The 57,484-nt window shown below is 39.8% G+C and carries 59 protein-coding genes and 1 tRNA gene (1 of these 60 running past the window's edge); 19 read left to right on the top strand and 41 right to left on the bottom strand.

Annotation, left to right across the window (positions count from 1 at the left end):
• The 3 genes in view from proS to floA are tightly spaced (at most 11 nt apart) and all read left to right on the top strand, a layout consistent with a single transcriptional unit that may run on beyond the window.
• Positions 1-1,368, top strand: the 3' portion of a protein-coding gene (gene proS, locus ACO05G_RS00565; protein ID WP_421764213.1) for a proline--tRNA ligase. The gene continues 102 nt to the left of window position 1, outside the view; only the last 1,368 of its 1,470 coding nucleotides appear in the window; its start codon lies beyond the left edge, outside the window; its stop codon occupies positions 1,366-1,368.
• Between the two features lie 11 nt (positions 1,369-1,379).
• The gene (locus ACO05G_RS00560) at positions 1,380-1,850 is read left to right on the top strand and encodes an NfeD family protein (protein WP_348280116.1); all 471 of its coding nucleotides are present in this window, start codon (positions 1,380-1,382) and stop codon (positions 1,848-1,850) included.
• A 4-nt stretch (positions 1,851-1,854) separates the two neighbouring features.
• The gene (floA, locus tag ACO05G_RS00555) at positions 1,855-2,880 is read left to right on the top strand and encodes a flotillin-like protein FloA (RefSeq protein ID WP_348488720.1); all 1,026 of its coding nucleotides are present in this window, start codon (positions 1,855-1,857) and stop codon (positions 2,878-2,880) included.
• A gap of 45 nt (positions 2,881-2,925) precedes the next feature.
• On the opposite strand, the gene ACO05G_RS00550 is transcribed toward floA, so the two are convergent.
• From ACO05G_RS00550 to ACO05G_RS00490, 13 genes are all read right to left on the bottom strand, one after another.
• Positions 2,926-3,483, bottom strand: coding sequence for a YfiT family bacillithiol transferase (locus ACO05G_RS00550; RefSeq protein ID WP_421764212.1), 558 nt, complete (start codon positions 3,481-3,483; stop codon positions 2,926-2,928).
• Positions 3,484-3,492: 9 nt separating this feature from the next.
• The gene (locus ACO05G_RS00545) at positions 3,493-4,002 is read right to left on the bottom strand and encodes a DUF2480 family protein (protein WP_421764211.1); all 510 of its coding nucleotides are present in this window, start codon (positions 4,000-4,002) and stop codon (positions 3,493-3,495) included.
• Positions 4,003-4,006: 4 nt separating this feature from the next.
• The gene (gene tsaB / locus ACO05G_RS00540) at positions 4,007-4,687 is read right to left on the bottom strand and encodes a tRNA (adenosine(37)-N6)-threonylcarbamoyltransferase complex dimerization subunit type 1 TsaB (RefSeq protein ID WP_421764210.1); all 681 of its coding nucleotides are present in this window, start codon (positions 4,685-4,687) and stop codon (positions 4,007-4,009) included.
• Positions 4,688-6,346: a S41 family peptidase gene (locus tag ACO05G_RS00535; RefSeq protein WP_421764209.1), complete on the bottom strand. Its 1,659-nt coding sequence runs from the start codon at positions 6,344-6,346 to the stop codon at positions 4,688-4,690.
• Position 6,347: 1 nt separating this feature from the next.
• On the bottom strand, positions 6,348-6,728 hold the full coding sequence (gene rnpA, locus ACO05G_RS00530) for a ribonuclease P protein component (RefSeq protein ID WP_421764208.1): 381 nt from the start codon (positions 6,726-6,728) through the stop codon (positions 6,348-6,350).
• An 11-nt stretch (positions 6,729-6,739) separates the two neighbouring features.
• A complete protein-coding gene (gene rpmH / locus ACO05G_RS00525; RefSeq protein ID WP_348279338.1) occupies positions 6,740-6,895 on the bottom strand; it encodes a 50S ribosomal protein L34 in 156 nt (51 codons plus the stop codon).
• Between the two features lie 181 nt (positions 6,896-7,076).
• A complete protein-coding gene (locus ACO05G_RS00520) occupies positions 7,077-9,149 on the bottom strand; it encodes a M16 family metallopeptidase (protein WP_421764207.1) in 2,073 nt (690 codons plus the stop codon).
• A gap of 20 nt (positions 9,150-9,169) precedes the next feature.
• Positions 9,170-10,516, bottom strand: coding sequence for a M16 family metallopeptidase (locus tag ACO05G_RS00515; protein WP_421764206.1), 1,347 nt, complete (start codon positions 10,514-10,516; stop codon positions 9,170-9,172).
• 43 nt (positions 10,517-10,559) lie between these two features.
• The gene (locus ACO05G_RS00510) at positions 10,560-11,555 is read right to left on the bottom strand and encodes an adenosine kinase (RefSeq protein ID WP_421764205.1); all 996 of its coding nucleotides are present in this window, start codon (positions 11,553-11,555) and stop codon (positions 10,560-10,562) included.
• Positions 11,555-12,400, bottom strand: a complete 846-nt coding sequence (locus ACO05G_RS00505) for a glycerophosphodiester phosphodiesterase family protein (RefSeq protein ID WP_421764204.1) — start codon at positions 12,398-12,400, stop codon at positions 11,555-11,557. The genes ACO05G_RS00510 and ACO05G_RS00505 overlap by 1 nt, the downstream gene beginning before the upstream one ends.
• Positions 12,401-12,429: 29 nt before the next feature.
• Positions 12,430-12,921, bottom strand: a complete 492-nt coding sequence (locus tag ACO05G_RS00500; RefSeq protein WP_421764203.1) for a hypothetical protein — start codon at positions 12,919-12,921, stop codon at positions 12,430-12,432.
• 31 nt (positions 12,922-12,952) lie between these two features.
• On the bottom strand, positions 12,953-13,510 hold the full coding sequence (locus tag ACO05G_RS00495; RefSeq protein WP_421764202.1) for a metallophosphoesterase: 558 nt from the start codon (positions 13,508-13,510) through the stop codon (positions 12,953-12,955).
• 88 nt (positions 13,511-13,598) lie between these two features.
• Positions 13,599-14,081 (bottom strand): YHS domain-containing (seleno)protein, encoded by a 483-nt coding sequence (locus ACO05G_RS00490; RefSeq protein ID WP_421764201.1) that lies wholly within the window; start codon positions 14,079-14,081, stop codon positions 13,599-13,601.
• 145 nt (positions 14,082-14,226) lie between these two features.
• Between ACO05G_RS00490 and ACO05G_RS00485 the strand changes: the two genes are divergently transcribed.
• Complete coding sequence (locus tag ACO05G_RS00485) at positions 14,227-14,580, top strand: hypothetical protein (protein ID WP_421764200.1); 354 nt, start codon at positions 14,227-14,229, stop codon at positions 14,578-14,580.
• 59 nt (positions 14,581-14,639) lie between these two features.
• Here the strand turns inward: ACO05G_RS00485 and ACO05G_RS00480 are convergent, their stop codons facing one another.
• The 5 genes from ACO05G_RS00480 to ACO05G_RS00460 form a co-directional block, all read right to left on the bottom strand.
• Positions 14,640-15,332, bottom strand: a complete 693-nt coding sequence (locus tag ACO05G_RS00480; RefSeq protein ID WP_421764199.1) for a hypothetical protein — start codon at positions 15,330-15,332, stop codon at positions 14,640-14,642.
• Positions 15,333-15,604: 272 nt separating this feature from the next.
• The gene (locus ACO05G_RS00475) at positions 15,605-17,416 is read right to left on the bottom strand and encodes an OmpL47-type beta-barrel domain-containing protein (protein ID WP_421764198.1); all 1,812 of its coding nucleotides are present in this window, start codon (positions 17,414-17,416) and stop codon (positions 15,605-15,607) included.
• Positions 17,417-18,021: 605 nt separating this feature from the next.
• Positions 18,022-18,096, bottom strand: a tRNA-Val gene (locus ACO05G_RS00470).
• 65 nt (positions 18,097-18,161) lie between these two features.
• Entirely contained in the window at positions 18,162-18,821 is a 660-nt protein-coding gene (locus ACO05G_RS00465; RefSeq protein ID WP_421764197.1) for a DUF2461 domain-containing protein, read from the bottom strand.
• Positions 18,821-20,083 (bottom strand): UDP-N-acetylmuramoyl-tripeptide--D-alanyl-D-alanine ligase, encoded by a 1,263-nt coding sequence (locus ACO05G_RS00460; RefSeq protein WP_421764196.1) that lies wholly within the window; start codon positions 20,081-20,083, stop codon positions 18,821-18,823. The genes ACO05G_RS00465 and ACO05G_RS00460 overlap by 1 nt, the downstream gene beginning before the upstream one ends.
• A 30-nt stretch (positions 20,084-20,113) precedes the next feature.
• Between ACO05G_RS00460 and ACO05G_RS00455 the strand changes: the two genes are divergently transcribed.
• The gene (locus ACO05G_RS00455) at positions 20,114-20,320 is read left to right on the top strand and encodes a hypothetical protein (RefSeq protein WP_421764195.1); all 207 of its coding nucleotides are present in this window, start codon (positions 20,114-20,116) and stop codon (positions 20,318-20,320) included.
• Here ACO05G_RS00455 and recR read toward each other — a convergent pair.
• Positions 20,317-20,925, bottom strand: a complete 609-nt coding sequence (recR, locus tag ACO05G_RS00450; RefSeq protein ID WP_348283553.1) for a recombination mediator RecR — start codon at positions 20,923-20,925, stop codon at positions 20,317-20,319. The genes ACO05G_RS00455 and recR overlap by 4 nt on opposite strands.
• A complete protein-coding gene (locus ACO05G_RS00445) occupies positions 20,925-21,206 on the bottom strand; it encodes an ATP-dependent Clp protease adaptor ClpS (RefSeq protein WP_421764194.1) in 282 nt (93 codons plus the stop codon). The genes recR and ACO05G_RS00445 overlap by 1 nt, the downstream gene beginning before the upstream one ends.
• Before the next feature lie 84 nt (positions 21,207-21,290).
• On the opposite strand from ACO05G_RS00445, the gene ACO05G_RS00440 reads away from it, so the two are divergent.
• Entirely contained in the window at positions 21,291-22,727 is a 1,437-nt protein-coding gene (locus tag ACO05G_RS00440) for a sodium:solute symporter (RefSeq protein WP_421764193.1), read from the top strand.
• Here the strand turns inward: ACO05G_RS00440 and ACO05G_RS00435 are convergent.
• The 3 genes from ACO05G_RS00435 to ACO05G_RS00425 are packed head-to-tail and all read right to left on the bottom strand — an operon-like array spanning position 22,724 to position 24,758.
• Positions 22,724-24,013: a hypothetical protein gene (locus ACO05G_RS00435; RefSeq protein WP_421764192.1), complete on the bottom strand. Its 1,290-nt coding sequence runs from the start codon at positions 24,011-24,013 to the stop codon at positions 22,724-22,726. The genes ACO05G_RS00440 and ACO05G_RS00435 overlap by 4 nt on opposite strands.
• Entirely contained in the window at positions 24,010-24,342 is a 333-nt protein-coding gene (locus ACO05G_RS00430) for an MGMT family protein (RefSeq protein WP_421764191.1), read from the bottom strand. Before ACO05G_RS00430 ends, ACO05G_RS00435 begins: the two co-directional genes overlap by 4 nt.
• Positions 24,342-24,758: a hypothetical protein gene (locus ACO05G_RS00425; protein WP_348283549.1), complete on the bottom strand. Its 417-nt coding sequence runs from the start codon at positions 24,756-24,758 to the stop codon at positions 24,342-24,344. Before ACO05G_RS00425 ends, ACO05G_RS00430 begins: the two co-directional genes overlap by 1 nt.
• A gap of 102 nt (positions 24,759-24,860) precedes the next feature.
• Between ACO05G_RS00425 and ACO05G_RS00420 the strand changes: the two genes are divergently transcribed.
• The 6 genes from ACO05G_RS00420 to ACO05G_RS00395 all read left to right on the top strand — a co-directional run bounded on the left by ACO05G_RS00420 (position 24,861) and on the right by ACO05G_RS00395 (position 30,231).
• Positions 24,861-25,574, top strand: coding sequence for an ABC transporter ATP-binding protein (locus ACO05G_RS00420; protein ID WP_421764190.1), 714 nt, complete (start codon positions 24,861-24,863; stop codon positions 25,572-25,574).
• 1 nt (position 25,575) lies between these two features.
• The gene (locus ACO05G_RS00415; protein WP_348283547.1) at positions 25,576-26,136 is read left to right on the top strand and encodes a cob(I)yrinic acid a,c-diamide adenosyltransferase; all 561 of its coding nucleotides are present in this window, start codon (positions 25,576-25,578) and stop codon (positions 26,134-26,136) included.
• Between the two features lie 33 nt (positions 26,137-26,169).
• Positions 26,170-27,240, top strand: coding sequence for a branched-chain amino acid aminotransferase (locus ACO05G_RS00410; protein ID WP_421764189.1), 1,071 nt, complete (start codon positions 26,170-26,172; stop codon positions 27,238-27,240).
• 97 nt (positions 27,241-27,337) lie between these two features.
• Positions 27,338-28,418, top strand: a protein-coding gene (gene prfB, locus ACO05G_RS00405) for a peptide chain release factor 2 (RefSeq protein ID WP_421764188.1) whose coding sequence is annotated in 2 segments (ribosomal slippage) — positions 27,338-27,397 and positions 27,399-28,418 — 1,080 coding nt in all. Because the reading frame shifts where the segments join, the coding sequence is not laid out codon by codon here.
• A 15-nt stretch (positions 28,419-28,433) separates the two neighbouring features.
• A complete protein-coding gene (locus ACO05G_RS00400; protein ID WP_421764187.1) occupies positions 28,434-29,576 on the top strand; it encodes an MFS transporter in 1,143 nt (380 codons plus the stop codon).
• Position 29,577: 1 nt separating this feature from the next.
• Positions 29,578-30,231, top strand: coding sequence for a lysoplasmalogenase (locus ACO05G_RS00395; protein WP_421764186.1), 654 nt, complete (start codon positions 29,578-29,580; stop codon positions 30,229-30,231).
• Between the two features lie 26 nt (positions 30,232-30,257).
• Here ACO05G_RS00395 and ACO05G_RS00390 read toward each other — a convergent pair whose 3' ends face one another.
• Genes ACO05G_RS00390 through ACO05G_RS00370 form a run of 5 tightly spaced genes read right to left on the bottom strand, consistent with a single transcriptional unit; the run spans position 30,258 to position 34,532 of the window.
• Entirely contained in the window at positions 30,258-31,148 is an 891-nt protein-coding gene (locus ACO05G_RS00390) for a hypothetical protein (RefSeq protein WP_421764185.1), read from the bottom strand.
• A 49-nt stretch (positions 31,149-31,197) separates the two neighbouring features.
• On the bottom strand, positions 31,198-32,316 hold the full coding sequence (gene dnaJ, locus ACO05G_RS00385) for a molecular chaperone DnaJ (protein ID WP_421764184.1): 1,119 nt from the start codon (positions 32,314-32,316) through the stop codon (positions 31,198-31,200).
• Position 32,317: 1 nt separating this feature from the next.
• Positions 32,318-32,920, bottom strand: coding sequence for a nucleotide exchange factor GrpE (locus ACO05G_RS00380; protein ID WP_421764183.1), 603 nt, complete (start codon positions 32,918-32,920; stop codon positions 32,318-32,320).
• Between the two features lie 44 nt (positions 32,921-32,964).
• Entirely contained in the window at positions 32,965-33,951 is a 987-nt protein-coding gene (obgE, locus tag ACO05G_RS00375; RefSeq protein WP_421764182.1) for a GTPase ObgE, read from the bottom strand.
• Positions 33,952-33,956: 5 nt separating this feature from the next.
• Complete coding sequence (locus ACO05G_RS00370) at positions 33,957-34,532, bottom strand: adenylate kinase (RefSeq protein ID WP_348283538.1); 576 nt, start codon at positions 34,530-34,532, stop codon at positions 33,957-33,959.
• Between the two features lie 92 nt (positions 34,533-34,624).
• Here ACO05G_RS00370 and ACO05G_RS00365 point away from each other — a divergent pair, with 92 nt between their 5' ends.
• Complete coding sequence (locus tag ACO05G_RS00365) at positions 34,625-35,074, top strand: hypothetical protein (protein ID WP_421764181.1); 450 nt, start codon at positions 34,625-34,627, stop codon at positions 35,072-35,074.
• A gap of 2 nt (positions 35,075-35,076) precedes the next feature.
• On the opposite strand, the gene sdaAA is transcribed toward ACO05G_RS00365, so the two are convergent.
• Entirely contained in the window at positions 35,077-35,985 is a 909-nt protein-coding gene (sdaAA, locus tag ACO05G_RS00360) for an L-serine ammonia-lyase, iron-sulfur-dependent, subunit alpha (protein WP_348283536.1), read from the bottom strand.
• A gap of 79 nt (positions 35,986-36,064) precedes the next feature.
• Here sdaAA and hemE point away from each other — a divergent pair, with 79 nt between their 5' ends.
• On the top strand, positions 36,065-37,087 hold the full coding sequence (hemE, locus tag ACO05G_RS00355; RefSeq protein ID WP_421764180.1) for a uroporphyrinogen decarboxylase: 1,023 nt from the start codon (positions 36,065-36,067) through the stop codon (positions 37,085-37,087).
• Here hemE and ACO05G_RS00350 read toward each other — a convergent pair.
• From ACO05G_RS00350 to ACO05G_RS00320, 7 genes are all read right to left on the bottom strand, one after another.
• A complete protein-coding gene (locus ACO05G_RS00350) occupies positions 37,081-39,420 on the bottom strand; it encodes a response regulator (RefSeq protein WP_421764179.1) in 2,340 nt (779 codons plus the stop codon). The two genes, hemE and ACO05G_RS00350, sit on opposite strands and share 7 nt — an antisense overlap.
• A 17-nt stretch (positions 39,421-39,437) precedes the next feature.
• On the bottom strand, positions 39,438-40,436 hold the full coding sequence (locus ACO05G_RS00345; protein ID WP_421764178.1) for a bifunctional heptose 7-phosphate kinase/heptose 1-phosphate adenyltransferase: 999 nt from the start codon (positions 40,434-40,436) through the stop codon (positions 39,438-39,440).
• Positions 40,437-40,439: 3 nt separating this feature from the next.
• The gene (locus ACO05G_RS00340) at positions 40,440-41,636 is read right to left on the bottom strand and encodes a pyridoxal phosphate-dependent aminotransferase (protein ID WP_421764177.1); all 1,197 of its coding nucleotides are present in this window, start codon (positions 41,634-41,636) and stop codon (positions 40,440-40,442) included.
• An 86-nt stretch (positions 41,637-41,722) separates the two neighbouring features.
• Positions 41,723-42,934 (bottom strand): type IX secretion system outer membrane channel protein PorV, encoded by a 1,212-nt coding sequence (gene porV, locus ACO05G_RS00335; protein WP_348283531.1) that lies wholly within the window; start codon positions 42,932-42,934, stop codon positions 41,723-41,725.
• Positions 42,935-43,034: 100 nt separating this feature from the next.
• On the bottom strand, positions 43,035-46,367 hold the full coding sequence (porU, locus tag ACO05G_RS00330; protein WP_421764176.1) for a type IX secretion system sortase PorU: 3,333 nt from the start codon (positions 46,365-46,367) through the stop codon (positions 43,035-43,037).
• A gap of 35 nt (positions 46,368-46,402) precedes the next feature.
• A complete protein-coding gene (gene pssA / locus ACO05G_RS00325) occupies positions 46,403-47,059 on the bottom strand; it encodes a CDP-diacylglycerol--serine O-phosphatidyltransferase (RefSeq protein WP_421764175.1) in 657 nt (218 codons plus the stop codon).
• Positions 47,056-47,694, bottom strand: a complete 639-nt coding sequence (locus tag ACO05G_RS00320) for an MBL fold metallo-hydrolase (protein ID WP_421764174.1) — start codon at positions 47,692-47,694, stop codon at positions 47,056-47,058. Before ACO05G_RS00320 ends, pssA begins: the two co-directional genes overlap by 4 nt.
• A gap of 39 nt (positions 47,695-47,733) precedes the next feature.
• Here ACO05G_RS00320 and ACO05G_RS00315 point away from each other — a divergent pair, with 39 nt between their 5' ends.
• The 3 genes from ACO05G_RS00315 to ACO05G_RS00305 are packed head-to-tail and all read left to right on the top strand — an operon-like array spanning position 47,734 to position 52,866.
• The gene (locus ACO05G_RS00315; protein WP_421764173.1) at positions 47,734-48,774 is read left to right on the top strand and encodes an NAD(P)/FAD-dependent oxidoreductase; all 1,041 of its coding nucleotides are present in this window, start codon (positions 47,734-47,736) and stop codon (positions 48,772-48,774) included.
• Positions 48,755-51,967 carry a translocation protein TolB gene (locus ACO05G_RS00310; RefSeq protein WP_421764172.1) on the top strand — a complete coding sequence of 1,071 codons (3,213 nt, stop codon included), beginning with the start codon at positions 48,755-48,757 and terminating at the stop codon, positions 51,965-51,967. The genes ACO05G_RS00315 and ACO05G_RS00310 overlap by 20 nt, the downstream gene beginning before the upstream one ends.
• 23 nt (positions 51,968-51,990) lie before the next feature.
• Positions 51,991-52,866: a YicC/YloC family endoribonuclease gene (locus tag ACO05G_RS00305; protein ID WP_421764171.1), complete on the top strand. Its 876-nt coding sequence runs from the start codon at positions 51,991-51,993 to the stop codon at positions 52,864-52,866.
• A gap of 42 nt (positions 52,867-52,908) precedes the next feature.
• Here ACO05G_RS00305 and ACO05G_RS00300 read toward each other — a convergent pair whose 3' ends face one another.
• Positions 52,909-53,427 (bottom strand): DUF2911 domain-containing protein, encoded by a 519-nt coding sequence (locus ACO05G_RS00300; RefSeq protein ID WP_348283524.1) that lies wholly within the window; start codon positions 53,425-53,427, stop codon positions 52,909-52,911.
• A gap of 248 nt (positions 53,428-53,675) precedes the next feature.
• Between ACO05G_RS00300 and ACO05G_RS00295 the strand changes: the two genes are divergently transcribed.
• Both ACO05G_RS00295 and ACO05G_RS00290 read left to right on the top strand, forming a co-directional pair.
• Positions 53,676-54,239 carry a hypothetical protein gene (locus tag ACO05G_RS00295; protein ID WP_421764170.1) on the top strand — a complete coding sequence of 188 codons (564 nt, stop codon included), beginning with the start codon at positions 53,676-53,678 and terminating at the stop codon, positions 54,237-54,239.
• Positions 54,236-54,562 (top strand): nucleotide pyrophosphohydrolase, encoded by a 327-nt coding sequence (locus tag ACO05G_RS00290; RefSeq protein WP_421764169.1) that lies wholly within the window; start codon positions 54,236-54,238, stop codon positions 54,560-54,562. The genes ACO05G_RS00295 and ACO05G_RS00290 overlap by 4 nt, the downstream gene beginning before the upstream one ends.
• An 8-nt stretch (positions 54,563-54,570) precedes the next feature.
• Here the strand turns inward: ACO05G_RS00290 and ACO05G_RS00285 are convergent, their stop codons facing one another.
• Genes ACO05G_RS00285 through ACO05G_RS00270 form a run of 4 tightly spaced genes read right to left on the bottom strand, consistent with a single transcriptional unit; the run spans position 54,571 to position 57,413 of the window.
• Positions 54,571-54,783: a hypothetical protein gene (locus ACO05G_RS00285; RefSeq protein WP_421764168.1), complete on the bottom strand. Its 213-nt coding sequence runs from the start codon at positions 54,781-54,783 to the stop codon at positions 54,571-54,573.
• 3 nt (positions 54,784-54,786) lie between these two features.
• Positions 54,787-55,488, bottom strand: coding sequence for a 2-phosphosulfolactate phosphatase (locus ACO05G_RS00280; protein ID WP_421764167.1), 702 nt, complete (start codon positions 55,486-55,488; stop codon positions 54,787-54,789).
• A 60-nt stretch (positions 55,489-55,548) separates the two neighbouring features.
• The gene (gene gcvT, locus ACO05G_RS00275; RefSeq protein WP_421764166.1) at positions 55,549-56,631 is read right to left on the bottom strand and encodes a glycine cleavage system aminomethyltransferase GcvT; all 1,083 of its coding nucleotides are present in this window, start codon (positions 56,629-56,631) and stop codon (positions 55,549-55,551) included.
• Between the two features lie 5 nt (positions 56,632-56,636).
• Entirely contained in the window at positions 56,637-57,413 is a 777-nt protein-coding gene (locus tag ACO05G_RS00270; protein ID WP_348283517.1) for an exodeoxyribonuclease III, read from the bottom strand.
• Positions 57,414-57,484: the final 71 nt, after the last annotated feature.

Below are 57,484 nucleotides of genomic sequence, written 5' to 3'. Positions count from 1 at the left end.
ATGGTCATAAAACCTTATGGATTTGCCATTTGGGAAAAAATGCAGCAAACACTGGATAAAATGTTTAAAGACACTGGTCATGAGAATGCCTATTTCCCGCTCTTGATTCCAAAATCCTTTTTGAGTAAGGAAGCTGATCATGTGGAAGGATTTGCGAAAGAGTGCGCTGTTGTCACCCATTACCGCCTGAAGAACGATGAAGATGGAAAGGGTGTGGTGGTAGATCCTGAAGCAAAGTTGGAAGAGGAATTAATTATACGTCCAACTTCAGAAACGGTCATTTGGGATTCGTATAAAAACTGGATTCAGTCGTACCGTGATCTTCCAATTCTGGTGAATCAGTGGGCAAACGTAATGCGATGGGAAATGAGAACCAGGCTATTTTTAAGAACTGCAGAATTCTTATGGCAGGAAGGACATACGGCACATGCGACCAAGCAAGAAGCAGTGGATGAGACCCGACAGATGCTAGATGTATACGCCACATTTGCTGAAGAATTTATGGCAATGCCGGTTATCAAAGGTGTAAAGACTGAGAGTGAACGCTTTGCTGGAGCCGTTGACACCTACTGTATTGAGGCAATGATGCAGGATGGAAAAGCACTTCAGGCTGGGACATCACATTTTCTGGGACAGAATTTCGCCAAAGCCTTTGATGTGAAATTTGCTACCAAAGAAGGAAAAGAGGAATTGGTTTGGGGTACGTCCTGGGGGGTAAGTACCCGATTAATGGGAGCATTGATTATGGCTCACTCTGATGACGATGGACTTGTTCTCCCACCAAAATTAGCCCCAATACAGGTCGTGATTGTGCCAATTTTTTTCAAAGATGAGCAGCTGGAAGAGATAAGCAAGGTTGTCTCACCCATCGTTGATGAACTGAAAAGTAAAGGCGTGTCTGTGAAGTTTGATACACGAGATACCCATAAACCGGGATGGAAATTCGCTGAATACGAGCTGAAAGGAGTTCCAGTCAGATTAGCGGTAGGCCCTAAAGATCTGGAAAAAGGAACAGTAGAAATCGCCCGAAGAGATACAAAGGAAAAATCCTTTCATCCAATGGGCTCTGCTGTTGATCATGTGATGTTCTTGCTAGAGGACATTCAGAACAACATTTACAACAAGGCAAAAGAATTTCGTGAAGAAAACTCCCGAGAGGCTAATACCTATGAGGAGTTTAAAAATTTGGTAGAGAAAGGGTTCGTTTATGCTCACTGGGATGGTACTGCTGAAACTGAGGATAAGATTAAAGATGAGACGAAGGCAACCATTAGATGTATTCCAATAAATCAGAAAAAGGAAGAAGGAAAATGTATCTTTACTGGCAAGCCCTCAAAGGGACGTGTGCTTTTTGCAAAAGCTTATTAAAATCAATTTAGATGGACTGGCTAATCATAACCGGACTTATTCTTTTAGGTACTTTTCTAATTATTGCGGAGGTAATCTTTGTGCCTGGAACCACCATTGTCGGCATATTGGGATTTATATGTTCGGTGTATGGAATATTTCTTGGTTACGATTATTATGGAGCTTCCACAGGAACTATAGTTCTTGTTGTTACAGCTGTGATTAATATGGGAGCCTTAATTCTTGCTTTTAAAAGCAAGTCTTGGGAAAGGTTCTCTCTGAAGGGAACGGTGGCCGGAAAATATGATGATGATTTTAAGCCAAACCTTCAAGAAGGTGATAAAGGAGTAACCATATCGTCGCTTAAGCCTGTTGGTAAAGCGTTATTTGAGGAGAAAGAAATAGAAGTACGCTCAAATGGTGGTTTTGTTCCTGAAAATGTAGAAATTGAAGTCCTAAGAATAGAGTCTTCAAAAATTTTTGTTCAACCCGTAAAAAACTAAAATCATGGGTAGCAGTGTGATGCTAATATTACTCGTAGTTGGAGGAATTATCCTCTTTTTCATTTTTCTCTATTTTGTTCCAGTTAACCTCTGGATCACTGCCATTTTCTCTGGTGTAAGAGTAGGCCTTTTAGAACTCGTTTTTATGAGAATCAGGAAGGTACCACCTTCAATAGTGGTTAATTCATTGATTACAGCTACAAAAGCTGGACTCATGACTCAAGATGAGGAGGGCGGCAATAAAAGGCAATTAAAAACTCAGGAATTAGAAGCTCATTACCTGGCAGGAGGAAATGTACCACAGGTTATACGTGCGCTAATTTCAGCTGACAAAGCCAACATAGAGCTCACGTTTAAACAAGCTACTGCTATCGACCTTGCGGGTAGAGACGTTTTTGAAGCTGTTCAGGTTTCTGTTAATCCAAAAGTTATCAATACTCCATCCGTGGCTGCTGTTGCTGCTGATGGTATCCAATTGGTTGCTAAAGCACGAGTTACCATTCGCGCTAACATTAAGCAATTGGTTGGTGGTGCTGGAGAAGAAACTATTCTAGCGAGAGTCGGCGAAGGAATTGTAACTTCAGTTGGTTCCGCATCAACGCATAAAGAGGTTCTTGAAAACCCAGACAAAATATCGAAACTGGTACTCCAAAGAGGACTCGATGCAGGTACAGCTTTCGAAATACTATCCATTGATATTGCGGATGTAGATGTGGGAGCCAATATTGGTGCGAAACTACAGACAGATCAGGCATCTGCCGACTTAAAGGTAGCTGAGGCAAAAGCTGAGGAAAGACGTGCAATGGCGGTAGCTGAAGAACAAGAAATGCTTGCCAAAGCACAGGAAGCAAGAGCTAAGGTAATTTTGGCTGAGGCGGAAGTACCTAAAGCTATAGCAGAAGCCTTTAGAAGTGGCAACCTGGGTATAATGGATTACTACAAATTCCAAAATATTGAGGCAGATACAGACATGAGAAGCTCAATAGCTGGATCTGGCACCAAGAAGGGATCATCCAAGAAAAAAAGCTAAGTAGATAACTAACCTAGAAAGAGCTCCAGGTGACTGGGGCTTTTTTTATGCATTGACTTTCTCTGGCGTGAACTCTCCCTCAAGTTCTATGGCTTGCTTGATATGTGCCAGATGGTGTTTACAATGCCAATTGTACAATCCCAGCATCCACTCCAATGTAAATTCACGGTTGTACTCGGGATGAAAATAGGTACGCTTTCTATGCTCAGGCTTGAGGGATTTTAGCAATATCACCCACCTGTTATGAAGCCCTTCCAGGATTTCAATGGATTCTGTAATTTCTTCATTATCTGCATCAGCTGTCTTTGCCCATGCTGCCTCATCGTAAGGTTTAATTGTTGGATTATCTTCCGTAAGAATTAGCTTGAATCTAATAAAGCTATTCATGTGACTATCCGCCAAATGATGGACGACTTGCTTCACATTCCAACTCCCCGGCCTGTATTGCAGTTCGAGCTCGTCATAGGAAAGGTTTCCAACAAGATTTGTCAATTTCTCTGGCAATTCTTGTAAAGTGAGAATCCATTTTTCGAAAACCTCGTCCGTAATTTCTGCTGGAGCTTCGTACTTACCCACAGGGTATTTTAAGATATCTATATCCACTGGTTAGATTTATTTTTTTCGTTTAAAGATAGGCACAGTACTGCATGGCTCTCCATACATGAGGCTATTTACAAGAGGGAATAGTGCCGAGGTAAGCTTGGTGTACGCATACTCAATGCTTTTAACATTGCCACACCCCTTTATTACTACCTTCTTTTCATTAAAATCATTCTTCAAGAGACAATCTTTTATCGCCTGATCGATCAATGATTTTTCAATCCCTAGTTCATCACCAAAGGTTACCAAATTGGCAAATTCCTGTAGTCTGGTAACCAAAAGCATATAAGCCCAGGTTGGAATGATTGCATCCGCAGAGCATATTAAACCTACATTTTTACCCGCGTAGATTTTCCAATCATGCTCTTTCAAAAAAGCCCTAAAGTCTTTTTCTCTTAACATAAGGCCTTCAAATAAGACCTGCTTTAAATCAAAGATGACATACTCACCCTGATGTAAATAATCCTCCAAATCGATTGAAATGAGTGGGCTTTTAGCGACTCTGTTAACAATTTCTTCCATTGACCTACAGCAACTGCTTTTTTGGTGTAGTAGTTCGCCATTCTTTTAGATAATTAGGTTCAAAATAGGCGACATCTTCGAATTTTTTATCCTGATACTTTCTGAAAGCCATTCTACCCATATTGCTTGCATCCGGAAAAATGTCAGCTATAAGGATCAGGTTCTCCTGCCTACCGATACCTCTAAACTTGGGCATACCGTCACCAAAAAGATAAAGCGGCTTCTTAAATTCAATAAATGTATCCTCCTCCAAAATTTTTGGTTGAAGGTCCCAAATCTTATTCCCGTTTTGATCTTCTATCTGTGTATATACTTCCATTCTACGCGCATCCATCATCGGACAAAGTAGATGCTCACCCTGGAACCTGCCTCTCATAGCTTCGGTCATTATGTCCAAGGAAGAAATGGCTATGAGTGGTTTGTTCAACGTATAGCAAATCCCTTTTGCATTTGACACACCAATCCGAAGACCTGTATATGAGCCAGGGCCAGAAGAAACAGCCACAGCGTCAAGGTCTTTAAATCCAACATTTATTTCTTCGCAAATGTCCAGGGCAATTCCCGGTAATAATGAACTATGAGACTTCTCTACCTGGTGAATTTGATTAACTAGCAATTCACCTTCACGATGTAGTGCTACTGAGCATACCATCGTGGATGTCTCTATACTGAGTATCAACGCCAATTAGTTCGAGTTTAAAATGGACTGGTATTTTTCAGGATCATTCAGAACAGTAACTGCGGCCTGCACATCCGGGTCCTTGCCAAAGGTAGATTCAATGATTCCCCGTTCATAAAAATACCTGCCGGCGATTTCTTGCTCTAAAAGCATGACAATTTCTTCTTTGAAGGTCTCCAGGTCACTTTCTTTATTGGGCTTAGTCGCCATTTCCAGTTTGTCAAAATAGCTTTTCAGCTGAGTATATTTCTTTTCCTCTTTGGCAATCTCGATCAAATCCTGCGTTTCACGTTCTACCCGAGTATCGTAGTTAAAATCCCTTCCCAATAACCACTTTTTGAAATCAGCATAATCAGCATCAGAGAGACGTAGGTCATTCGGTTTTTCAGGATTCAAATCCTCATTCTTATAAAAATATTCAGTAGCGTAATAGAAAATATGATTGTCCCTAACCAGGCTTTTGGTGATCGGAGCAAACGCAAGTTTCTTCACCTCAACGTCCGGGTCAATACCCCCTCCATCAAAAACCTTTCGCCCGTTCAACGTATAAAATTCACTTTTCAAAGAATCCGGAATTTTTCCGACGCTTCCATCCTCATTTCGGTTGCTATAATCGATAGCCTGAATGCATCTTCCTGTAGGAGTGTAATACTTTGCTGTAGTGATCTTGACCACCGCGTCATATGATAGTGGTCGTTCAATCTGAACCAATCCCTTCCCAAAAGTCTTCCGACCAATTAAAACTCCCCGATCATAATCCTGCATTACTCCTGATACAATTTCTGAAGCTGACGCACTACCATTGTCAGTCAAGACAACTACAGGTATATTGGGATCAACCGGATCATTTAAGGTATTATATGTCCAGTCATTAGCTCTTACTTTTCCTTTTTGAGTTACAATTTTTCTTCCTTTTTCCACGAATACGTTAGAAACGTTTACCGCCTCATGAAGCAAACCTCCCGGGTTTCCTCTTAAGTCCAAAATGATTTTGTCAGCGCCCTGCTCCATCAGATCAAGCACCTTGATCCCTATGGACCTGCCTACATTTTGTGTGAAACTGGTCAGCCGAACATATCCAATATCATCAGTAACCATGCCTGCATAGGGAACACTATCAACTGCTATTTTTTCCCGCTTTACCGGAACGTCAAACATCTCATCTTGTCCAAATCGCTTGATGGTCAAAACGATCTCTGAATTGGATTGCCCTTTCATTAAAAAGCGAACCTCCTCCTGAGATTTACCTTCCAGGGAAATTCCATTGATGGCATGAATCTCATCTCCTGCTCGCAATCCAGCTTCATGTGCGGCAAAACCTTCATATGGCATTACAATGGTGCTGACACCTTTTTTTCTTTCTACTACTGCACCAATACCCGAATACTCTCCGGTAGTCATCATACGGTAAGTTTCAATTTCGTCCGCTCCTATGTAGTTGGTGTACGGATCGAGTGTTTCCAACATTTCATCTATCCCTGACTTCATCAAAGTCGTTGGATTGATTTCATCCACATAGTGCGTGTTTACTTCTTTAAATAAGGTGGCGAAAATGTCCAGGTTCTTCAATATTTCGAAGTATCGGTCAGTAGGAGGTTTGATTGCCGCTGTGAGAACAACAAAAACCGCAACTATAGGAAGGATGAATTTAATTTTTCTACTCATATCATTCTGCATTGATAGTACCCAAACGTTCCAGACACTTGATTAGTTGAGTCTGAATGTCCTGAAAGGTCAAAATCTGTTTTGAAAGATAAATGAAACCAATAGAAAGGTGAATTGATTCGGAATTATTATCGATCAAATGTTTGTTGAGACGGTAGGCTTCTCGTATTCTTCTTTTCAAAAGATTACGATCAACTGCTCGTTTAAAATTTCTTTTGGGAACCGAGATCAGAATTTGATTGGGCTCAGGAATAGCCGCTTTGAGATGACGGACCTGGAAATCACCTAAATAAAAAGAGGAACCTTTTTTAAATAGTCCCTCTATTTTTTTCTTACTCGTAAGTTTTTCCTGTTTCGGAAAATGATATTTTGTCAGGCCCATAGGCCGTGAATTTACTTCTTATGGATTTCGTCAGAAACTGTAAGTCTTTTACGACCTTTTGCTCTTCTTCTAGCAATCACAGATTGACCATTCACGCTCTCCATTCTTTTTCTGAATCCGTGCTTGTTTTTCTTCTTCCTTACTGAAGGTTGAAACGTCCTTTTCATGTGTATATATTTTAATCAACTGTCACATGGAATTCGGCCCGAATGGCCTCATTTCATAGTATTAATCTTTCGCTCTTAAAAACGGAGGGCAAAGATAGATAAATCCTTGCCCTCTGCAAATTACTTTAAAAAAATAAATCAATCACTTAGAGTTTATTGTCTCTCAAGTGAATCTCTAGTCTTATTCAAGATTAAAAGCTGAAGCATCTACTTCTGGATTTACAATTATTTCAGATACAGAAATCTGCATTTTCATCTGTGCATTTAAAGGTTGAGATAACTTAGTTGCAAACAGAATGCCTCCGAACTCCTTATATTCTCCAAACTCCGAAGATAACGTCATGTTTCCTTGAGGACTCTCGACTGTACTAGTAGCTTTTACCAGCAATCCGGATTCCGCATCATAATACCTCACTGTAGTTGTTCCAGATGGAGATTTAACCTCAACTCCATAAGCATCTTTTCCGTCAATTTTCTCTAACGATGAAATCTTCGCTTCAATATCTCCATTCAAGTACGCTACTTCTTCTACTATTGCAGAGCTAATCTTCATATCCAGAGCCATATCACCCGTGATATCTTGATTCCCCTGCATCCCGGTCATCTTACCTTTTTCTCCATCAAAGACAATTTTTTGAACCACATTACCTCCCATCTTCACCTCAACTAAAGACATATTGGGAGAGACTTTCGTTTGCTCCATATCCATCGTTTGACCCATCACAGATCCCTGCATATTCATTTTTACCGCCTTCACCTCTGCTAGCTTGTCTTTTCCTCCAATCGCTTCAATGTAATTCATAAATACTTTCTCAGCAGTCAATCCCTCGGGTAGCTTAGCTAGAGATGGATCTACCTCATTGCCATACGTATCATAATACTTCACTTCACCAAATGGTTTTAGCTGATCTGCTACTTCACTAGCCTTACCCACAACATTGATATAGGCCCCTTCGGTTTTCAGGTACTTATCTGCCATTGCCATCACATCTTCTTTAGAAACGGCCTGCACCTTTTGAAGGTAGGTTGAATAGTAATCTGACGGAAGGTTATACCTGGCAGTATTTAGGGCAAAACTTGCCACCGTTTGTGGTTGCTCCAGAGATCGCGAGAAACTTCCTGAAATGGAGTTCTTAGCTAGTTTCATTTCTTCATCCGAAATCTCACCTTTTTTCATCTGAGCCATTTCGTAGAAAATCTGAACGACGGAGCTGTCTGTAACCTCATTTCTTACTGCAGCACTTGCATTGAATCTACCTACTAATTCGTCGCTTGACAGTGAAGAATAGCTACCATATGTGTAGCCTTTATCTTCTCTTAAGTTCATGAAAAGCTTTGCAGAACCTGAGCCTCCTAATATTTGATTCATCACTCGAGCTTTAATGACATCTTCAGAGCCTGTCTTAAGATCAACCGGATAGGTAATATTGATATTCGATTGCACAGCACTTGGTCTGTTTACAATCCCTACCATATTCTTGCCTGGGGCGGTTGGTGTATCATAGGTCGGCATCTCAACTTCTCCGCGCTCCCAATTACCAAAATACGTCTTCATTAACTTTTTGGTAGCCTTAACGTCTACATCTCCAACTACTGCCAGATACGCAATATTTGGTCTGAAGTATTTCTCGTGATAAGCCGTAAGGTCATCAATAGTAATGTTGTTGACTGTTTCTTTGGTCTGAATTTCACCATAAGGATGGTCCTTACCATATAAAAGAGCTGAATTCAGATTTGATGCAATAGCTCCCGGATCTTCTTCATTAGAAGCGAGCGCTGAAATGGTTTGCTTTCTTATTTTCTCCAACTCCTCCTCAGGAAACGTCGGGTTAAAAATAACATCAGTCATCAACTCTAATATTTTCTCATTGTATTTAGATAATCCCGAAGCGAAAACGCTTGTTGATCCTGCTCCAAGAGACGCTCCAATGAAGTCAATTTCCTGATCAAACTGCTCCTTTGTTCGTGTTTCAGTGCCTCTTCTCATCATCTGACCTACCATAGATAAATAGCCAACCTTATCACCTTCAAGGATGGGCTCACGATCGATTACCAGGTTGTAGCTTACTCTAGGTAGCTTATGATTTTCGATAATGAAAACTTTTAATCCATTTTTCAATTCGAAGGATTCGTAATCCCCAATGTTAATTGGTCTAGGAGTAGCCGGTTCTGGCAACTTGCTTCTGTCTACCTGAGCGAATGATCCCAGTAGACTCAATGTTAGCATTAAGGTTAATATATTTTTAATCTTCATGATTTCTTGATTTTATTCACTTATTGATCCTCAATTTTTTCACCGTCCGGCTGTTTTTGGGCAGACTTTGGCAAATACACCAGCTCTACTCTTTTTTCAGGATCAAGATATTTTTTAGCAACTCGCTGTAAGTCTTCTTTTGTTACTGCCATGTAGCGCTGCAATTCATTGTTTATCAGGTTAGCATCACCAAAATAGACATGGTAATTAGCCAAACTCTCAGCAATTCCTCTAACAGACCCATTGGAAGACACGAATTGGTTTTCAATTTGATTTCTGAGTTTTTGGAACTCCTTATCATCTATTGGTTCGTTTTTCACACGCTCAATCTCAACATCCATTGCTGTAGATAAAGCTTCAGGAGAAGTCCCCATATTGGCAATGCCGTAGGAGATAAATACACCTGCATCTTCTAAGGCAAACGGGATTGATGCCGCTGCAACTGCTAATTGCTGGTCGTCAACAATTGACTTTTGGAACCGTGAGCTTTGCCCTCCGGAAAGTAAAGTGGTTAGCATTGTCATCGCATAATAGTCATCAGAACCTTGCTCTGCCATTTGATAAGCCTGGAACACTCCCGGCAACTGAATGTTATCAAACACTTCTGCCTGAACATCTCCAAGATCTTTCATTTTAACATCCGGGCGTGGAATGTCTTTTGTTCCTTTCGGTATCTCACCGAAATACATTTCAACTAATTTTTTGGTCTCGTCGATTTCAATATCACCTGCTATCGAAAGCGTCGCATTATTAGGTACGTAGAAAGTCGCGAAGAAATCCTCAAAATCTTCATCAGTAGCTGCATCAATATCCTCAAATGAACCTATAGGTGTCCATTCATAGGAGGTTCCTTCGAAAACTCTTGAGAACATTTCAGCTACTACGGACCCGTAAGGTTGGTTATCTACTCGCAATCTCTTTTCCTCTTTTACTACCTCTTTTTGAGTAGCAACACCAGTAGAATCAATCGTTGCGTGTAGCATTCTTTCTGACTCCATGTAGAGTCCCAATTCCAATTGATGTGATGGAAGGGTTTCAAAATAAAAGGTACGATCATTTGATGTGTTCGCATTTAGCTGTCCACCAGCACTTTCGATGATCTTGAAAAACTGACCTCTTGGGATATTCGGAGAACCTTCAAACATAAGGTGCTCGAAGAAATGGGCAAATCCTGTTCTTCCTTCCGGCTCATTTTTGGAACCTACATGATAAAGGACAGAGACATTAACAATGGGAGTCGAGTTGTCCTGGTGAAGGATTACATGTAATCCATTGTCCAAATCATACTCCACGAAATCTATCCGCTTTTCCTGGGCAAATGCTCCAAGCAGTGCGAATGTGCAAATTAAGGATAAGGTTTTTCGCATTTTATATTAGGGTTTAACAATTCAATTAAAATTCAGATACATCTTACTTCAATGTATCTAAAATGCTTTGTATATGGTTTTTGTTTAATCTTGGTCCATACTTTGAGACGACAGCTGAACTAGCAGCGCTCGCTAACTTACCAGCTTCGGCATGTGAAAGGCCGTTATTAATTCCATATAAGAAAGCACCGGCAAACATATCTCCTGCCCCCGTTGCATCTACAGCCTTTGTAGGGAACGGCTGAATTTCATGGTAAGCTGCTCCGTCATAAACCAGGGCTCCATCTTTGCCTTTGGTGATCACAAATTCTTTAGCCACTTTGCTAATGGCCTCTTTTGCAGCATCCATTCCTTCAACACCTGCAAAAAGTTCTGCCTCTTCAATGTTGCAAAAGAGTAGATCTACTCCATCACCTACAATATCTTTCATCTGATCATTGAAATACTTTACCATGGATGGGTCAGAGAAGGTCATGCTAACCTTCACTCCATTCTCCCTCGCGATTCGTTTTGCCTCTTTCATGGCTTCCAGGCCTGTAGGAGATGAAACCAAAAACCCTTCCATAAAAAGGTATTTTGAGTTCTTTATAGCCTCTTCATTTAATTCATTTTTAGAGAAATCTGTTGTGATTCCTAAGAATGTGTTCATGGTTCGCTCCGCATCGGGAGTCACCATCACCAAGCACTTTCCTGTTGTGCCTTTATTAAGATTCTGTGGGTCCAGGTTCGTATCTATGCCTGCGTTTTCCAAATCAGATGTGTACAGCGTCCCGTCTTCATCATCCGCCACTTTGCACGTATAATATCCTTTCCCACCAAATTCAGCTAAACCAAAAATGGTATTCGCGGCAGATCCTCCTCCCTGCTTTTTTTTAACTGCACCGGCCACCTCTTTTAATAAGACACTCTGCCTTTCCTCATCTACCAAGGTCATAAGGCCCTTTTCTACTTCATTTTCAGCGAAGAACTGATCTTTCACTTCTATTTCATAATCAACCAAGGCGTTACCAATGGCACATACATCGTACTTCTTACTCATTATTCTTGTATTACTTTCAATGCTCTATCCGGGTAATCAGTGATTAGTCCATCAACGCCCAGATCAATTACTTTTCTTATGTCTGAAACTTCATTCACTGTCCATGGAATAATTTTCATCCCTGCGTTTTGAATTTCTTTCACATTTTCCTGCGAAAGTAATTCATAATAGCATGAATAAACTTCAGGGGTAAATCCAAGCGAATCAATATTGGTCTTCCATGGAGAGTTATTTTCTATGAGAATTGCTAATTCAACTTCCGGATATTTTTTATTAAAATAAATAAGTGTCCTAAAGTCAAATGACTGAATGGTGACACGATCAATGATTCCTTCAGCAAGAAGGAAAGCATAAACCATATCTGAAAATTCCGAAGGGACTGGATGAAAGGTTCTATCCGTTTCCTGTTGAGTCTTTAGCTCAATGTTGTACCGTATTGGTGTAAGTCCATTTTTGGATATGTACGATTCAACCGCATCCACAACATCCTTAAGAAGCGGCTTGAAAGTTTCGATTCTTTCCTGCTCAGGAAATCTATCGTTTCCTCTTGATCCGCAATCAAACTTCCTGATTTGATCATAGTCTAATTTATATATGTTAATAATCGAATCCGGATGAATCAAATTGCCTAGTGAATCGATGCAGAAACTTGGTGAGAAGTAAGGTTCATGGCTGACAACAAGTTGGCCGTCCCTTGAAACAACCAAATCAAGTTCCAATGTATTGACTCCCAAGTCAGTGGCCAGAATAAATCCCGGAATACTATTCTCTGGCGCCAACCCCCTTGCTCCTCTATGTCCCTGTAAATCAATTCCCTTTCCTGGTTGAGGCTTACATGAAGCCATTGTTATGATTAAAATCCAAATTCTAAGCATTAGGATAAAAAGTTTATTCGGGTGAAAACATATTGAAGAGATTCCTCATTCACAACCATGCGATAGAAATCTGAATCCCCCAACCTTTCTGGTTGATAACCACTCTGCATTAAGTACTTTTTGCTGATCCTTTTATCAAACCAATGTACCAGGCGAATTTTATCCTCTTCGATTTCAATACACGTCATCCCTCGTTTTCCTACAACGCAACCTGAATTGAAAAGACATGGGATATGAAATAGCGTGTTATATACATAGCTTTGGAAGCCGTGCTCATTATTTTCCTTATGGTACTTTTTGAGTTCTTTTTTATGAGACTTAATTTCTGATTTGATCTCATCAATTTCATTGCTATCTGCGGCAGCATAATCTCTACAGAGTTTCTCTATTTTGTACCTTAGGCGCTCTACTTTATGCAAGGACTCAAATAGCGGACGATGTGTGTGACCAATTATAGAGACTACCTTATTGAAAGAGGAAAACCCGTACACCCTCTTTTCAATTTTGTATTGCTTTTTACTGCTATGAGATACAGAAATAACTTTTTATTCCCAGAGGATTTGCAAAATATTTTAGTGTAAAACCGATCAGCTCATTATGCTCCTGATACTTCTTGCTGGCTTGATGGCCATGGAAAACAAATAAATTATCGTTTCCGAACCTAAGCCTCAGGGAGTCATAAAGTTTATAATTAAATGGAAGATTTCTCATTAATTGCAGCTCAAGATCATGATTCCCTACAGTCTTAAACAAAGAATATTTAAAGTTAAATTGATCAAACAGCCTATACACCTCTTTCCAACTATTCACGATTTTCTTTAATTGAAATCGTTGTAGTTCCTCAACATCTCCATTCAAGATGAGGGCATGGTCTCCTTTTAGGTAGTAACTTTTTAGTGCAGAGGTGAAAAGATTGGCGTTTTGCTTAAAGTCATCGGTGGATCCACCATCACCCATGTGAAGGTCGGAAAAGATCACCCACTTCTTCTTTGAATGAATATCTAATGTTGGACTTTGCTCGTAGAGCTTGTCTAGTTTTCGGTAAAGAACTTTTGTGCTTAACTGATTCTTCTTAGCCATTTGTTGCTATCCAGCAAATCGAATTAGCAATTTATGAATATGAATAATAAGGACACGTTGTTTTCGCCAATGAGAAGAAAATTTAACATTAGTGACCTATTTCTAATTCAACCATCTTATCCCAGTTTGCATCAGCTCTTACTTCATAGTCAATAGGATCTTGATTCCATTCTTCTTTCAGACTACCTGTTAGTTTTGTCATCCAACTGGAAGTAAATAGAATAAGTTCTCCATCCTGTATCTGCCATTGTGTAGGATCGGGCTCCATTTTTGTTGAGGTTTCGGCCACTGCATAGGCACACCAGCCTCCATACTCCGGAAGGTATTTTTCAGGATTTTCTTCAAATAAACGTCGGTTCTTTGTGCTGGAAAATTGATAGGATATTCCATTATAATTAACAACTTCTTGATTCACCCCTTTTTTTGCTTCCCCTTGCTCAAAGTATGCTACAAGGTCATAGCCATCCAGAGCAATACCTTCTATGTTATAGATTTCATCCTTAGGTGCATCTAAAGTGTTACAAGATGAAATCAATGAAATAGCAAGTAATAGTGTACTAATTATCTTCATAGTTTTTAAAAAGTTTTGACTCATTTACGCAGAGTCGTATTGCGTGGCGAAAGAAAATTGGGCTATAATTAGTTGAAGTCTTAAGAAAGACATTAGGAATTTTTTATAAACTGACTATTTTAGTGATTCACACATACCTAATGCTATGCCGGAAATAAAAAAAATCACTCACAAAGGAAAACAGATCATCTACGTTGATTATCGCGGACAGTCAGAGGATGAAATGCTTGAAACAGCCTCTTCTTTAAGGGATTATTTACTTTCTGACCCGGGGGAGCACTTAAGACTCGTGAACATTACAGAAACACCAGCTACGCGAAAATTTACTGCCTTTATCAGGGAAATGGGCAAGGAAACTAAAAATGTGCCGGTCAAAGGTGCCGTTGTAGGAATTACAGGGGCTAAGAAAGTGTTGCTATCAGGATATAACAGGCTTCTGGGCGGGGCTATGCGTCCCTTCGATGATGAGGAGATAGCAAAAGACTATTTGGTTAGTTAGCCTTTATAAACAAAAAGCCTAATGAAGTATCACCAGGCTAATAAAAATTATGTTTACCGTTATTTTGTCCGTTGAAATTCTACGACTTCTTTAGACAAGTTATAAAAGCTATCGTAGGCTCTAACTTCAATCAGGTAGTGTTCAGCGCTAATTTTGTTTAGCAAACCTGTTAAGTCAATATGCTGCTCCTCATTGAATTCGAATTTGTGTTCATCGTTGATTGTAACCGTAACTTTCTTCACCACAACGTTTTCATCATCAACATCAATTGCTAGCTGGACATTTTTTGGAAAAACCGGGATTCCATTGTCATACAGCTTTGGGGAGAAATTGAACCCGGATCTGATATTTGGACCTTGTTTGTCTACAGTTATTTCCTTCCATCTAACCGGCTCTTGGTTACCCACTTCGTCGACGCTGTAATACTTAATGGTATACGTTCCATCTGCAAGTTCGTGGGGCATCATTTGGCGTCCATCCGACTTCATGAAAGGATAATCTGCAACCTTAAAATAGGTCGTCACCGGTCCGGATTCTTCTTCTATTTTGAATTTTATTCTTGTAGCCGGGCCAAAAATAAAGCCTCCGGCTTCTGTCCTCAATAAATCCGTTCGAGGAGCGAAAATATCTTCTACCGATGAACTAGTATTTTCTATTGTTGATGCAGGCGCATTTTCAAAAGACATCTGTGCTGACATATTATAACCAGCGAGTACTATTAAACCAGTTAAAATTTTTTTCGTTAAATCCATAGCTGACTGTTTTGATTGAATTTGACACAAAGATGAATAAATGAATTCTGCGTCAATATCAGTATAAGAATGGCTTTTGACGTAGGTGATTTGATTAGGGAGAAGTCGGGGCTTTTTTAAAAAGAAAAATTATAAGTATCTATGAATAAGATGATTAAATCATCTTACATAAATAAAAACTGTTATTTATATTAAATCTGGATTTGCAAAACCAATAACATAAAAAACCCTGACTCATTCTGAATCAGGGCCTATAACTAGCTGAAACCCACTTAATCCTCAATTTTAAATGCTATAACCTCAACTGAATCATTACTTACCAAATCTGAAGTTGTAATTTTGACATTATAAGCTTGCCCTTTTTTAAATGCTTTCTTCTCACTAATATCGATAGTCTTGGGACTACTGTAGTGCACTTCTTTCTGGTCATTGACCTGATACGAAATAGAATTGGTCCCAGACTGATCATCCGTCGCTCCTAAGAAAAGCCTTGTCCCTGAAGGGTAGACCGGCACACCGTCTTCTACACCAATTGGTCTATTGCTAAAATTGTATACTATTTCAGGTCCTTTTTTATCCAAGTATAAGTCTATACTTTTTGAGTACTCAACATTATTAACATTGTCTATAGATCGGTACATCATCCCGTAGTATCCCTCATTCTTTAAGGTAAATGGTTGATCATATTCTGAGAAATCATCTCCAATTCCTGCAAATTCAATATAAGCCAAACCGGCATTCTCATCTGATCCCACTAATTTCAATTTAGTGTTTTCGTTGACATAATACCTGTTAGCTACCTCAAAATAGTCTCCCACAAATTCAATATCTGTTGATGGTCTTAATGTGTCCACAAATACCTTTTGAGTTTTCATTTGCTCAAGATTCGCAACCTTATCGATAGCGTTATATTTCACGCTGGTTAAACCATGAAAATCCTGGAAAGAAAATGCATTTTCATACGCTCTATCAGTAGTGGATCTTGTTGAATAATTAATTTGTTCCACACCAGCCTTATTGTCTTCAGAAAAAAGAGTAATTAATGAAGCTGCGGAAACAAATAAGATATCATCATCAGTAAATGACGATGTTGCATTTATTGAAGTTACAGGTGCTGTCTTATCCAGGTATACCTTCATTTCTTTTAATTCCTCACCATTATTTACATTATCCACACTGTAGTAACTAATAACATAATCACCATCAGCCAAGCTAGCAGGTAGTACTTGTCCTTCCTTAGCTTTGATGTAAGAAATATCTCCCAACTTAAAATATGTTGCTCGAATTCCAGAGTGTTCCTCAATTACATCAAATTGGAGACTGGTGTTTGGTCCGAATACAAAATTTTCTAGATGTGTTTTAATCAGTTTAGTAATCGGTGCTTGGTTGTCATACACAAAATTTATCGTTGCGGTTTCTGAGTAGTTATTTACATTATCAACTGCATAATAGCTGAAGGAATAATCCCCTGAAACCTGATTTGAAAATGTTGCTTTGCCTGTTTCCCAGTTAGCATTATTTAGACTCCATAAGCTTCCTTTAACGCCAGATTGCTCATCCCAATCTTTTAATTGAATTTCTAAATCACCACCATAGTAGGTTACGTTTGATAATCGATACTTATTAGTTGAAGAAAGTATTGGACTAACAATGGGGGGCTTACTATCTGCATAAAGCTCCATTTCTACCTCTCTTAATGGATAAACGTATTCTTTAGAACTTGGATCAACTGCCCATTTAGTTCTAATTAAGTTAGGACCTTCTGTATCGAGATAAATAGGAGTAGCGTCTTCCGGGTGTTTTTGACTTTTTAGATCATAGGTTTTACCATCTGGTGTGATGGAAAACTTAAGATAAATTGGTAAATTTTTATTGACATATGTTTTACTGGTCTCGTCAACAAAGACAGTCTCTTCTTCCATTACAATTTTTGGTGGAGCAGTTCGATCTAGAGATTTTTTATTCAGATCATTCGAATTTGAATTCAAGGGTTTTACTTGATTGTCGGCCATTGCTATTTGAGCATTCAAGTCTGAAGAAAGACTTATTATGACAGTGATAAATACTAATCGGAGGAGTTTCATGTGAGTTTGATTTTGATTAAAATAATATTGTCCAAATATCATTCTGAAAACCTTACGATTTTATAGTAGAAACCATTTCGACTAATTAGGCTAAATACTTACGGGTAATTCAGCGTATTCATTGTGCTGAAAATATGAAGGTCCATAGATATTAGATAAACTAGAAAATGGGTAAGACGAGTGAAATAATTAATTAGGGCATAAGGTTCTGGTGAGATCTTGAGGTTTGTTAATTTCTCGTGAAGTTTTTTTGTTGCAGGATCATCTTACTGAATAAAAGCCATAAAAAAACCTCAACTGATTGGGTTGAGGTTTGAAATGATGTGGGCGCTGAGGGATTACTCATACACACAACCTTGCCGCACAACCCCTCGTGAACCTTTGGTTTCGAACCCGGGGCTATCATCCCTTTTTAAAGGACATAAAAAAACCTCAATCGACTAGATTGAGGTTTGAAATGATGTGGGCGCTGAGGGATTACTCATACACACAACCTTGCCGCACTGCCCCTCGTGAACCTTCGGTTTCGAACCCGGGGGCTATCATCCCTTTTTTTAAAGGACATAAAAAAAACCTCAACTGATTGGGTTGAGGTTTGAATAATGTGGGCGCTGAGGGATTCGAACCCCCGACCCCCTCGGTGTAAACGAGGTGCTCTGAACCAACTGAGCTAAGCGCCCCTCCTTAAAAGGACTGCAAATTTAGTACGGTTTATTTTACACGCAAGCCCTAAATAAAAATTATTTTAATCCATTGCTTTGGATAGGAAAAGATTGAAAGGGTGCAAGGTCTTATAGACCTGAGCTACTTCACTCGAAAAGTTCTTTGAAGTCACTTCCTTATCTGTCATTTTCTTCATAAAAACATAATGTTTGAGCTGTAGAAGCTCAATATTCTCATGATCTTTCGGATATCCTTTTGGTGCTGTTTTTAGCCTATCATCCCCATAAGGTTCACTAAATACCTTCTTAAATTTTTTGTCATCAATAATAGCGCGAAGCTCATTTCCATTGTAATCAATTTCTTGTCTCACTTTCTGTAATAAATCTGAAGAGGGCTGGTAGATTCCTCCTCCAGCAAAATTATTCCCAGGCATGATGTGGAGATAATAGCCAGGATTACCAGTCTTTCTTCCTCCCTCAACAATAGCTGCTCCAAAGTTGGTTTTATAGGGATCTTTGTTTTTACTGAATCTTATGTCCCTGTTTATTCTGAATAACGTTTTTCGTGGATCTACAGCAGAAAGAGATGGATCAAAAGCAGACGATTTCTGAATTATATCGGCCACCAACGCTATCACCTGCTCTTTAGCTTGCTGGTATCGTTTCTTATTATCATCCATCCACTCCTTCTTGTTGTGTTTGGCTAAATCAGATAGGAAATCGAGTGTAAATTGCAAGTCCATTATTTAATGCTTTTTAAGATGCTTTCAAGTTTGATCGATCGGGAAGCCTTCAAAAGGACAGTCGAGTTGGAAAAATCCATTTTGATCAGTTCTTTTTCCAGTTCCTCTTTTGATTCAAAATGGTATTTTGGATTGGCAACTTTCCCGATCTTCTCACCGACCGTTAATACATTTGACAATCCCAATTTTCTGGCATATTCAAGTAATTCCGAATGTTGATCATTTGAATCCTCAACCTCATTCATATCTCCAAGTATTGCAAGTTTGCTTCCTTTTTGTTCTGCCAAGTTTTCCAAAGCTACTTTCATTGAGTCTGGATTCGCATTGTATGCATCCAGAATAATGGTAATTGTTCCTTTCTTAATTATCTGTGATCTGGAATTATCCGCTTCGTATGAGGCAAGCGCTTGAAGAATTTTTTGATCAGACACGTCAAAATACCTTCCGATAGCAATGGCTGCTGCCATATTGCTATAATTATATCTCCCTACAATTTGAGTTTCTTGCAAAACTCCATTCAATGTGATGGTCAGATAGGGCTGAGATGAGGTCAACTTTAAATCGGTTGAAGGAAATAGAACAGGTGCTTCAAATCGCTTGGCCATATTGGAAAGAACCTGGTCATCCATGTTAATAAATGGTGTCCCACTCGTCTTTCTTATAAAATCGAATAACTCACTCTTCCCTCTGATTACCCCCTCTATTCCACCAAAAGTCTCGGTATGCGCCCGGCCAATATTAGTTATTAGCCCATGCGAAGGTTTTGCCATTTCGCAGTAACTGGCTATCTCACCCACATGATTCGCACCCATTTCGATGATTGCTATTTCAACCTGCGGATGGATGTGTAACAAGGTAAGAGGTACGCCGATGTGATTATTGTAATTCCCCTTGGTCGCATGCGAAATGTATTTTTCCGAAAGCACACTATGAATCAATTCCTTGGTAGTGGTTTTCCCATTAGATCCTGTAATGGCAAGCACGGGTCGCTTAAATCTGGACCGGTGGAAAGTTGCTAGCTCCTGCAACGCTTTCAATCCATCCTGAGCAAGAATGATTCGGTCATTTGTAAGGTAATTTTCATCATCCACCACCGCATAAGCTGCTCCTTTTTTTAATGCCTCCTCTGCAAATTGATTGGCATTAAAATTTGGACCACTGATAGCGAAAAAAAGATTGTTTGGCTCGATCGTTCGTGTATCAATGGATACTCCATCACTTAGCAAAAACCGAGAATAAAGAAATTCAATGAAATCACCCATCACAGCAAAAATATCTTTTACCAGCCAATAATGACCACATATATTTACACCATGGATCCGAGACTTATTCGACCTCTTGCTTTTGCTGGAATTATTCTTGCGATGGTACTTAGCGCATGGTATGTCCTAAAAACCTATCGAGAAGGAAATCCCCGTTGGATTTTTCTGGTCATGGCATTGGGTATAGCCGTGTTATTATCTCAAAATCTAAGAAGGGGCGGTCGACGAAAAGACTAGTCCTGATTGAAAAGCGTACGAGTAGCTATGCTTCTTCCTAACGTCACCTCATCTGCAAATTCTAATTCACTCCCCACCGGAATCCCACGAGCAATAGTAGTCACCTTTATTCCGAATTCTTTGAGGAGTTTAGTAATGTAAAAAGAGGTTGTGTCTCCCTCCATTGTTGCACTCAAAGCCAGAATGATTTCCTTCACCTGATCATCCTCTTTGATTCGATTAATAAGCGAATTAATCTGAACGTTTTCAGGCCCTACTCCATCCATTGGTGAGATTCGACCTCCTAGTACATGAAATAATCCATTATACTGACCTGTATTTCTGATTGCTAAAACATCAGGTGTGTCTTCAACTACACAAATGACTGAAGTGTCTCGGTAGGCATTTTGACAGGTGCATTCTTCTGTATCAGCAATTATATGGCAGGTATTACAATACTTAATGTTGTCCCGAAGTTCCTTTAAGGCTGAAGACAGCTCTACCGTTGTGTTTTGCGGTTGTTTCAAAAGGTGAAGTGCAAGCCGAAGTGCTGTTTTCTTTCCAATTCCTGGCAGTCTGGATATTTCTTCTACTGCGCGCTCGACTAATTGAGATGGGTACTCCATTAGACAATTGAGGCCTTTATTCCTGCAGAAGTAATTCCTTCTCTCAAAGGCTTAAGCTCATCATAATCACCTTTTTTTACCGAACATTTTCCCTTATAGTGAATCAAAAAGGTACACTGCTCCGCCTGATGCACATCATGCTTGCATACTTTTACCAGTGTATTTATTACATGGTCAAACGTATTGAAGTCATCATTGTAAACCATGAGATCTCGAACACTCTCACTCCCAATGTCTTCATCGGTTTTTATTTCTTCTTCTATATCGAACTCTGTACTCATCCCTCTCGATTTATTGCAAAATTAATAATTGCAGTAGAACCTACATGATTTGTAATTTGCAGGCTCAACATTTTAATAAACACAATGAATCCACTTTTCGTTGGCTCAATCGTTCTTGGATATTTCATTTTACTGATTGGCATCTCATGGTTGACATCCAAAAACGCAAAATCCACTGATTTTTATACAGCGAGTCGGGAATCTAAGTGGTATTTGGTGGCTTTTGGAATGATTGGTGCTTCGCTTTCAGGTGTAACATTCATCTCTGTACCTGGTGAAGTAGCAAACTCAAACTTCTATTATTTTCAGGTAGTACTCGGCTATTTGGTTGGATACTTCGTCATAGCCAAAGTGCTCTTACCTCTTTACTACAAGTTGAATCTGGTTTCTATTTATACTTATCTGGAACAGCGCTTTGGTTTTTGGTCATATAAATCAGGTGCCTTCTTTTTCCTGATAAGTAGAATTATTGGAGCCAGCTTCAGGTTGTTTCTAGTAGCTGGAGTTCTTCAAATTGCTTTTTTTGATGCTTACGAACTTCCATTCTGGCTTTCCGTGCTCACAACCATCTTACTTATCTGGCTTTACACCTTTAGAGGCGGAATAAAGACGATTGTCTGGACAGACACTCTTCAAACCACATTTATGTTAGTTGCGGTGATTGTAAGCATTTTGTTTATCAAAAATGAACTCTCCTGGACCTGGACCGAACTCACTTCCAATCTCCTAGAAGATGAACGCTCTACCATTTTCAATTGGGATTGGCAAAGTGGACGAAATTTCTTCAAGCAATTTTTTAGTGGGGCTTTCATTGCCATTGTAATGACTGGTTTAGATCAGGATATGATGCAGAAAAATCTAACGTGTAAAAACATTGGGGAGGCTCAAAAAAATGTATTCTGGTTTTGCATCATCCTGGTCATTGTGAACTTTCTCTTTTTGAGTCTCGGTGTTTTGCTTTATCAATATGCTGAAATTGGAGGTATCTCTATCCCTGATCGGTCAGATAATCTCTTCCCTCTTTTAGCCATGAATGAGTTTTCAGCTTTTGCGAGTATTGCATTTTTACTCGGCATTACTGCCGCAGCTTACTCAAGTGCTGATTCTGCCTTAACGGCACTCACTACTTCCTTTTGCGTGGATTTCCTTGGCTTCAAAACAGAGAATTATGAAGCTAAGAAGAAATTAAGAACAAGCGTTCATTTTGGATTCTCCATCATTCTATTTTTCGTCATTCTCATTTATCAGGCGATAAATGATGAAAGTATTATCAATTCCCTTTTCATTGCTGCCGGATATACCTACGGGCCGCTTCTCGGTCTATTCGCCTTTGGCATTTTTACAAAATGGCAGGTGAAAGATAACTTAGTTCCATGGGTGGCAATTCTTTCCCCATTGGTTAGTTATGTCATTAATCTCAATTCCGAAGCGTTACTGGGTGGTTACAAATTTGGGTTTGAGATATTGATCCTCAATGGCCTGATAATGTTCGCGGGATTACTACTTATTCGTAGGTATTAATCACGCCAAAAAGGAATGATGATCTCTCCCCCGTCAATCTCGGACTTGATCACCAAATTATGATCGCCTCTACCTATATCCGAAGCGTCCAAAACTGTAATTAATACTGCGTAGTTGGTGGGATCCTTTATCTGTCCAAAGTAGAATTTCTGATTGGAATAGGTTATTGAGTCTACTGAGATGTCAAGGCTTTCAGAAACGCAATTCAGGATATTTTCAGCGTTTTGATGATAATCAAATGTACTATCATACTTCACCCGATTCCAGCCCATCTGCACCCATTTTCTCCAATGCGGACCTCTCGGGTTAAACTCCGCTACATTCTCACATTTTTCAACTATGTTTTGCTCCAGGTCCTGAGTAAGCGGAATATGTAGTTTTATGAAATTCTCATTGGACGGAACCACAAAAGAATTAATGAACTCGTCTCTCATTATTAATCTATCTCCGAACTCGTCTTTATAGTTAGTACTTGCTAATAGTTCATCTTCTAATCGATAGCCTCCATTTTCAGGATAGAGAATATGGGCATTATATCCATAATTAAGTAGGTAAAGTGCTCCAATGATATAAAGTGGTGTGATGAAGACCATAACTTTTCTACTGGCATATTGAATAAGTGTATAGTAAATCCCACGATATAATCCTGCAAAGGTGATCCACCCATAAAAACGATAGATAGGATAATAAATCTTTGCGAACCATCTCTTTTTGATCTTTTTGAAAAGTCCTAAGGTAAGGAAGTCAATCAAGTAGATGACTCCCAATAAGATTATCAAATTTCCTACATTTTCTGCTATATGATAAGGGTCATCGATCGACTGAAGAATGATGAGGATTATTGCAACTGAGATAAACGTGAATAGGAAAGCAAAAAGTGTAAGGAAAGTAAAGGCGAAAATCGAGCTACAGATTTTATCTATAATCGAAATCTGTTTATCTATATTCAAAGAACCGTTGATGAACTTATCAAACTTGGGATTTACTTCCTCCTTTTTAGTTTCCGGATAAACGGACTTTAATCCAACCAGCGACAGCCAATAAATTCTTAGAATAAAGTGTGAAATAAGACTTATTGGAAGGATTGCCGACATGTACAGCGCAACTATGGCTACAACAAATAACACTGGAGAATCACCTGATACATTTAAATTCAATGCCTTTATGATCCAATCACCTGCAACATCATTAATCACGAAAGCGGTGAAGACTATTGCTGCTGAGATTAGCACCTCTAATTCACTATTCTGCTTGAAGAGTTGAAACGTTTTTTTCTTTTCTATCATAATCCCAGTTCTTTCATTGGGTCCCAAAAATGTTTTTCGAAGTCAACAATTTGATCCTCAATAACTGCAATACCTTCCGCCTCTAGTAGCTCCTGCATTCGAGTTGGAGTTTTAAAATGATGTTTCCCCGTTAGAACTCCTGCACGATTAACCACACGATGAGCAGGTACATCATGCTGGGAAACAGCTCCATTCATGGCCCAACCTACGACACGAGCTGACCTTCTGACCCCCAGGAATGCAGCTATAGCCCCATAGCTGGTTACTCTTCCTTCAGGAATGAGTTTAGCCACTTCGTATACGTCTTTGAAAAAACTTTCCTTATCCATTACTCAAGTTTTGTCACTTCACAATCTTCTAAAATATAGAAAAGGTGTAATGGATTATCATTATTTAACCTCAGTATTCCTTTTACCCTTACTCGCTCATCTGTATACCGAAAATTATGATCTGAGTAGACCTCTACCACAGTCTCCGGACCTGCTGCACCACAAAAGAAACATGATTGATAGGGGAAACGTGATAGAATAAAGTAGTCTTGTTCACTCTCCTGTTGAAGTGGGATAATGAACCCTTCAAGGGTCAGCTCTTTCCCTTCCCGTAATTTTAGTTGGTCAGAAAACTTAGGTTGTTCAACTTCGACCCCCATAAAGTCATCAAACCCCATAACTATCTCCACCGAGGATAATAATTCCCACCCGGAAAGTTGTGGTTGAAACAAAAAGGCTATTAAAATAGTCAACATAGTGTGTAACAATATTTGAACCAAAACTATCTAAAAAACGTGTTAGAGTCTTGCGAAGGCCTTAGCATAATTTTTTACTTTAGCCGAACATAATAACAGCAAATGAGCAGTATAATCTCAACCACCGAAGTTTCTAAGAAATATGTAATGGGTAGTGAAATCATCATGGCCCTAAAATCCATTACCATCAACATCGATCGAGGCGAGTATGTGGCATTCATGGGGCCTTCAGGTTCTGGAAAATCTACATTGATGAACATAATAGGGTGTCTTGACACACCAACAGATGGAACCTATATCTTAAATAATAATGATGTAAGTGATCTTACTGAAAATGAATTAGCTGAGATTAGGAACAAAGAAATTGGTTTCGTATTCCAAACGTTTAACCTCTTACCTAGAGCTTCCGCCTTAGAAAATGTGGCATTACCATTGGTTTATGCCGGTTACAACTCCTCTGAAAGAGAAGAGAAAGCGCTTGCAGCACTAGCAGGCGTAGGATTGGATGACAGAGCCTACCATAAACCAAATGAACTCTCCGGGGGGCAGAGACAAAGGGTGGCAATTGCTCGTGCCTTGGTTAACGATCCTTCAATTATTCTAGCTGATGAACCAACAGGAAACTTAGATTCTAAAACTTCATACGATATTATGGATCTGTTTCAGGAGCTTCATGATAAAGGTAATACCATCATTATGGTAACACATGAAGAAGACATTGCAGAATATTCACATCGCATAGTAAGACTTAGAGATGGCCTTATTGAAGAAGATGAGGTTAATAAAAACATAAGATCGGCGAGAACACCAGCATAAAATGAGTGCGAAACTCTACACAAAAACAGGTGATAAGGGACAAACTTCCTTACTAGGAGGAAAAAAGGTTTCAAAATCTGACCTTAGAATAGAGGCTTACGGTAACGTAGATGAACTGAACTCATTCATCGGCCATCTGAAAGACCATGAAGGAGTAGAGAATCGGCTCAAACAGCAGCTATATTGGATTCAAGAACATCTTTTTTCCATTGGTAGTATCCTTGCGACCGAATCTGACTTTAAGGGTTTCGAGCTCCCAAAGGTCACACAAACTGAAGTTCAACAATTAGAGGTTTGGATAGACAAATTTGATGGTGAAGTACCTCCACTTAAGAATTTTATTTTACCAGGTGGACACCCGGCGGTATCCCTGGCTCATGTTTGCAGAACCGTATGTCGGAGAACCGAAAGAAGCATCATTTCGTTAAGTACACACGAGCCAGTTGATGAGTCAATATTGCAGTTCATGAATAGATTGTCTGATTATTTGTTCATCTTTGCGCGCGCAATCGGCCACATTTTAGGTGTGAAGGAGGTTCCTTGGTCACCTGGGACTGATTGAAAAAAACCCATTTCAACTCAAAGATTGTAGAAAATGACAGAGACGTTGGACATTCAAATCACCGAAGCTCAAACTTCAAGGCTCCCCGAAATCGATTTCGATAACCTGGCATTCGGTAAGACTTTTTCAGATCACATGTTTGTAGCCGACTATAAAAACGGCCAATGGACAGATTTAAGAATAACGCCCTATCAGAACCTTTCGGTGAGTCCTGCAAACGCTACTCTTCACTATGCTCAAAGTATATTCGAAGGGCTGAAAGCTCACAAAGCTGATAATGGAGATATCCTTATTTTCAGACCTGAAGCTAACGCAAAGCGACTAATTAAAAGTGCAGAGCGGATGTGCATGCCAGCTGTACCTGAGGAGCTTTTCATGGAAGCCATCGAATCCCTGATCGCCATTGATAAAAATTGGGTTCCAAACAAGCCTGGAACTTCATTGTACATAAGACCTTTTCAATTTGCCGATGATCCATTCATTGGTGTTCGACCTTCTGAGACTTACAAGTTTATGGTGATTACCGGACCTGTGGGAGGTTACTACTCAGAACCAGTAAAAGTTAAAATCGAAAACCATTTTACCAGAGCCGTCAGAGGTGGAGTTGGTGCAGCCAAAACTGCAGGCAACTATGCCGCATCATTATTTCCTGCCAGACAAGCGCAAGCGCAAGGCTATCATCAACTTGTTTGGACCGATGGCCAAACACATGAATTCATAGAGGAATCGGGAACGATGAATATCATGTTCGTAATTAATGATACACTGATCACGCCTCCAACGAGTGATTCAATTTTACCGGGAATTACCAGAGAAAGTGCGTTAGTTCTTGCCAAAGAATGGGGCCTTAAAGTCGAAGAGCGTCCGATAAAGGTCGATGAGGTAATTGAAGCGATTGAAAATGGCTCCCTGACAGAAGCATTTGGTATTGGCACAGCAGCTACCATCTCTCACATTGCCGTAATTGGTTATGAAGGAACTGATTACGAACTACCAGCTATTGAAAGCAGAACCATTTCCAACAGACTTTTGGATTCGTTGACTAAAATTAAATTAGGTCAGGAAGAAGATCGATTCGGCTGGATTCACAAGGTAGGTCAATAGATCTTTATTTTATCTGTCCAAAAGAAAGCATTCATTTCTGGTAATACTTGAAAGAGATCAATGTATTACTATATTCGCCACTCCATTTTAACATGCTATGACAAACGAAGAATTGAAAGATTTAAAGGCTCGTGTTAATGCCTTGAGGGGGTACCTTTGACTATGATGGTCGAAAGAAAAACCTTGAAGAATTAGAACTAGTCACTGCTCAGCCTGACTTCTGGAATAATCCTGAAGAAGCAGAAAAGACCATGAAAAAAATCCGGGGGCTTAAAGGCTGGACCGATAGCTACGAAGAGGTGGAAACCTCGCTCGAAGACGTTGAAACCCTCTATGAATTTAATCAGGAAGGAGAGGCTTCTGATGCTGAAGTTCAGGAGGCCTATGACTCTGCTTTCAAGCTCCTCGAGGATTTAGAGCTAAAGAAAATGCTTGGTGAGGAAGAAGATCAGCTTTCGGCTATGCTTCAAATTACTCCCGGAGCTGGTGGAACAGAAAGCAATGACTGGGCAGGGATTTTAATGAGAATGTACATCATGTGGGGCGAGGCAAACGGATATAAAGTTCGTGAGGTCGACTACCAGGCAGGTGATGTGGCTGGTGTTAAATCAGTAACGTTGGAATTTGATGGTCCTTTAGCTTATGGATATTTAAAGTCTGAAAACGGAGTTCATCGGCTTGTCAGAATTTCGCCTTTCGATAGTGGCGGACGAAGACACACCTCATTTGCTTCTGTTTATGTATATCCGGTTGCAGATGATTCTATTGAGATTGATATCAATCCAAGTGACATTGAGTTGCATACTTCACGATCCGGAGGTGCCGGGGGTCAGAACGTAAACAAGGTAGAGACCAAAGTACAGCTAACCCATAAGCCCACGGGAATAGTAGTGGTCTGCCAGGTAGAAAGGTCGCAACTAGCCAACAGGGAGCGAGCCATGCAGATGCTGAAATCTCAACTCTATCAAATGGAGATAGAAAAACGAAACAAGGAGCGAGCTAATATCGAGGCTGGTAAAAAAGCCATTGATTTTGGATCACAAATCAGAAATTATGTGTTGCATCCATACAAACTCATAAAAGACGCTCGAACCGGGTATGAACGAACGGATGTGCAGAACGTGCTTGATGGGGATTTGAATGATTATATCAAAGCCTATCTCCTCCACGAGGAATAGCTAAACACTCCTTGAATGAAGAAATATTCATTGAACTTCTGGTTGCTATCCTTAAGTTCTTTCTTGTTTTTCGGTTCATTTAATATGGTGCTGCCTGAGCTACCTGACTTCATGCGTTCGTTTGGGGGTGAAGATTATATTGGTCTCCACATTACATTTTTCACACTCACAGCACTGATTTCACGTCCATTTAGTGGGAAGCTTACTGATACCTGGGGGAGAATTCCTGTCATGGTTTTTGGGGCCGCAGTTACGGCAGTTGTATCATTATTCTATCCTTTCTTCCTCAATATCTATGCATTTCTATTTATTAGGTTTTTACACGGATTCTCGACCGGTTTTAAACCAACCGGAACTGCTGCGTATGTGGCGGATATTGTTCCGGTAAATCGAAGAGGAGAAGGAATGGGGATATTGAGCTTCTTCGGCATGACAGGGATGGGGATTGGCAATTATGTAGGCGGATTGATTGCGATTCATTATGATATCAATGTGCTTTTCTACGCCAGCGCAGCGGTTGCTCTACTTTCAGTAATTGTTATAGCCGGCATGAAAGAGACATTGGATAACAAGCAGAAGTTTTCTGGCTCTTTGCTGAAAATTAAAGCTTCAGATATTTACGAACCCACTGTTTTGGTTCCATCTGTTGTAATGATGCTTGTTACATTTTCATTTGGTGCTGCTTTGACTCTTGCGCCTGATCTTAGTGTTTCTTTAGGCATTGCTAACAAAGGGCTTTTCTTTTCTTATTTTACTGCAACCTCTCTTGTTTCACGTGTAGTTGGGGGTCGTTTATCAGATGAATTTGGTAGGCGAAAAGTATTGATTGCTGCAATGATAATTGTTGGTACTGGATCTATCTACATCGGCCATTCAACATCTGCATTTCATCTATTCACTGGTGCTTTAATCTTTGGTGCTGGTTATGGGCTTTCATCTCCTGCACTCTTTGCCTGGGCAGCTGATTTAGCACCGGATAAATTTAGGGGAAGAGGTTTTTCTACCCTTTTTATGGCGCTGGAAATCGGCATTGGCATGGGCGCTATGCTGGCCGGTCAAATTTATAATGGGAATCCTGATAATTTTCCAATCGTATTCACCGGATGTGGTAGCCTGGCTTTTTTAGCTTTTATTTACCTTTTGTTCAAAGGAAAATAATATGTCGAGATATGTTTTATGGATATACCTGCTTGTATCCATCGCGAATCTAATTGCAAAGGTCATCCCTTCTGAGGAGCTCAATCAATATACCAAGCCACTTTTGATGCCTCTGCTTATACTTTACGTATACAAATCCAGTTTGGGTAAGACAACCGCACGAGTCCTCATTCTATGTGTCGCACTGTTATTTTCCTGGCTTGGAGATGTGGTGCTCATGTATCAGGAGGACCCTACTTTCTTTATGATAGGAATTGGATTATTTCTGATTGCTCAAGTCACCTATATTTTCATCCTATATAAATCTACTTATCAGAAACCAACACTTAACCTCCTCCAGGTCGCTCCATTTATCATCTATGCCATTCTCTTATTTTATATTCTCATACCTGCGGGTGATTTCACAATTCCCATAATCATTTACGGGCTGGTCATACTGACGATGGCTATAATGGCAAGGCTGAGAGAAGGTCACACTGTGCAAGAAAGCTACAAGTTTGCTTTTTGGGGTAGCTTATTTTTCCTACTATCCGATTCAATTTTGGCAATAAATTCTTTTTATTCTGCTATACCATTGGCAGGAGTTTGGATTATGAGCACATACTGTGCCGCTCAATTTTTACTGGTAAAAGGGCTATTAAAACATGTAGAATGAGTGATGGTGGTTATGAGCGGAGTTGGCTAGTCCGTATATCTGAAACGAACCATACCTAGTGCGACATCCACATCGAAAGAGAGCAAATTCTCTGCATCAGCAGAATAACTCGTATTGACAAAAACATTCTTTTCGACTTCCTCGAACCCTTTTGCAATTTTAACTGCGCAAAGCGGAGAATCTCTTATGTAAATAATTACCGGTGTGCCCTCTTTTGGAAGCAGGATTTCCAGATTACCTGCACCCACAGAAGCATCGACGGTACATTTTTCGCTCATTTCTCTCTCGAAATCCAAAAGCACATTTCCAAAGCCAATTTTGGTAATCACATTTTTGGCCCTGGCCAGCTCCATTCTTTTAGCGACAATGGATCCAAAATCCGCTTTGACATAAAAAGTATCCATTTGGATTGGATTTATATTGCCATCGTCATAGCCAACCACAATATCTGCGCTTCCTGATTTAATTTTCAATCTCTGCACAGACGACCCTGTGAGATTTACATCTGCGTTACCAAAACCATAGATGAGATTAAGTCGGTATGTTTTGTTTTCTCCAAGATTTACTTTCCAGAAATCATTGTCTTTTTCATTTCTGGAAACTGCCATGGAGAAGCTGTCACCAAATCCAGATGAGTTATATTCATCTAAGGCTAGCTTGGCGTAGCACGTATTGTTTTTAACCTTACTCGCAAAGGTGGGATTGATCTTTTCAAGATCCGGATTTCCGTAAATTGTTAATGGATTATTATCTGAATCAGCCTGTTTTAATAAGCAATTAGTGGCAGTTGCTTTTAGATAGAAGTCAACGGTATCAAATTCCGATGACTCTTTTATTGTATAAAATTTTGAAAGTTGTGCAAACGCACCTAGACTCATTAGCAGGGAAGTGCCCGCTATCATTACCAACCGCAACATGGAAGGTATTACGCAAAGGCTAATGGTATGTTACGTTTCTTCGATCGATTTAGAAAAATTCTTTCATTCGCTCAAAAAAGCTTTTGTCTGATTTGCCCGGATCCGGTTGAAAATTTGGTGAATTCCTCAAAGATTCTAATGTTTCTTTTTCTTCAGCACTCAGCTTTTTGGGAGTCCAAACGTTTACATGTACCAATTGATCTCCTTGCCCGTACCCTTCTACAGATTTAATTCCTTTTCCTCTTAATCTTAAAATCTTTCCGCTTTGAGTCCCCTGATCGACTTTGATTTTCACTTTGCCATCTATGGTTGGTACTTCTATTGATGTTCCTAAAGCTGCATCAATGAAATTGATATATAAATCATATATCACATTGTTTCCATCGCGTTTCAGAATTTCATGCTCTACTTCTTCAACCAGGATCAACAAGTCTCCCGGAATGCCTCCAGCAACCTCATTTCCCTTTCCAGACATGGACAATTGCATACCATCTGTGACACCTGCAGGAATTTTTATAGGAATGACCTCCTCCTGTCTTTTCAATCCTGAACTATCGACCCCAGTCGCCCGACTTTCTACTGTCTGACCGCTACCTCCACAAGCTGGACAGGTAGATGTGCTCATCATCTGGCCAAGCATGGTATTCATCACTTTCCTTACCTGGCCGCTTCCACTACAGCTTGAACAAGTTTGAAACTTGGTGTCAGGATCTACTATGAGCCGATTTACCTTGATTTTCTTTTCAACACCGTGTGCGACTTCCTCTAAAGTAAGTTTCAGCTTGATACGCAGGTTTGTACCTTTTCTAGTTCTTCTGCCGCCGCGACCTCCGCCACCAAAAAAACTATCGAAAGGACTTCCTCCGCCACCAAAAATATCGCCAAACTGAGAGAATATGTCCTCCATATTCATACCTCCACCACTAAAGCCTCCTCCAGCTCCACCTACGCCTTGATGACCAAACTGATCGTATCGCTGACGCTTTTCATCATTGCTTAAAATCTCATAAGCTTCAGCCGCTTCCTTAAACTTCTCTTCGGCTTCCTTATCATCCGGGTTCTTATCCGGGTGATATTTAATGGCAATCTTACGATACGCCTTCTTTAGCTCTTCTTTGCTAGCTGAGCGATCAACTCCTAATATTTCGTAAAAATCTCTTTTTGCCATGTTATTGCTTAGCTCCTACTACTACTTTTGCGAATCTCACTATTGAATCACCAAGCGTATATCCCGGTTCAACTACATCTACAATCTTGCCTTCTAAATCTTTTTCTGATGGAATCTGAGTGATTGCCTCATGCTTTTCATCATCAAACTCATCCCCTTTTTTTACTTCCATCTTTTTCAAACCTCGATTCTCCAAAGATTTGTTGAGTTTGTTTTGTATTAGTACCATACCCTCTCGGAGCGCCTTGATATCCTTGCTTGATTCTGAAGCTGACATTGCTCGCTCGAAATCATCTAACACCGGAATAAGATCAGACATTAAGTCCTTGTTCGCGGTGCTAATGAGATCCAGTTTTTCCTTCGAGGTTCTTCTTCGGAAATTTTCAAACTCCGAGTATAATCTTAAATATTTGTCCTTTGCTTCTCCAAGCTGTTCTTCTAAAATAGGCTCAGAGCTCTCATCAGCATCGTCTTCTTGCTCTTCATTTTCAACTTCATTCACTTGCTCTTCGTTTGACTTAGCTTCCTGCTCCTCAATCACTTCTGATTCCTTGTTCACTTTTTCTTTTGTTTCCTTCATTTCTACATGCTTAAAGACCATCATGTTTTGACAATTTCTTTGCCAATGACACTGGATGTGTCAATATGTCAGTTAGTTAAGGTATTCCAGATTTTATCTTTCAACTCCTGTACACCTAAACCTGTCACACTGGATATAAATATCGTTTGGATTTCAGGCAATTCATTTTTCATTTCGACCATCAGCTCTTCATCGAGCAGGTCGGATTTAGAAATTGCCAGCAGCCTATCCTTGTCCATCAACTCCGGGTTGTGCTTCTCCAGCTCTCCCATAAGTATGTCAAATTCTTTCCTGATATCGGCTGCATCTGCCGGTATCATGAAAAGAAGAATAGAGTTTCGTTCTATGTGACGAAGAAAACGATTTCCAAGACCTTTTCCTTCAGCGGCCCCCTCTATAATTCCAGGTATATCGGCCATTACAAAAGACTTATAATCTCTGTAAGGCACCACTCCAAGATTAGGCACCAGAGTAGTAAAAGGATAATCTGCAATTTCTGGTTTTGCTTCCGACACTACTGAAAGCAGGGTTGATTTTCCAGCATTAGGAAACCCTACAAGTCCAACATCGGCCAAGATTTTTAATTCGAGTATTATCCAGGCTTCTTTTCCTTCTATTCCTGGTTGAGCATATCGGGGCGTCTGATTGGTGGCTGTTTTATAGTGCACATTTCCTCTTCCACCTATGCCTCCAGAAAGAAGGATTTTTTCCTCCCCGTCCTCCATGATTTCCAAGAGCTTTTCATTCGTTTCAGAATCCCGAGCTATGGTGCCTATCGGCACTTCCAAGATTATGTTTTCTCCGTCTTTTCCAAATCGTCTGTTACCCTCCCCATGACCTCCATTTTCAGCCATGATGTGCTTTTTGTACTTTAAGTGAAGTAGGGTCCAAAGTTGGCTATTGCCTCTGAGAATGATGTTACCTCCATGACCTCCATCCCCACCATCAGGTCCACCTTTAGGTACGTGTTTCTCGCGACGGAAATGTACAGACCCAGCTCCTCCATCCCCGGATCTGCCGTAGAATTTTACATAATCTATGAAGTTTGAATCCATTGGTCTTAGACCTCTAGGGCAGAAACAGTCTTATTAATTTCTGAAAAAATATCATCGATATTTCCGATCCCATTAACTGTTGAAAGTCGATTTTGCTCCTGGTAAAATGGCAATACGTGGACCGTTTTATTGAAGTATTCGCTTATTCTTTTATCAAGTTTGTCAGAGGCATCATCTGCCCTGTTTTCCAGTTTCTTCCTCTTAGCGATTCTTTGCCTTACCTCTTCTTCAGTAACCTTTAATTCGATTACTGCATGAATCCGTGAATTAAGTGATTCCATCAATTCATCCAATGCTTTTGCCTGATCTACTGTTCTGGGGAATCCATCAAAAAGAAAACCGCTGGCATCCGGATTTTTTTCTACTTCTGCTCGAAGCATGGCAATGGTTATATCATCAGAAACCAATTGGCCGCTATTGATGATTTCTTTCACCCTCTTTCCTAGTTCGGTATCATTTTTTGTATGCCACCTAAAGATATCTCCAGTTGAAATGTGACAAAGACCATACTTCTCTATTAACCTCTCACTCTGCGTACCTTTACCCGCTCCTGGAGGACCAAACAATATAATATTTAGCATACCTTCAATTTGTAAAAAGCGACAAAGATAAGGGCTAAAAGTGTTTCGGGAGGTCTGATTTTAAACTAGTATCAGTAAGTTAGCCAACTATTATGGCGACAGTTCTAAAATACTTCACGGTTTACTTCCTTAGCGGGCTCAAATTTGTATTTGGACCAACATTTGGAGTAGCGAATGATCTACCTGTTATCGCCATAATTATCCTCACTTCTTTAGGCATGATGACTACCATTTACCTCTTCACATTTTTTGGAGAGGAAATCCATAGTTTTTTTCAGAGATTCAGAAAGAACAAAAAAGTGTTCACTAATAAAAGCAGGCGCTTTGTGAAAATTTGGAAGAAGTTTGGACTAAAAGGATTATGCCTGCTTACCCCTCTTTTATTAACTCCACCAGGAGGAGGGCTCCTGGTCAACTTAATTGGTGCTAAGAAAAAAGACATTCTAAAATGGATGTGGATTAGTGCGGTACTATGGAGCACCATCATCACACTAATACTAAAATATGCGTTTTGGTTAGTTGAAGACTTTATTCCGAGTTAAAATTATTCCGGATCGGGCTCATCATCTAACATTTCGATATCCTGGATTAATACACGCTTTGAAATGGCTCTTCCTGTAGGGGTAGCAGCTAAGCCTCCCTGAGCAGTCTCTTTGTAACGAGCCTCCATACTCTGCCCTACTTCTCCCATCGCATCCACACATTCGTCCACGGGAATGACCGGACTGACATCTGCGAGAGCGATTTGTGCAGAAGAATTGGCAATTGCCGCAGCGCTTGCATTTCTGACGACACAAGGTATTTCAACCAGACCCGCCACAGGATCACAAACCAAACCAAGCATACACTGAATGGTGATTGCAACTGCGTTGAATATTTGATCATCACTACCTCCTAAACAATAAACAATCCCGGCAGAGGCCATAGCTGCCGCCGCTCCAGTCTCTGCCTGGCATCCGCCAACTGCACCGGCAATAGATGCTCGTTTTTCAAGGATTAAGGCTACACCTGCTCCAATGAGCAATGCTTCATAGATTTTTTGATCTTCGATATTATGAATTTCCTGGAGGGTGACTAAAGCACCGGGTAAAATACCGCTTGCTCCGGCTGTTGGTGCCGCCACCACACGTCCCATGCAAGAGTTTACTTCTTTGGCTGCTAAAGCTCTTGCAACTAATTTCTGAAATTCCGGTGAGATTACGGAAGTTGGGTGCTGCATCACTTTCTTTGCACCATTATTTATCATTCCAGAATATGAACTCATCTCCTCACTCAGGCCAGATTGAACTGCTTCCTTCATTACCTGGTATGCCTGATCGATTCCAGTCCAAATATCTTTTTCCACCTTTCCTTTCTGGTTTATCTCGAAATCAAGGACAGGCTTATACAACGGGATTTTTTTCTCGTCACATTCCTTTTTCCACGATTCAAAACTGTTAAATAGTACTGCCATACTCAAAGATACCAATAGTTTAGAGCAATAACTTGAGCTTTACTCCCTCAGTTTATCGATCGTGTCTATTTTTGCCACGATGTTGAAAAATGATCTTATACTTAGAGCTGCTAGAGGAGAAAAGACTGAGCGCACCCCAGTTTGGCTAATGAGACAAGCCGGCAGGATTTTACCGGAGTATCGTGCGGTTAGAAATAGTCTTTCGGGGTTTAAAGAACTGGTAGAAACTCCGGAGTTGGCAGCTGAGGTTACTATTCAGCCCGTGGATATTCTTGGAGTAGACGCAGCTATCATTTTCTCAGATATTTTAGTGATTCCTGAGGCGATGGGGTTAACCTATGAAATGGTTGAAAAGAAGGGGCCACATTTTCCTAAGACCGTCGAAACTGTAAATGATATTCAAGCGCTAAAAGTTGCTGATCCTACAGACTTAAGCTATGTATACGAAGCAATTAGCATTACAAAAAAAGAACTCAATGGAAGAGTTCCTGTTATCGGTTTTGCAGGGGCACCCTGGACCATTTTTTCTTATATGATAGAAGGAGGAGGTAGCAAGACCTTCTCTAAAGCGAGGAGGCTTTTATATGAAGATCCTAAAATGGCAGATCAACTTTTGGAGATGATCACTCAATCGACCATCGGGTACCTTAAAAATCAAATAAAAGCAGGTGCAGATATGCTTCAAATCTTTGACTCATGGGCAGGAGTTCTTCCACCCAAACATTACAGTCGATTTTCCCTTAAGTATATCTCTCAAATCTGTGATGCAATTGATGAGGTCCCTATAACCGTATTTGCTAAAGGTGCATGGTGGGCTCTTCCAGAGCTTGCTAACGTGAATTGTCGAACGGTAGGGTTAGACTGGAACATGAACCCGAAGGAAGTAAAAAGTATTTTGACTGGAAAAACACTACAGGGAAATTTAGATCCATGCGCGCTTTACGGATCAGAGGCAACAATAAAAGAAGCAACAAAACAAATGCTGGAAGACTTTGAAGGACATCCATATATTGCAAATCTGGGGCATGGGGTCTATCCAGATACGGATCCTAATAAGGTTAAGTATTTTATTGAGTGTGTGAAAGAGTTATCTTCTCACTGATATTTCATATAAGAAGCTATTTTCCTTCTTAATTCATTTGGATCAAATGGCTTGGTGATGTAATCATTCATCCCAGCCGCAATAACGTCTTGTCTTACTTTCAATAAAGCTGAAGCAGTAAGTGCAATAATCGGTGTTTTCTCATCAAAGGTTCTGATTTTTCGTGAGGCCTTATAACCGTCCATTATTGGCATCTGCAAATCCATTAAGACCAAATCATACTTGTTGTTTTGCATCATTTCAACACCTTCCTGTCCATTATGAGCAACCTCAACTTTAAGTTCCCATTTTTTGAGAAACTTCTTAGCAACCATGATATTCATTTGATTATCCTCCACTAAAAGGATTTTTTTACCAACAAGGATATTTGAATCTTCCTCTTCCAGAACTGCCTGATCTACTTCTGCATGAAGAACCTTTTTGAAGCTCAAATCAAACCAGAAAATAGTCCCTGACCCTGGCTCACTTTTAACGTAGATTTCTGAGCCCACCATGTTCAATATCTTGCGAATAATCGCCAGACCTAGCCCGGTTCCTCCAAATTCTCTGGTTGTTGAGGAGCCTGCTTGGGTGAACCTCTCAAAAATTACTTTTTGTTTGTCATAGGGGATACCGATTCCAGAATCTAATACCTCAGTTCTCACCGTTTGAATCCGCTCATCCTCACTTAATAGCGTAGTTTTTAACTTGACGTATCCCTTAGAGGTAAATTTTAATGCATTGTTAATCAAATTATTGAGGACCTGATATATTCTTGTTTGATCTGCTAATACGAGCGGATGCATTTTTTCATCTATGTCCAAATCTAAAATAAGCCCTTTTTCGTTAGCCAGAGCAGTATGCGCTTTTATGATTTTAGCGGAGAGTGTTTTGAGATTCACTTCAGTAAACTCGAATTCAATTGACCCAGACTCAAGTTTATTATAATCCAGAATATCATTGATCAGGGCTGTCAGATGTTCTGCTGAAAATTGAAGAGACTCCAGGCTTTCTTTTTGATCTTTCCTTGGGTTTTCATTTATCAAGAAGTGAGAAATCCCAACCACTGCATTTAGCGGTGTTCGTATTTCATGCGAAATGGTACTTAAGAAATCTGTCTTAGCTTTTGATGCTGATTCTGCTGCATCCTTTGCCTTCTTTAAGGAATGGGCAAAACGATAGGAAAGTATGAGTGATTGAAAAAAGAAAAATAAGATGAAACCTATAAATGTAAGGAATGTATTTTCCTGAACAGGAGTGAGATAGACTGATATAAGATACACAGCCACCATAAATACAATTCCGGTACTTGCAAATGCATATTGGGCACCAGTTCGGTTCCGTTTATATGCAATCCAATAGACATAGATCAGGTAGAATATGGCTACTATCACTAAAATAAAGAAGGGCTCAACCAGCTGTGTAAAGACGGAAGTAGGCGCTAACAGTGACAGCAAAGCAAATATTCCTGATATCACTGAAAACCCTAGCAAGATTGTCTTTTTACTATCCTCTGGATATAATAGATAGCTGTAAATCGTGAAAATCCCACATGGTATGAAGAGAGCCAGATATTCACTTCTAATAATCAAATCCCATGACATATTGGGGTACAGCGCGTGGATTGCATATTCGCCACTCCCAACCATTCTATAGCTGAATGTTATGCAGAACAAGGCAAAGAAAAGAACTGATTTTTCATGTTGACCAAACATAAATAATCCAAGAAAAAACAGTCCGCCCATTATTAGACTCCCACTTAAAAGAAAGTCATAACTGAAATCAAAATCTCTTTTCGCGTTAAGCACCTTGCGATCGCCTATCATGATCGGCTCTCTGACTCCTCCTTTTGTATGGCGGAAATTGGATACCTGAAGAACAAATGTTAATGTGTTTTGGAATCTCGCAATCGAAATTACTTGTGGCATCCAATCCGGACGTGAGGACTCTTTATTTTTCCCCACCTGACCATTTCTGCCTATTTCGAAACCATCGTAATAAAGCACATACGAATTATAAGATTCACCTAGTGAAATGGCCAATTGAGGTGTTTTTGGTGGTAAAAGAACCTTTATTCGATAGGTCGCATATCCTTGCGCCGATATTTTATTTCCATTTCTTGTTACACCCCCATTCCAGAGTTTAGGAAATTGATAAAAATCCTTCTCATAAAAATCGATGGAGTCGGGCTTAATCAGCTTTTCCCAATAAAACTCCCACTCACCATTGAGTGAGACCGCTTTGTTCTTTAAGTCTGTTTTTGATAAATCAATTACGCCATCAATAACTTCCTGTGAGTTGGCACTCAAGGGCATCCATACAAGAACGGCTAGGGTTATTAAGATTTTCTTCATGGCTGACAACAGCCAAATTAAAGATATTTTCCGAGTATCGGATTCTCTTTGGCTTCCTTAAACAGCATTTCTTTATCTATTGGCACCACACCTGCCATTTCACAGACCATTCCCCCTCCAATATTCGCCAATTCAGCTATAAACTCTATCGGCAAACCAAGCGTAAGACATAACCCGGCTATACTGATCACGGTATCACCAGCGCCTAATACTTCCACTATTTGTCTTGGATGAGATTTTAACTTACCTGACTCTTTTCCTGAATCATAGAAAATGCCATTTTTTGACAATGTGATAAGGTAATTATCTGCATTTACACTGGCCTTTAACTTAGAGGCGGCATCTGAAAGCTCTTTCTCCTCCAAGGCATCAAACTCAATATCCAATCCGTCTTTAAGATCAGCAATGTTCACCTTGAATATTGATACGCCCTGATATTTTGTGAAGTTTCTTCTTTTAGGGTCTACTGCAATAGGAATATTCTTCTCATTAGCCAGCTTAATGGTTTCCTTAATGACTTTCGGATTGATTGTCCCTTTATCATAATCCTCGAAAATAACCAAATCACATTCATCTAGGAGATTCTTAATGTGATGCAAAAGCGACTTCTGGTCTAAATCAACCAATGGGTGGACGTCCTCATTATCCACTCTGATCAAGTGTTGAAGACCTGATGTAATTCTAAGTTTAGTTGTTGTTACCCGATTTTGACTCCTAATTATTCCCTTGTTAGGCATCTTTTCATATTCGAGCAACTGTTCGAAAGCCTCTCCATCCGGATCATCCCCAACTACGGAACATAAAATTGGTGTAGCTCCTAGTGCCCGTATGTTCATAGCAACATTTGCTGCACCCCCTAATCGACGTTCTCGCTTCTCCAGTGTAAGTACCGGTACCGGTGCTTCCTTCGAAATCTTACTGACATTGCCTCGTAAGTAATAATCCACCACTACATCTCCTACTACAAGAACAGTCTTCCCTTTAAATGCCTCAAATACTTCTTCGATGGATTTCATATGTTATGTCAATTTAGCGAGGGACTCTTTAATCTTAGCAATCGCAGTTTTCAAATCATCTTCAGAAGCGGCATACGAAAGCCTTAAACACTCAGGATCTCCGAAAGCTTCTCCGGTCACCAATGAAACATGTGCATCCTCTAACAGATACATGCATAAATCGTTGATGGACTCAATTTTGATATCTGCTAATGATTTGCCCAGATAATGCCTCACATTTGGAAAGAAATAGAAAGCTCCATGTGGCATATTTACTTCAAAACCAGGTATCTCTTTAAGAAGGTTATATACCAATGCTCTTCTTTTTTCATAAGCCCGTGCCATTTCATGCGTGGGTTCCATAGGGCCCGTTAGCGCTCCAAGAGCTGCACGTTGGGCGATTGAACAATTACCGGAGGTGTATTGTCCCTGCATCTTGTTTGACGCTTTAGCTAGCCACAATGGTGCTCCAATATAACCAACCCTCCAGCCAGTCATTGCAAATCCTTTGGAGAAACCATTCACTGTAACCGTTCTATCCTGCATGCCATCCAAAGTACCAATACTTTCGTGTTTCTCCCCAAAGTTGATTAGCTCATAAATTTCATCTGAAATGACTGTGATATCCTTTCGGTCCTTCAGAACCTCAGCAATTGCTTCCAGTTCCTTTCTATTGAAAACAGAACCTGTTGGATTACATGGGGAAGAAAAAATTAAAGCCTTGGTTTTATCAGTGATTGCCTCTGTGATTTGATTGGCGGTTGCCTTGAAATCATTTTCTATTGTGCCTCTCACAAAAACAGGCGTTCCCTCAGCCAGAAGAATCATCGCCGAATAACTAACCCAATACGGGGTTAGAACAATTACTTCATCGCCAGGATTGAGCATCGCCATAAAAACATTGGCTATGGACTGCTTAGCCCCATTTGATACCACGATTTGATCCGGACTATAATTTAACCCGTTATCCTTCTTAAATTTCTGCGAAATCGCTTTCCTAAGATCAAGGTATCCGTTTACAGGGGGATAAGCGAAGTAATTTTGCGAATCAATAGCTTCTTTTGCAGCTTCTTGAATATGTTTGGGTGTTTTAAAATCAGGCTCTCCCAAACTGAGGCTAATCACCTCGATTCCTTTTTCTTTCATCTCTCGTGCCTTAGCTGCCATCGCTAAAGTGGCTGATTCAGGAATGCTTTTTATACGGTTGGAGAGTACGTTCATAGTTATTGATTTATGCCCCCAAAAATAGAAAGAAGAGTTAACTCTTACGTGTCAACTCTTCTTATAAAGTCTTTTTCTTTTAGGTCTTATTCGTCCGTGGTTGAGTTACTCTTATCAAGGTTGAACAAGAGTGAAATACGAAGTGTATCTGCCAACGGATGGTTTTGTCCTTGAGGGATTAGGTATGAAAAATCAAATCCGAAAATTTGATACCGGAAACCTGCACCAACAGTAAAGTATTTTCTATCTCCTTTATTCTGGTGTTCTGAAAAATACCCTGCGCGAGCTGCAAAAATATCTCTGTACCAGTATTCGGCTCCTACTGAATACGTTAGTTCTTGTATCTCTTCCTGAAACCCTCTTGGCGCATCCCCAAAAGATCCAAATGTTCCAGAAAGCAGGGATCTATCCGGATCCTTACCTTTGGCAATTACTTTGTTCCCATTGCTATCGGTTACAATATCTCCATTTTCATCTGTTTCGTAAATTGGAGGTGTTGGCACCATCATTTTATTGATGTCAAAAGCGATGGTAATTGTGTTGTATAGGTCTAAATTCGTTTTAAACGCTGATCCCAATCTCAAGTTTGCCGGAATAAAGTTTTCATTACTCTCAGCACTATAGGTGATTTTTTGTCCAATATTAGAAATATGGGCTCCCAGTGACAGTTCAGAATTTTTACCGGAGAAAATAAATGGTTTTGTGTAATACCACCCTAAATCAACAGCAACGCTGGTTCCAGCTTTAGCATCAGGTGCTCCAGTGATGTTTCCTGCCAGGTTAGACCAGATAAACCGAAGTGTTACACCAACACTCATATTCTCAGATAGCTTTCTGGAGTAAGTTCCATCAAGCGCCAATTCGCTTGGATTTTCTACTCCATTAGGATTGGCAAACTCATCATAAAGCGCAATCTCTCCTAAATCAAAATATCTAAAGGATGCACCGAAGGTCTGTGTTTGATCTATTTTCTTATAAAAGGCTAAATAATTAAGCGACATATCATCCACGATATTTCCAAGCCATGGTGAATACGAGAATGCAAAGCCCATATCCGTATCAATGAAAGCCAGTTTTGCATTGTTCCAATGAACACTATTTACATCCGGTGATGTTGCTACTCCTACATCACCCATTGCAGAAGCTCTGCTATCAGGAGCAAAACTTAAAAAGGGTACTGCTACTGTAATTGGATTTCTCAAGCTGTCCTGACCAGAAATAAATGTAGACTGACCGAAAGACTGTGCTGAAACGAAAACAAGAAGAACGCCCAATATCTTCTTTAAAAAATGATTCATTCGAATGTTTTTATAAAAGGATGCCAAACTTAACATTATCAGAGGAATACCTATTAAAATTTTAAATAAAACTGTTGATTTTCAACTACTAAGACCATTATTAATTTACTATAACGAGCTTTTGACTAATTTCTTTTGCTGCACCATCCAAACCACTCCTAATAATTAATTTACTAAAGTATATCCCTTGATTCAAAGTCCTTCCTGAATTGGTTTGAGGCTGCCACGGTATTTCGATGCTTCTTTGGCTGTTTTCGAAAACAAATTCATTTTTACTTACCATTTCACCTTTGTTACTGAAAACGATCAATGAGACAAATAAATCTTCATCTTCTCGATCATGCTCAAAGGAAAATGTGGTTGAATGTTGTACAGGATTAGGATATGTAATGGGGTTGTAAACAAATAAGACAGGTCTATCCGAAACGATAAACTCAATGACCTGCTCTGATGAGTTATTGTGGGTGTCCCATGCTTTCAATATTGCAGCATAACTTCCAGGTGCTAAATTCTGAAGCGGATAAACGACTGTACCTTTCCTAAAATCATTCAATTCTGAAGTGTAAAAATCATTTAGGTTAATTACTTCGTCCCCTATTGTAAGGGTAATCCCCTGTATTACACCTGTACTTGTTGTGGTAATCCCATTTTCATCTTCCAGTTCCGCAATAAGTAAAGGTGAATCACCAACCAAGTCTCCATTTTGAAAGGTCGAATCATTCATGAAGGTCCTAATTTGAGGTGACTGATTATCTATTTGAGGATCTGGTGCTGAACCACCAATGACAAATTCACGTGAAGAGCCACCAGCATCGATATTGCTAACCTGATCAAAGGCATATAAGCTCATTTTCCCTTTCTGAAATTGATAGGAAATATTTTTGGGGACAATGAAAGAAAACGAGAATTCGCCATTTTCCACGATTGCCTCCCCTCTGAAAATCGCATTATTTCTCACAGAATAATTATATGTAGGGCTTTCCTGCCCCAAAGTTTTTAGTGATTGCTTTACATCAAAAACAGAAACGGTTAGTCTTCCATTAAAATTTTCAAATTTTGTACCTCCCTGCCTTATCTCGCCTGTCAGATTAATTTCCTCCAAAGCACTGAGTGTGTCAAGTTCATTGGTACTATTTAAAACGATCTCAAGCCTTGGAAATGCTGGCATCATCATGGGATCACCAAGTAGTGTGAAATTTCTATTCACTGGTCCTTCAAGCCCTTCATTTTTTGTTAATCTGATTATGTCCCCTAACCTTAAATGAACATTTCCTTCTTTTCTGAATATGTTTTCGTGAAACGCTTGATTTAAGCTAAAATTTGTGCTGGCAAAAACAGGTCTGCTTGTGGTTAAAAGTGCGATACCACCTCCTTGCTGTAGTAACAAGAGTTCCTCTGCTCCAGAAACGCTAATAGGATCATCATATCTCCCAAATTCGCATGTGGCTGTTACGAAAATTGGAAGTCTATTTCTGTTTGTCAACTCCTCAATATCAGCCTTAGTGAAAATTTGTTCCTCCATCCAGAGCCTCTCATTTCCATGACCGATAAAATTTACGGCGAAGGTTCCATTTTTAATTCGCGTTTTAAGTGCTGCTTTTGCCTGGGGAGATTTTTCGGAAGATCCTGTGCCTTCTTGAACAAATGCATCCAGCAAAATCTTATTTATTTTATATAGAGCGTAGGTTGTATCAATTAGTTCAGACAAATCCTCTACATGGCGAGCATGTATGTTTCCATCTCCATCATCCGCCACATAAGTTATCTCACCTCTCCACTTCCCCAATGTATTAGGACTCGTACAATAGTAAATGATTTTCTCCACCATTGCATTTGCTTCCTCCAGAGACTTGGCCGGCAACCTCCCAACTCCGATTTCCATTGTATGGTCCCCGGATAACGTCTCTTCCCACTCCCCCTCATCGTCTTCTAAAAATCCAAAATAATCATCAGACGAATAGCTGAAAATTGGATGAAAGCTTTGTCTGGACTCGTACGTAGGCACAAAATTGGTGTTCCTGTTAATACGGTTTTTATAGTCATAAGAACAGTCTCCCAGCAATAGCAGGTATTTTAGGTTGCCACCATTTTCATAAACAAACTTCGCATAGTCTCTTACGGCACTTACATCTTGTCGGCCAGAAGAAAACTCGTTATAGACTTGTTGAGTGGTTACGACCTTTACTCTTAATCCATCATGCACTGAATGAAATTGTGCAAGGGTGTTAGCCGCCTGAATGAATGCAGGAGTAGTGATGACCAAACCGTCATAATTTGAGTCTCCTCTCAGGTTTTGATTTGCTACACCACCAAAAACAAACGGGGTGGGAAATTCGCTTCCATTGAATATGACAAACTCTTGAACGTCCAAAGATTGACTTTGAAAAACTGCCTTGTTTTGCTCAATCGAAAATTGCTGGTTTTTTACATCGATAGGGTTCGTCACATCCCATATTACCGCTCCAACTGGAGTATCATCGATTTCATATCTTTTTAGTAATCCCAGATTTTCTGTGCTTCTAAAATCAGTTTCATCATTATACAATCTTAACTCCCGAAGAAAAGACATATGATATCTATCCATAAAACCACGCTCGCCAGCCGCCTGACCATCAAATAAAACTGAAAGAGTAAAAGAAGATTGAGACGGTAAAGTAAAACTACCTTCCTCCTGTCGTGCTTTGATGCTATAGGTAGTTCCCGGGCCGTCAGGTACTGCTTGAATTGGCAAAGACCCTACTTGACTATCATTCACAGATACCATAAAATTTCCCTCCTCCGAAGATTGGCTGACCGAACTTAGTAACAGGTTGATTTCTGAGTCAATGCCATCAATCTGATATGATTGATTATGTGATTCCCCACTATTCATGGTCTCGCCGTACCAACCACGACCAGATGAAATCAGGTTATTTACATCTTCCTCAAATGTCAAATGATCATCAAATGATGTGACTATATCGGTAGGACTTCCTACTAAACTCGGTTGAGATTCAATTCTAACACCGTTAGTTTCTCCAATCCGGATAAAATAATAGGCCGTATCAGCATAAATATTTCGTTGATATTCAAATCCACTCCCTGTCCACTGCTCTAAGTGAGGGCCTACACCGTAAAAAAGCACGTAATCATTTTGATCAAAAGATCCGTCTGACTCACCCGAAACGAAAATTGAATTCTCCAATAAATCTTGCGGTCTGTCAACTGCATTGGATTGAGGCAATATGCCTTTTATGCCATTACCAAAGATGCTGATTTTTCGAGGATCGATCGAAGATGGGATACCCAAAACATCTAGTGTATTCCTATCAATTTTATAGATTCCTGTCTCGGTGATACCAATCTTGTACCATGTACCAGAAGAAAGTACAGAGGACTGTGCAATAGAAATTATTGCTGATAGAAAGAAAATAATGTAAAAAAACCTCCGCATCAGTCTACTTAAACGTACTTGTAGCCACAAAAATTCTATGACTTTTTAGATACCACAAACGAAAACACTGATACCATTAAATAAAATGGGATTAAAAAAGGCAAAAATGTCCATTTGAATACAATTACAAGGCCTAGGACACCTATAATGAGTATCCACCTGGCTTCATTGTTCTTCCAAGTGAATGCAGAAAACTTGAGTGCAATTAATTTGATAGGTGAAACCAACAAGATTGCAGAAAAAAGGCAAATGCTGATTAGGGTGTACTCATACAGTTCGAAAGGAATAAATATCAATGAAGTCAGCATGATCGCGTTTGCCGGTGTTGGCAAGCCTATAAAGCTGTCTGATTGATTATCATCAACGTTGAACTTGGCCAATCTTAGTGCAGAAAAAACAGCAATGGCAATAGCTATCCAGTAAAGTTGAGAGGATTCGCGCAACCACTGCATCATAAAAAAAGTAGGTAAAAGCCCAAAAGAGACTAAGTCAGAAAGTGAATCCAATTGTTTACCTATATCAGACTGAACTTTCAATATTCTGGCGGCAAAACCATCCAAAAAATCAAATAGCCCTGCAGCAATCACAAAGTAAAAAGCCTCAACTTCCTGATTTGATAATGTTATATAAATACCTACACATCCGATTGCCAGGTTCAAGCATGTAAGTAGGTTGGGAATATATTTTTTCATCCTTTCACAAATGGATTGTATTGCTTTTCGTGACCAATGGTGGTCGAAGGTCCGTGACCCGGGAATACTTCTACATCTTCAGGCAATGTATAAACCTTATCCTGAATATTGCGAAGAAGGTCATCATGATTACCTCCCGGCAGATCTGTTCTGCCAATACTTTCCCTGAAAAGAACATCTCCACCAATAATTTTCTTCTCTGACTTATTATAGAAAATTAGATGCCCGGGTGAGTGTCCGGAAACCTCGATCATTTTCAATTTCACTTCATCAAGTATCAAATTTTCATCTTCATTTAAATACTCGTCCACTTCGGCATGCCTATAGCCGGCCATTCCCCACTGTGGCGCATAAGCAGGGACTGAGTCAAAGACCTCTTGCTCATTTTTAGGAATTTTTAAGGGTACTTTGTAATGGCTTTTCAACACATCATTGCCTAAGACATGGTCTATGTGACAATGCGTATTTATAATGGCCTTTACAACCAGGTCATTCATGTGAATGTATTCCTTAAGCTCCTCTACCTCATAATCTTCATAACATCCCGGATCAAAAATTAAGCAGTTGCCTGCTTCAGAAGAAATCACATACGTGTTTTCATAGAATGGATTGAATACAAAAGATTTTAGCCTCATCTGTTTAGTTTTATGCCTTTTTGAGATTGCAAAAGTAAAGTGAGTAAGACAAAGGCAGACTATTTAATTATTGGGCAAGGGATAGCCGGAACCTGGCTAGCCTATGAAATGCTAAAAAAAGAACTGTCTGTGATCATTTATGATGAAGACAAAGAGGAAACATCTTCAAAAAGAGCAGCTGGGATCTACAATCCAATTACCGGAAGAAAGATGGTCAAAACATGGCGAGCTGACGACCTGTTTTTGGATTTAGAAAATAGCTATCAATCAATTGAAGAATCTTTTGGTCATTCCTTTCTCCACCAAACTCCCGTATACAGACCTTTTAAAACAATAGAAGATCAAAATGATTGGGATGGGAGAATCGCTGACAATCATTTTGAGTCTTACTTAAAAGAAATCCCAAAAAAACACATCGGGATTGAGCAAATCAATGATCCTTTTGGAGGCATTATCCTTAAAAATTCCGGGTATGTTGATATCCCGCAAATGCTGAAATCTGCAAAACAATACTTTGAAAATAAGGGAGTTTACAGGGGTAAAGTGTTTGATTATTCCAGGATGAAGCTTAAGGAAGATACTGTACAATATGAAGGGGAAGAATTCAAGAAAATCATTTTTTGTAATGGATTAGTTGATAATCCATATTGGAAATTACCATTTAGACCTGTTAGAGGAGAAATAATGGATATCCAGTGCGATTTAAAATCTGACTTTATCATTAACCAAGGGGTTTTCATGATTCCAAAAAAGGATCGAATAACGGTAGGTTCAACTTACGATCACAATAATCTGACATTTGAACCTCAAGAGGCAGGAATTAAATCCTTATCTGAGCGGTTAAGGAAATTATACTTCGGTAATTTTAAGATTATAGAAAAAAGAGCTGGGGTTAGACCGGCTACTCATGATAGAAAACCGTACATAGGATCACATCCCGTAAATAAAACATTGGGTATTTTTAATGGTTTTGGCACGAAAGGTGTTTCTTTAGCACCGTATTTTGCAAAACATTTCGTTGATGTTTTGATTGGCAAATGTGAGATAGACGAAGAAGTAAATGTTCAAAGAGTTTTTTAAATATATCGTACCACTTTTCTTTATGATAAGTGCTGCCTATAGCCAGCACTATACGACTCCTTTTGGTCAAAACAGGATTCAGTACAAGAAATTTGATTGGTATTACTACAGCACCAACAATTTTGAAATTTATTACTATCCGGGTGGACAGGAGTATGCGCTTGAGGCTATTAACTTTCTTGAAGATGAATTTGTCACATTAACAGATAAACTTGGCTATGCGCCATATAGTAAGACCAAAATATTCGTATATAATTCTATCCACGATCTGCAGCAAAGCAATGTAGGAATAGATGGAGCAGTCTATACAATAGGTGGACGTACGGAATTTGTGAAACTGCAACTGGAGGTCGCTTACCCGGGACAGGCACACCAATTCAAAGAAGATCTCATTTATAAGTTAGCCAGTACGCTTATTAATGACATGATGTATGGTGGGAGCTTGGCTGAAATATTTCAGAATAGTTACTTACTCACACTTCCTGACTGGTTTATTGATGGGGCAGCCAGATATATCGCTTATGGATGGTCAAGGGAAATGGACGACTACCTACGCGATTACATGGGCCGGAAAAAAATCAAAAAACTTAAGCGAATAGATGGCGAATCTGCGGCAGTGGTAGGGCATAGTATTTGGAATTACATAGCGGTGAAGTATGGCGATGGTAACATCTCAAATATTTTGAACCTCACTCGTATCATTAGGAAGGAAGAAAACAGTATAGCGAATACACTTGGCGTTTCATTCAAAAACTTTCTTAATGACTGGCAAAATTATTATTTACTTCAACGGCTGGAAGTTGAGGAAAATTATTCCAAGTCAGGTGATGAGCGATTGTTGCATGATATAAGTAATAGTAAGGACCTAATTACCAGCACGATTCGGTTCAACAAAGACGCGGATAAGGTGGCCTATGCCGCAATCAGGAATGGAAAATACTTTGTCTATGTCACTGACCTAACTTCCGGTAGAACAAAAAAAATCGCAACGGGCGGATACCGAATAAACGGACAGGATGTGGATCGCCATTTGCCACTTTTGGATTGGCAGGATGAATATACATTAGGAGTTATACTTTTTAAACGAGGGTTTTTATACCTCAACACTTTTAATTTGGAAACTGGTGAAAAAGGTCAAAAACCACTTACCCGATTTCGTCAAATTGAAAGTTTTTCATTTAATGACAATGGCAGGTTAGCTGTAATCTCAGGAGACATTGACGGGCAGAATGACATCTTCTTAATCGCAATGAATAGAAATGCACTGAGAAGGATCACCAGAGATGTTTTCGACGATCTTGATCCAACTTTTGTTCCTGGAACAGCAGCAATAGTCTTTAGCTCCAATCGAGAAAGTGACTCAGTAAATGTCACAGATGTATCACTTGAAACACTTGATAAAAATTTTAATTTGTTCGTCTACGACCTTGATACAACAACAGTAAATTTTTTCCGTCTAACCAACACCTATGGAGAAGATCGAAAACCATATGCCAAGAATATAAATGAAGTTTATTACCTGAGTGATCAGCAGGGCATTGCTAATATCTACCGCTACAATTTATTTGATTCCTTAACCACTCAAATCACAAACTTTGATAAAAGCATCGTAAGTTATGACTTGCATTTTAACCCTGATCGACTAACCTATTTAATGTTAGGCGAGGGCGAGCACAGGGTCTATCTGGACTCAATCTCCGATCTAAACAGCAGCAAATTCACAACAGAAACACCTAGAAAGCGACGAGAAAATGCAGTAAGGGTTGTAACTCGGGTGCTTAACTCCGCAAATAATCAACCTCCACCTCCTGAACCAGAAAAAGATGAAATTGATACGGATGATTTCTTATTTGAAGAAGAAATAGGTGACGACACCACTGATGTAGAAGATGCTAGCTGGATAGATACCGATAACTATGTGTTTGAAGATGAGTCTGAGACGTCTTTTGAGCCTGAATCCTTCTTCAGTAAATACCAGAATTTCGAGCAAGAAAACGAGCGAGTAGGACCAATTCCTTACAACCCTAAGTTCACTTTCAACAATGTGATCACTTCATTTCTTTGGGATCCTTATCGAAATTTCATGATGTTCATGGAAACCGAGATCAATGACGTACTCGAAAACTATAAAATAAAGGGTGGAGCATTGGTTAAGACCAATTTTGAGCAGGGAGACATTTTTGCTGAGTTTCAGTACCTAAAGTATTGGATGGATTTCAAGGCAAGGGTAGACAGAAAGACCTATATTCTTGAAAATCAATCCGAAGATGACAACCTAAGACATAAGTATAAACTCAACAGATTTCAACTTACGGCAGCCTTACCTATTACTCATACATTCAGGGTTGAGGCATCTCCATTTTTTACAGAGACATCATTTACTAATCTCAACTTTTTGAGTGTGACCGGGCAAGCATCCGAACAAGCTCAAAATAACAGGGAACAGTATTTTGGGGGCAGTGTAGCATTAATATTCGATAATGCAATTGAACGTTCTTTCAATCTTTATCAAGGTACCAGAGCACTTCTTGAATTCACTTCTCATTTTAATGCAAACTCAAATCTCAACTTCAGCAAGCTTCGGTTTGATTTCAGGCATTATCAAAAGGTACATAGAGAAATTACCTGGGCGAACAGAATCCTCTATGGAAAACAAATGGGGCCTGCACGTAAAGATTATATGTTGGGGGGAATGGACAATTGGCTGTTCGCCTCACAGGACATACAAGGTGAAGAGGATCCACTTTTTATAAGTAATAACCGTGACAACAGTGATATCTTATTTAATGAGTTTGTTACCAATCTAAGAGGACTTGATTACAATGAAGCATACGGATCTGATGTGCTGGTTTTCAATAGTGAGCTAAGAGTTCCACTGTTTCAATACCTCACCAATGGACCCATTAAATCCAACTTCTTTAGAAATTTTCAGATTATCTCATTCTTCGATATTGGTTCTGTGTGGACTGGATCGCCACCATTTAAAGATGGCAGGCCTATTACCAGACGATTTGAGCAAGGACCTTTTACTGCCGAAATAGTAAAATTTCAGAATCCATGGCTAGGAGGATTTGGGTATGGTCTTAGAACCGTACTGTTCGGTTATTACATCAAGTTCGATGTTGCAAGACCATATCTGGATGGAGAAGTTAATGATCGAAGATATTATTTCACGCTAGGACTAGACTTTTAAGGCAAAGATTACCTTTGCATACTATGCAGCAATCCATGACAGGCTATGGGCGTGACGAACGCACAAGTCAGAACCTTCGGATAAAAACCGAAATCAGAGCTTTAAATAGTAAATTTTTAGATTTTTCGCCTCGAATTCCAAAGGAGCTGGCGGATAAAGAAGCTGAAATAAGAAACTTAATAACCGATGAGCTTAAAAGAGGCAAGGTTATGCTTTCGATTGAGCTGGAACTGGATGATGATAGTAACCTGGAAGTTCAGGTGGATGAAGCTCGGTTTAAAGCTTATTTCAATAGATTCAATTCGTTATCAGAAAAAGTCAACAGTCAAAGCTCTGACCTTGTAAAACTTGCATTGCAGGCCCCTGATGTCATAAAGCAGCAAGAAATTGATCCTGAATCCCTACCATGGAAAGATATAAAAGCCGGTATAAAGGGAGCAATTGATCAATGTCTTGATTTTCGGAAGCAAGAAGGTGATACATTAACTTCCAAGCTGTCTGATTATATCTCAAATATTAGAGGTGGTCTCAAAAGCGTAGAAGAAAACGACGCAAGCAGAACTGACAATATTCGAACGCGCCTGCAGAAGAACCTGGATGAAATAAAGGATCGGGTTCAGGTGGATGAAAACCGATTTGAGCAGGAGCTGATTTTCTATTTGGAACGTTTGGATATATCGGAGGAGAAAGTGCGACTAAAACAGCACCTTGATTACTTTGATGAGGTGCTTCAAAAAGAAGATTTTGCTGGTAAAAAGCTTGGTTTTATTTCTCAAGAGATTGGAAGAGAAATTAATACCATAGGCTCAAAAGCTAACCATGCTGAAATTCAGCGAACGGTCGTGATGATGAAGGACGAGTTGGAAAAAATAAAGGAACAGAATCTAAATATTGTATAAAAAAAGCCCGCTGATGCGGGCTTTTTACTTATTCATTTCCAATTATCTAATGGAGAATTCAACTTTGGTTTGATCCCAGGCAATTATCACATCCCCTGATTTTTCAATATCAATCGAGAACACTTCTACTACTCCGTCAGTAGATGAAGGTTTTACTTTCACTCTCAAGACATCATCAGCTTCCTTGTATTCGTAAGCGCCCCAGCCATCCCATTTCTTATTGAATATGATCGTCCACTCATCCTCTCCGGGGATTGTAAATAATCCGTATTTTCCTGCCGCTAACTTCTTTCCTTCTACTTCTACATCACTTGACAACTCAATCCATGTGGACTCATTTGCTCCGGTTCTCCATACCTTCCCGTACGCCTCAAGACCGCCAAAAATATCTCTTCCTTTTTTAGATGGTTTACTATAATCAATCGTGATTTTCGTCCCATCGATTTCCTGTGACACCTGTGCTGGTGGACTCTTCCGCTTGCTTTTATCTTTTTGAGCGTTTGCAGAAAAGACCATAATTAGGCTTAATGCCAATACTGATGCAATTTTTAATGATTTCATGTTTGTGCTTTTATGGTTGTTGTTTTCAAATTAATTCAAAATGGGTCACTCTATGCACGTGAAAACCAATCAGATGTTTGGCAATTTGCCTTAAATATTCAGGCAAACACACAGGATGTCGTTAGGAATACATCGAATAAATCACCCAGTCCATGGAAGTGGCGTCATACTGATCAAAGGAATTGTTTAACTTTTCAATAAGGTAGCTCTTATTAAAGCTCCAAATTTGAAATAAAACCAACCTACTCATGAAAAATTCAGCTCTTATCGCACTCATTTTCCTACTCTCTTCGTGTGGATCAGAAATAAAAAAGGAAAACAGGCATCTGGTAGAAGCTATTGACTACAAAGTCAAGCACATAGATCAAAACCATCGTGTTAGTATTATCGAAGATGATTTTGTTCAGTCGGACTCTTCTTATAAAGTGCGTGGATATTTTAACGAAGGCCGTTTGATGAAGCTTGTTGGTATTATCAAGACTCCACATTTTGAAAAAGACGATTATTTCTATTTTGAAAATGATAAGCCCATATTTTCCGGCCACATGATGAATTTCAGAGATGATAGACTGGCTGAAGAATTTAAATACTATTATCAGGATGGAAAGATCGTAGAAAGTCTTTTTTGGAAAGATCATTATAAGCCTGGTAAAAGATTTCCACATGAAACGTTTAAGGAGTTTGAACCTAACATGGATAGTTTGATGAATGAAGAAAAGACCCGAATGGCATTCTTTCTATCTAAGCTTGAGAAAGAAGGTTTTGAACTAAAACACATCAATGAGAACCTGGAAGCGAATAGCAACCGATGACCATAGGAGAAGCACAAAAGGTCGTAGATGAGTGGATAAAAACGAAAGGGGTGCGTTACTTCAATGAGCTCACTAATATGGCTATGCTCACTGAAGAAGTCGGTGAACTAGCAAGAATAATTGCAAGAACATATGGTGAGCAGTCTTTCAAAGAATCAGACAAAAACCGTGACCTTGGCGATGAGATGGCAGACGTACTTTGGGTGCTGATCTGTCTGGCTAACCAAACTGGTGTAGACCTGACACAAGCGCTTTTGAAAAATTTAGAAAAGAAGGATTCAAGAGATGGCACCAGGCATCAGGAGAATGAGAAGTTGAAGTAGTTCATTGTTTATTCAGCATCGTAGTATTCCCTGATCTTAACTTTATCATCATCAGAAACATCAGGATCAGCTAATAGCTGCCAAGCTCGCTGACGTGAATTGATATTATACTTTAGAAGTACGTTATCTTCCTTCTCCCGCTTTCTGATTCGATGGGACATGATGAATATGCCAACTTGCATGAGGATAACAATCGCTATGATGACGTAAATCCAGGTCATTTACTAAGATACCAACTCACCATCTATCAACTTAGGAACAACAGGATACTTGCTAACTTCCAGGCAAAACTCCACGTCCTTTTCTATACCAAAACCTCTGAGTCGTTCTGCGTGACTTGAAGTTAAAGCCAGACCTAACAGGTTCTCATGATTGGCGATGAACAACTGATGAGCAAGTAATGCTGAGTCTCCGATTGGTTCCATTTCCTCGGCACATTCGTCAATAAGTGCTCCTGCGAAGAGCGTGTCTTCCAGGTTCGGAGTTCCTTTCCATCCTGCACAGTGAACAACTACTCCAATTGGAAGCTGTAAAATATATTCAGTCAGCGCTTCCAAATTCAGGAATGAGCCAATCAAAATCGCATCTGCTCCTTCTGACTTCAGAATGGCCTGTGATCCGTTTGTGGTCGAGATTGCCACTTTCTTTCCTTTCACTTTTTCTTCCAGGTATTCGAAAGGTGAGTTACCCATATCAAAGCCTTCTACTTTTTGTCCACCTCGTTCACCTGCCATGAGATAACCCTGTTTTCCAAGCGCTTTACATTCTTCCACTTCTCCGACAGGTTTAATTGATTCTACACCATTGGCCAGGCCTGTTACGATGCAGGAAGTGGCACGAAAAATATCAACAACTACCACTATCTTCCCGGTAAGGTCGTGTTGATGGATGAGGTCAGGGGTTAAGCAAACTTCGATAGTTTTCATTTCAAACGAATTAATATAGAATAAGAGATCCTTCGCTTTCGCTCAGGATGCCACTTCGTGTCATTTTAAAAAGGGTGGTCTGACTACTTTGGCTTTTACCGACTTGTCGCGAATGATGACATTAATTTCCGTATCAGCTTTGCTGTTTTCAATGGTCACATATCCCATTCCTACTCCATATCCCAGCGAAGGAGACATGGTACCTGAGGTCACTTTGCCAATGACATTGCCATCCAGATCTGCAAGTTCATAGTCATGTCTCGGTATCCCTCTTTCAATCATTTCAAAGCCAACCAATTTTCTAGTGACACCAGCTTCTTTTTGAGCTTTCAGGTTTTCACTATTCACAAATTCCTTAGTGAACTTGGTCACCCATCCAAGGCCTGCTTCCAATGGAGAGGTCTCATCCGTGATGTCATTGCCATAGAGGCAAAATCCCTTTTCCAATCGCAATGTATCTCGAGCGCCTAGACCGATTGGTTTTATCCCAAATTCTTCTCCTGCTTCAAAGATTTTATTCCATACCTCTTCTGCATCATTCTTATTGATGTACAACTCAAATCCACCAGAACCGGTGTACCCTGTTGCTGAAATGATCATTTCTTTGTCTGCAAGCTTATCTTCAACAAAAGTGTAAAACTTTACTTCCGACAGATTCACCTTTGTCAACTTTTGAAGCGTATCTACAGCCTTTGGTCCCTGAACCGCAAGTAGCACAATATCATCGGAGATATCTTCCATCTCTACACCCCACCTGTCCTGACTTTTGATCCAGTCCCAGTCTTTTTCAATATTGGATGCGTTTACAACCAACATATACTCCTCATCGCCCATTCTATAAACCAACAGGTCATCAACGATCCCTCCTTTGTCATTGGGTAGGCAAGAATATTGCGCTTGTCCATCTACAATTTTAGATGCATCGTTGCTCGTCACCCACTGAATCAAATTCAACGCATTTGGCCCTTTCAACATAAACTCACCCATATGGGATACATCAAACACGCCCACTCCTTGGCGAACCGTCTGATGTTCTTCTTTGTCTGAAGAATATCGAACCGGCATATTATATCCTGCAAAAGGCACCATTTTGCCGCCTAATTTTTCATGCAGGTCATTTAAGGGGATTTGTTTCGTTTCCATGCTTCTTAGCTATTCAGTTTTAATCCGACCGGACAGTGGTCCGATCCCATGTATTCATTGTAAATATGAGCTTCAGCCACCTGATCTTTCAGTTTCTCACTCACTAAAAAATAATCGATTCTCCACCCTACATTTCGTTCCCTAGCTCTATACTTATAGTTCCACCAGGAATATTTTATCTCATCCGGATATTTAAGCCTAAAGGTATCAATGTACCCTTCATTAAGTAATGCGTCTAATCCGTCAATCTCGGTTTGCGTATATCCTGATTGCCTATTGTAATTTTCTTTGGCTCGAGCCAAATCATTTTCCGTATGGGCGACATTGAGATCACCGCAGATGATGACCGGCTTTTTTTCTTCCAGGCTGATGATATATTCCCTAAATGCATCGTCCCAGGTAGCTCTATAGTCCAGTCGCTTCATCCCTTCACCCGAGTTAGGTGTGTAAACGGTTACCACAAAGAATTTTTCAAACTCAGCAGCTATTACCCTACCCTCCTGGTCATGCTCCTCAATGCCCATATCATAAAAAACTTCAAGCGGTTTTTCTTTTGATAGTATGGCCGTTCCAGAGTATCCTTTTCGTGCTTTTGATGAGTTCACCGCAACCTCATACTGAGGTAAAAGTTGCAGTGCAGTCTTCACATCTTCGGGCTGTCCCTTGGTTTCCTGAAGACAAATTACATCAGGGTCCATTTCCTTAACGTCTTTAATAAAATCTTTCTTGATCATGGCGCGGATGCCGTTGACATTCCAGGAAACAAGGTGGAGTTGGGACATTTAAAAGATTATTTTTTCGTTAGGTGCGCAAAGAAAAGCACTACAAATCATTATTAAAACTTAAAAGCTAA

The organism is Ekhidna sp., from assembly GCF_965227465.1.
Taxonomy (GTDB): domain Bacteria; phylum Bacteroidota; class Bacteroidia; order Cytophagales; family Cyclobacteriaceae; genus Ekhidna.
This window is presented reverse-complemented; position numbering and strand designations above follow the sequence as displayed.

Excerpts from the sequence above, each read along its gene's own strand:
- obgE (WP_421764182.1), bottom strand. The coding sequence starts at position 33,951 with ATGGATTCAAACTTCATAGATTATGTAAAATTCTACGGCAGATCCGGG.
- ACO05G_RS00475 (WP_421764198.1), bottom strand. The coding sequence starts at position 17,416 with ATGAAACTCCTCCGATTAGTATTTATCACTGTCATAATAAGTCTTTCT.
- ACO05G_RS00290 (WP_421764169.1), top strand. The coding sequence starts at position 54,236 with ATGACCATAGGAGAAGCACAAAAGGTCGTAGATGAGTGGATAAAAACG.
- ACO05G_RS00460 (WP_421764196.1), bottom strand. The coding sequence starts at position 20,083 with ATGGGTGATTTCATTGAATTTCTTTATTCTCGGTTTTTGCTAAGTGAT.
- ACO05G_RS00560 (WP_348280116.1), top strand. The coding sequence starts at position 1,380 with ATGGACTGGCTAATCATAACCGGACTTATTCTTTTAGGTACTTTTCTA.
- rpmH (WP_348279338.1), bottom strand. The coding sequence starts at position 6,895 with ATGAAAAGGACGTTTCAACCTTCAGTAAGGAAGAAGAAAAACAAGCAC.
- ACO05G_RS00465 (WP_421764197.1), bottom strand. The coding sequence starts at position 18,821 with ATGGACTTGCAATTTACACTCGATTTCCTATCTGATTTAGCCAAACAC.
- rnpA (WP_421764208.1), bottom strand. The coding sequence starts at position 6,728 with ATGGGCCTGACAAAATATCATTTTCCGAAACAGGAAAAACTTACGAGT.
- porV (WP_348283531.1), bottom strand. The coding sequence starts at position 42,934 with ATGAATCATTTTTTAAAGAAGATATTGGGCGTTCTTCTTGTTTTCGTT.
- ACO05G_RS00305 (WP_421764171.1), top strand. The coding sequence starts at position 51,991 with ATGCAGCAATCCATGACAGGCTATGGGCGTGACGAACGCACAAGTCAG.
- ACO05G_RS00295 (WP_421764170.1), top strand. The coding sequence starts at position 53,676 with ATGAAAAATTCAGCTCTTATCGCACTCATTTTCCTACTCTCTTCGTGT.
- hemE (WP_421764180.1), top strand. The coding sequence starts at position 36,065 with ATGTTGAAAAATGATCTTATACTTAGAGCTGCTAGAGGAGAAAAGACT.
- ACO05G_RS00505 (WP_421764204.1), bottom strand. The coding sequence starts at position 12,400 with ATGGCTTCATGTAAGCCTCAACCAGGAAAGGGAATTGATTTACAGGGA.
- floA (WP_348488720.1), top strand. The coding sequence starts at position 1,855 with ATGGGTAGCAGTGTGATGCTAATATTACTCGTAGTTGGAGGAATTATC.
- ACO05G_RS00320 (WP_421764174.1), bottom strand. The coding sequence starts at position 47,694 with ATGAGGCTAAAATCTTTTGTATTCAATCCATTCTATGAAAACACGTAT.
- ACO05G_RS00515 (WP_421764206.1), bottom strand. The coding sequence starts at position 10,516 with ATGCGAAAAACCTTATCCTTAATTTGCACATTCGCACTGCTTGGAGCA.
- ACO05G_RS00510 (WP_421764205.1), bottom strand. The coding sequence starts at position 11,555 with ATGAGTAAGAAGTACGATGTATGTGCCATTGGTAACGCCTTGGTTGAT.
- ACO05G_RS00440 (WP_421764193.1), top strand. The coding sequence starts at position 21,291 with ATGAATCCACTTTTCGTTGGCTCAATCGTTCTTGGATATTTCATTTTA.
- ACO05G_RS00535 (WP_421764209.1), bottom strand. The coding sequence starts at position 6,346 with ATGAGTAGAAAAATTAAATTCATCCTTCCTATAGTTGCGGTTTTTGTT.
- ACO05G_RS00480 (WP_421764199.1), bottom strand. The coding sequence starts at position 15,332 with ATGGATTTAACGAAAAAAATTTTAACTGGTTTAATAGTACTCGCTGGT.
- dnaJ (WP_421764184.1), bottom strand. The coding sequence starts at position 32,316 with ATGGCAAAAAGAGATTTTTACGAAATATTAGGAGTTGATCGCTCAGCT.
- ACO05G_RS00340 (WP_421764177.1), bottom strand. The coding sequence starts at position 41,636 with ATGAACGTACTCTCCAACCGTATAAAAAGCATTCCTGAATCAGCCACT.
- ACO05G_RS00420 (WP_421764190.1), top strand. The coding sequence starts at position 24,861 with ATGAGCAGTATAATCTCAACCACCGAAGTTTCTAAGAAATATGTAATG.
- ACO05G_RS00380 (WP_421764183.1), bottom strand. The coding sequence starts at position 32,920 with ATGATGGTCTTTAAGCATGTAGAAATGAAGGAAACAAAAGAAAAAGTG.
- ACO05G_RS00280 (WP_421764167.1), bottom strand. The coding sequence starts at position 55,488 with ATGAAAACTATCGAAGTTTGCTTAACCCCTGACCTCATCCATCAACAC.
- ACO05G_RS00545 (WP_421764211.1), bottom strand. The coding sequence starts at position 4,002 with ATGGAAGAAATTGTTAACAGAGTCGCTAAAAGCCCACTCATTTCAATC.
- ACO05G_RS00520 (WP_421764207.1), bottom strand. The coding sequence starts at position 9,149 with ATGAAGATTAAAAATATATTAACCTTAATGCTAACATTGAGTCTACTG.
- gcvT (WP_421764166.1), bottom strand. The coding sequence starts at position 56,631 with ATGGAAACGAAACAAATCCCCTTAAATGACCTGCATGAAAAATTAGGC.
- ACO05G_RS00300 (WP_348283524.1), bottom strand. The coding sequence starts at position 53,427 with ATGAAATCATTAAAAATTGCATCAGTATTGGCATTAAGCCTAATTATG.
- ACO05G_RS00285 (WP_421764168.1), bottom strand. The coding sequence starts at position 54,783 with ATGACCTGGATTTACGTCATCATAGCGATTGTTATCCTCATGCAAGTT.
- ACO05G_RS00445 (WP_421764194.1), bottom strand. The coding sequence starts at position 21,206 with ATGAGTACAGAGTTCGATATAGAAGAAGAAATAAAAACCGATGAAGAC.
- ACO05G_RS00415 (WP_348283547.1), top strand. The coding sequence starts at position 25,576 with ATGAGTGCGAAACTCTACACAAAAACAGGTGATAAGGGACAAACTTCC.
- ACO05G_RS00365 (WP_421764181.1), top strand. The coding sequence starts at position 34,625 with ATGGCGACAGTTCTAAAATACTTCACGGTTTACTTCCTTAGCGGGCTC.
- ACO05G_RS00430 (WP_421764191.1), bottom strand. The coding sequence starts at position 24,342 with ATGGATAAGGAAAGTTTTTTCAAAGACGTATACGAAGTGGCTAAACTC.
- ACO05G_RS00270 (WP_348283517.1), bottom strand. The coding sequence starts at position 57,413 with ATGTCCCAACTCCACCTTGTTTCCTGGAATGTCAACGGCATCCGCGCC.
- ACO05G_RS00400 (WP_421764187.1), top strand. The coding sequence starts at position 28,434 with ATGAAGAAATATTCATTGAACTTCTGGTTGCTATCCTTAAGTTCTTTC.
- sdaAA (WP_348283536.1), bottom strand. The coding sequence starts at position 35,985 with ATGGCAGTACTATTTAACAGTTTTGAATCGTGGAAAAAGGAATGTGAC.
- recR (WP_348283553.1), bottom strand. The coding sequence starts at position 20,925 with ATGGAGTACCCATCTCAATTAGTCGAGCGCGCAGTAGAAGAAATATCC.
- ACO05G_RS00490 (WP_421764201.1), bottom strand. The coding sequence starts at position 14,081 with ATGAAGATAATTAGTACACTATTACTTGCTATTTCATTGATTTCATCT.
- ACO05G_RS00390 (WP_421764185.1), bottom strand. The coding sequence starts at position 31,148 with ATGTTGCGGTTGGTAATGATAGCGGGCACTTCCCTGCTAATGAGTCTA.
- ACO05G_RS00345 (WP_421764178.1), bottom strand. The coding sequence starts at position 40,436 with ATGAAATCCATCGAAGAAGTATTTGAGGCATTTAAAGGGAAGACTGTT.
- ACO05G_RS00310 (WP_421764172.1), top strand. The coding sequence starts at position 48,755 with ATGTTCAAAGAGTTTTTTAAATATATCGTACCACTTTTCTTTATGATA.
- pssA (WP_421764175.1), bottom strand. The coding sequence starts at position 47,059 with ATGAAAAAATATATTCCCAACCTACTTACATGCTTGAACCTGGCAATC.
- ACO05G_RS00425 (WP_348283549.1), bottom strand. The coding sequence starts at position 24,758 with ATGTTGACTATTTTAATAGCCTTTTTGTTTCAACCACAACTTTCCGGG.
- ACO05G_RS00435 (WP_421764192.1), bottom strand. The coding sequence starts at position 24,013 with ATGATAGAAAAGAAAAAAACGTTTCAACTCTTCAAGCAGAATAGTGAA.
- ACO05G_RS00485 (WP_421764200.1), top strand. The coding sequence starts at position 14,227 with ATGCCGGAAATAAAAAAAATCACTCACAAAGGAAAACAGATCATCTAC.
- ACO05G_RS00455 (WP_421764195.1), top strand. The coding sequence starts at position 20,114 with ATGACCACATATATTTACACCATGGATCCGAGACTTATTCGACCTCTT.
- ACO05G_RS00370 (WP_348283538.1), bottom strand. The coding sequence starts at position 34,532 with ATGCTAAATATTATATTGTTTGGTCCTCCAGGAGCGGGTAAAGGTACG.
- ACO05G_RS00410 (WP_421764189.1), top strand. The coding sequence starts at position 26,170 with ATGACAGAGACGTTGGACATTCAAATCACCGAAGCTCAAACTTCAAGG.
- ACO05G_RS00395 (WP_421764186.1), top strand. The coding sequence starts at position 29,578 with ATGTCGAGATATGTTTTATGGATATACCTGCTTGTATCCATCGCGAAT.
- porU (WP_421764176.1), bottom strand. The coding sequence starts at position 46,367 with ATGCGGAGGTTTTTTTACATTATTTTCTTTCTATCAGCAATAATTTCT.
- ACO05G_RS00495 (WP_421764202.1), bottom strand. The coding sequence starts at position 13,510 with ATGGCTAAGAAGAATCAGTTAAGCACAAAAGTTCTTTACCGAAAACTA.
- ACO05G_RS00350 (WP_421764179.1), bottom strand. The coding sequence starts at position 39,420 with ATGAAGAAAATCTTAATAACCCTAGCCGTTCTTGTATGGATGCCCTTG.